The following is a 57,671-nucleotide window of genomic DNA, read 5'->3' on the forward strand; positions in this document are numbered from 1 at the left end:
ATCTATTAATGGTGGATTGATTATTAGTAAATATTATAAAGATGCTTTAAATTTTAAAGAACAAATGAGTGGATGTGTGTAAAGAGATAGATTACAAGCGTTATTTAACGATATGATAATTTTAACTACTAGCTATAGCAAAAGTGATGCTAAAAAGAATAAAAAGTTAAATAGTTAGTGCTTCAAGACACGTTATAAAAAATCTAAAAATTATGGTATAAAATTTGCTGTTATATATGATGAGAAGCTTTATAATAGTAAGCAGTTTAATTTAAATATGGAATTTATAAACAAATATAAAAATTATCATGATACATCTGAGATAAATAAAAATATACGATAATTTAAGTTTATAAGCTCTAAAAATACTGAATTAAGCTATACTAAATTTAAGAGTATTTAAATTTGAAATTCTAAATTAATAATGGATTATATTAAATAAAGAAAAGATAATATAAATTTATCTTTATAAATAATTATTTGATTTAGTTTTATTTTTTCTTAAATTTAAAATAGTTAATATTCTCATTTTATAAGTTTTTATATTTATTAGCATAACAAAAAATATGTAGATAAAATATAAAATTGGTAAAAGATGGGAATTTGAGTATTTTTAAAGCTAAATTTAGCTATATTAACAATAAAAATTATTATTTGGATATATAGATGGAATTTGGTTTTATACAACTTTTTTATGCATTTTTGCTTACGCTTTTTGCTGGGTTTTCTACTTCAATTGGTGCAGTAATTGCATTTTTTAGTAAAAAAGATGATTATAGGCTTCTTAGTATTGGGCTTGGATTTAGTGCTGGAGTGATGATTTATATCTCATTTATGGAGATTTTGCCTAGTTCGATGGATGATTTTGCTAGAATTTTTGAAAGTAAAAATGCTGAGTTTATAGGACTTTTAGCATTTTTTAGCGGAATAGTTTTAACTGCTTTAATTGATAAATTTATTCCAAGCGATTTAAATCCCCATGAACCAAAAGATAGCCTTGATGAGCTTAAATTTTGCCCACTGCCAAAAAGTAATGAGCCACGTCCAACCTATCATCCAGGAATTAGTCAAAAGAGCTTAAAGAGCTTAAAACGAACCGGGATTATTACTGCTTTTGCTATTGCGATACATAATTTTCCTGAGGGATTTGCGACATTTATTAGTAGTGTTGAGTCGTTAAGTTTTGGACTAGCAATTGCTGGGGCTGTAGCATTACATAATATTCCTGAGGGACTAGCAGTTTCATTGCCAATATATCATGCTACTGGAGATAAAAAGCGAGCCTTTGCCTATTCGTGTTTATCAGGACTTGCTGAGCCTATTGGTGCGATTGCTGGAGCATTGATTTTGATGCCTTTTATGAATGAGACAGTGATGGCTAGTGTTTTTGGTGTTGTTGCTGGAATTATGGTTTTTATTAGCTTTGATGAGCTTTTACCAGCAGCTAGGAGTTATGATAAGGCACATGATAGTTTATATGGTTTAGTTGCTGGTATGGTGGTAATGGCAGTTAGCTTGATTTTACTTGGGATCTAAATTTTTGTATTAATTTTAGATCCATAATTTAGCTAATTTATTTTTTTATCTTAGTAGTACGGTATAAGAAACTAAATACTTCAGCGACGGCTTTGTATAAATTTGGTGGAATTTCTTGATTAATATCAACTTTGCTTAGAATCTCGACTAAGTCACTATCTTCTCTAATTGGAACTTTATAAATTTTGGCTGCTTCAATAATTTTATTAGCTACTTCACCTTTGCCGCTAGCTAGAACCATTGGAGCATTGTTTTTATCTTTATTATAACCTAGAGCAACTGCCTTTTTAATTTTTTTTGCCATCTTATGCCTTTTTGTTAAATCCAAAATCAAATGCCCTGTCAGCTTGATGATACGGGGCTTTTTTAGGTTTATGAACCAAAGTAAAGCTACTAACTATTAACCCCAATCCAGTGATTGCGCTTTTTAGTTCTTTACTAGCACTTAGGATTAGGTTTTTAAATTCAGCCGTACCAGTAGCAATACTAATATCTATATATTTGTTATCACTTAAGGCAATTACGATATCAACATTACCAAAATGAGTAAAATTTAGATCAATTTTAGCGTAGAAACGTTTCTTTTTACCTTGTTTAAAAGCTACGCTACTACTCTCAAGCGCATCCCATGAGTATGGTAAGTATGTTTGAAGCGAATTTTGTGCATAACTAATTAGCTGGTGCATTTCGATTTGAGTTAAAAGTCTATTTATATTCTGATTTAACGCGGCCTGATTTGGTTGATTGGCTGTGGCTTCTTTTAGGGCTAAAAGTGTGGCTTTAACATCGTTTTGTAGTGTTTGAGCAGCTAGATTTTTATCATTTGGAGTGATATTTGCTATATCAGCTTTAGCTAAATTTGTAGCTTTTATCAATCCTTTTAGTTCAGCTAGATGGCTTTTAGCATCTTGGCTATTTTTATCAAAAAAGTTAATAATATTTGATAGTTTTCTAGCAGCCATAGAGAGTTTATCTTGTAGATTTAGATTATTAGCATCAGTGTTAATATGTTGTATGAAATTACTTAAATTTGTGCTATTTTGAGATTGATTTAGACCGCTTATTAGACTTTCTAAATTTGGCGTAGATTGAGCGGTTTGTGCTATTGTAGCACTATTAATCTGGCTTAGCTGTGTAGATTCTAGCATAGCTGAGAGGCGATTAGCACTGGCTGCTATATTGTTTGATAGCTTATATTCTTTTATATCAAGAGCGGGATTATTTATATTGGATTTTAGTGAATTTAACTCAGCTTTGATATCTAGAAGCATTTGGCCTAGCTGTGTACTTAGAGGTTTGACATTTTTTAAATTTGGGTGGTTAAAATTAATCTGTGATAGCGAAGTTTCTATATTTTTGATTATATTTTGACCTTGGTTTATAGCTCGTGATATATTTTGCTCTATTGAGAGTGGATTTTTGGGATTAGTTTGAATTTGATATGCGATTTTATCAAGGAATTTCGCCATATGTTCTAGCTTAGTATTTGCCTCTAAAAGCGGCTTAAAATTTGAATTTTGTACAATTTGGTTATTTTTTAATTTATTTTTTTGTAAAATTTCTAAAAGCGCATTAAAGCTCTCTTGTGGACTACTTTCTTTGGTATTTGCAAGACCCATAAAGGCTAGCGTAAGATCTTTATTAGTAGTATTTTTCATCAGTGATAAAAGTTCTTTAATGCTTGATGGCAAAATTTCAGCCTTTAGAGTTTGGGCGAGTTTAGCCTCTAGCATTATGCCTGTATCTTTGATAGTTTGGGCAATGTTTGTTGTTTTAATATGCTCAACTGGCTTGATAAAACTTTCAAGCTTTGCACCAAGTTGACTTAGCTTCGGGTCTGATTTTATAGAATTTAAAAGAGAGGCTAGATCTTTGGCTAAATTTGGTGCTACTTGCGATGATTTTATCTGGGCTAAGGCATTTTGTTTATATGTTCCATCATCGATATTAGCCTTGAGTGCATTTAATAGTTTTGATGTGAATTTATTTAATTCTAAATCGAGTTTAGTCTGCTCAATTACAACACCTTGGGTTGGTTTTTTTAGTATGGTTTTGCCATCATTTAAGGTAGTTGTATTACTAGTCTCTTTAGATGATTTTTTATCATCTTTGGTTTGGGTTGGTTGTTGGGTTGGGGTATTATTTACTATTATCATCATTTAACTCATCAAAAATCACACTATGACCACCGTGGCGAGTAAATGCCACCTCTTGGTCTTTGGGTACATTTTTTTGAAATGTAGCAAAGATTATCAAAAATGCCAACAGTGTAATGTAGTAATATATAAAAGCTGTAGCGCCAAATTGGTTTATTAAAAATCCTATAATTATTGTAGATAAAAATGAACCTATTAAGTAGTTAAATAGTAAAGCTCTTACAACTTCGACATAAGTAGTTTTATCCGTTACAACATCGTTTGCCCTAGCTAATGCTAGTGCGTAAAGTACAAATATTCCAAAACCTAAAAAGAAAACAATAAGATACTGTAAAGCAATATCTGGGTTAATAAATATAAATATAAGGCACGCTAGAAGTGCTATGCTAGAGGCTAAAATAATAGCAAACTTTCTACCAAATTTATCAGAAATAGTTCCAAATATAGTATGTGCCATAAATCCGCCACTCATTCCAATAATTATAAAAATTCCAGCTTGTGCTGGGGTATAGCCTTGGGTTATTATAAATAGTGAAGCCATTGAGAAAAATCCATTCATTGTAAGACCAGCAATTATACTTGTAGCAAGCGCTAATGGGGCGATATTGTAAATTTTAGGCAAGCTAATACTCATTGCTTTTGGGATTTTAGGTGATTTGATTTTAAGAAAATTTAATGGAATTGAACCTAAAATGATTGCAATTGTGCCAATTAAAAATACCTTCGTAGTGCTTAAATCCATACTCATAATCACAGCGCCAATGGCAAAGGCGCTATAAAAGATAATTTCATAAAATCCAAGCACCCTTGAGCGAACAGAATTTGAAATCTTCTCATTTAACCAACTCTCTACAATTAATACAATACTATAATAGCAAAACCCTAGCATAAATCTTAAAATAGCCCAAAATATGAGATTTTCACTTATATCATGAAGTAGGGCTGAAATGGCAAAAAGCGCAGTAAATATAGCATAAGCTCTCATATGTCCTACATGTGAAATTAACCTATGCGATATAATTGTACAAGTAAGCGCTCCCATAAAAAAGCAAGAAGTAATAAGGCCAATTTGCGTATTTGAAGCTCCTAATTCATTTAGTAGAACTCCAGCAGAACTAACAACTAACCCACTAGCTATAAATATAAAGCTAACTCCTATAAATAAAGCACTAAGCGAGATTATAGCTCTTTTACTTCCTGCCATAAAATACTCCAGCGCAAAATACCCCAAGAGGCATTAAAGCAAGTCCGGCTAAAAATGCGATTGGTTCTAAAATTCCGTGCCTAAGCAAAACAAAAAAGGCAATAATTAAAATAAAATAGCTAAGCAGCCTAAGCGGTTTAAAAGCACCTAGAATATCTATTTTACGAAATTTAGCTAACTTTTTATCACTTTTGGTAGTAAAATTTTTCTCATTTAAATTTGTAATATCAACATTTAAATTGTCTGAATTATCATTGTTTTGAATTTGCTCATCTTCGCTATCTTCAAAAAGCTCAAGTTCTTGCTCGCTTAATTGATAATTAACACTTTTATTCTCAACTCTACTCTTATATCCAAAATAACTAGCAAATAAAATAAGCGTAGAACAAATAAAGGCTACTTGTGAATTTAAAAGTGCAACTGCCCCAAAAGCCGAAGTAATAGCTATCAACAATAGATCCAAGATTAGATAAAATATAGCTAAATTTTTAAATTTCATCTCTTTTCTTTAAACTCTTCATAGCTTTTAACTTGAGATTTATAGGCTTTATAGATATTATTTATCGCAGCACCAACACCTATGAAAATACCAACTCCAAGCCCCCAGTTTGAGCCTGTTAGCTCCTTTAATCCCCAGCCGATGCCAAAGCCTATAAGCACCGCAACTACGATTGAGATCCCAAGGCTTAGGCTATCAGCGGCTTTTATTGCGGTGTTTATCTTTTTGCTTTTTTGGCTCATAGTGATTTAAAACTCTCTTTTATAGCTTGTGCCGTTTTGTCTAAGCTAGTTTGGCTTAGAGGCTTGCAAACAAAGCAAGTTTCAAACTGGCTTGGTGCTAGATAGACGCCACGCTTTAGCATTTGAGCGTGAAATTTGGCAAATAAATTTGTATCGCTTTGTAGGGCTTGAGTGTAGTTAGTAACAGGATTTTCATTGAAGAAAAATCCCCACATAGACCCACGCATAGTTGTTTGAAGCGGAATTCCCATCTCATTTGCGCTATCTTGCATAGCATCAATTATAAATTTACTCTTTTTACCAAGCTCATCATATAAATTTGGCATATTATAAATTTTATTTAACGCAGCTAGTCCAGCAGCCATAGCAACAGGATTGCCACTAAGCGTCCCAGCTTGATAGACTCCACCAAGTGGGCTAATTAGCTCCATTATCTCATTTTTTCCAGCATACGCAGCACACGGCATACCGCCACCAATGACCTTACCAAAGGTAACTATATCGGCCTCAATCCTATTTAATCCATAGCTACCAGTGGCACTAGCTCTAAATCCACTCATAACTTCATCAAAGATTAAAACCGCACCATTTTCATCGCAAATCTTTCTAAGCCCATGTAAAAACTCATCGCTACCAGGGACCAATCCCATATTTCCAGCGATTGGCTCAACGATAATAGTGCCAATATCACCATTTTTAAAGCACTCTTTGACGCTATTTAGATCATTATATTTGGCTAGATGAGTATTTTTGACTATATCATTTGGGACGCCTAAGCTACTTGAATATCCAAAAGTGGTAGCTCCACTTCCAGCTTTGACTAATAATCCATCGCTATGGCCGTGATAGCAACCTTCAAATTTGACTACTCCATCTTTTTTACTATATCCACGAGCTAATCTAATAGCGCTCATAGTAGCTTCAGTCCCGCTACTAACAAAGCGAATTTTATCTAAATGAGGGAATTTAGATAATACTAATTGAGCAAGCTCAGTCTCTAATAAACATGGCGCACCAAAGCTTAGTCCCTTTTTAGCCGTTGATATAACAGCATCTTCTATATCTTTATCACAATGCCCAAAGATGAGTGGCCCCCAGCTTAAAACATAATCAATATACTCATTATTTTCGATATCATAGATAAACTCACGCTCACCCCTATCTATCATCACAGGAGTAGAACCAACTGAACCAAAGGCACGAACAGGCGAATTTACACCACCTGGGATATATTTTTGTGCTTTGAGGAATTCATCTTTATTTTTCATCTTTTTTATCCTTATTAAATGAAGTTATGTATTCAAATAAATTTAAAATCTCATTTTGAGTAAGAAAATATGATGGCATAATGCCTTTTGAGTCTGTGACTGCAGATTTGAATTTATCAAATTCAAGATTATTTATGCGTGGTGCCATCAAAGACCTCTCCTCATATTTATTAGTTTTTTTATTAAATGCTTTGTATTTTACTATCAAAGCGCCATCCCCTTTGCTTCCATGACACTTGTCACAGCCGATTCCACGAGGATTTTTATATAGCATTTTAGCATATTCGCTCTCAGTAATAAACTCTTCACTAAAAGCAAAAGTAATAAAAAGCAAAAAAAAGCCAATAAATTTCATAAATCTCACCTGAGTTTAATTTGAATTTAGGTATGATACAATTTTTGTAATTAAAAAACGCATAAAAGGATTAAAAATGCAAATAATTGATGGTAAAGAGATAAGTAACAGAGTAAAAGAGGGAGTAAAAGCTGAAGCTATAGCTTTAAAAGATATGGGAATTACTCCAACTTTAGCAGTTATTTTAGTAGGTGAAGATAAAGCTAGTCAAACTTATGTTGCAAGTAAAGAAAAATCTACAATAGCTTGCGAAATGGGTTCAGTAGCTCATAAATTACCTGAATCTACTACTCAAGACGAGCTTTTAGCTTTGATTGAGCTTTTAAATGCAGATGATAGTATAGATGGAATTTTAGTTCAACTGCCGCTTCCAAAACATATAGATAGTAATAAAATTTTAGAAGCTATTGATCCAAGTAAAGATGTGGATGGATTTCATCCTATAAATGTAGGTAAATTAAATAGTGGATTAGATGGATTTGTGCCTTGTACGCCACTTGGGATAATGGAACTTTTAAAAGAGTATAACATTGAAGTTAGTGGTAAAAATGCCGTGGTAATAGGAAGAAGTAATATAGTAGGTAAGCCAATGGCAGCACTGCTACTAAATGCTGGGGCTACTGTGACTATAGCTCACTCTAAAACTAAAGATTTAGCAAAAGTTTGTCAAAATGCCCAAATTATAGTAGTTGCTGTAGGTAAACCAAATTTTTTAACTGCTGATATGGTAAATGATGGAGCAGTGGTAATAGATGTGGGTATAAATCGTTTAGATAATGGTAAGTTAGTAGGTGATTGTGATTATGAGAGTGTAGCACCTAAATGCTCTATGATAACTCCTGTACCAGGTGGAGTAGGGCCAATGACAATTGCTATGCTGCTTAGCAATACGCTAAAATCAGCAAAAAATAGAAAATTAAAAGGCTAAACTTTGAGAAAAATTTTATCGAAATTCTATAATTTTTGTAGTAGTTGGACTGGAACAGTAATTATAGTTTTGTTTATAATATTTTTTATCGCTCAAGCATTTGTAATCCCTAGTGGCTCTATGAAAAATACTCTTTTAGTTGGAGATTATCTATTTGTAAAGAAATTTTCTTATGGAATTCCAACGCCACATATCCCTTTTGTAGAAATTCCAGTTTTACCTGATAGCGATGGTGATGGGCATTTGATAGCTAGTGATGGGCCAAAGCGTGGTGATATAGTAGTTTTTCGCTATCCAAAAGATCCTAAAATTCACTATGTAAAGCGTAATTTTGCTACTGGAAATGACGAGGTTATATTTGCTCCAAGTGCAATGTATCTAAGACCAAGTGGCGGAGATGATGAGATAGCAAGGGAATTTAAGGATGCTAATATCGTGATTTTAGGTGGAAAGAAATTTATCAAAGAGCCATATAAGATGGCTGGAATTCACTATGATAATAACACTGATAAAGATAATTATGGTGGATTAGAAGCTGATACATTTACTATTGCTGGTATGGTGGATTTTGCTATGAGTGAGATTATGGTGCCAGAACTGCCTAAAATTAATGGATTAAATTTCAACGCATATTATTTCAAAGTGCCACAAAATGAGTATTTCATGGTAGGTGATAATAGAGAAAATAGCAGCGATAGTAGATTTTGGGGTTCTGTGCCTTATAAATATATAGTTGGCAAGCCGTGGTTTGTCTATCTAAGCTATGATGAAAATTACAAAATTCGCTGGGAGCGTATCGGACGCTTAGCAAGTAGTCTAGAAGAGATGGCAAAATAGATAGGTTGGCTAAGTTGATTAACTAAAAGCCAAATTTATATCATTTTATATGATATAATCAGATAATTTTAATTTAAAGTAGGTTTAGATGAATATTTCTAAGATTTATATAGCAAGTGATCACGCTGGATATGAGGCTAAGATGCAAGTTAAGAGTATTTTAGAAAATATGGGCGTATTGGTGATAGATTTAGGAACTGATAATGCTAAAAATAGCGTGGATTATCCTGATTTTGCTGCCTTAGTGGCTAATAGTATTAAAAGTAATGATGAATTTGGTGTACTAATATGCGGTAGTGGGATTGGTATATCTATAGCAGCTAATCGCTTTTCTCATATACGCTGTGCTTTGGGTCATAATGCTACTATCGCAAGACTATCTAGAGAGCATAATGATGCAAATGTGCTGTGTTTTGGTGCTAGAGTAGTTGGTGCTGAGATTATCAAAGATATGGTTGAAGTATTTTTTACTACTGAATTTAGTGGTGGTAGGCATCAAAAACGAGTTGAAAAACTAGGAGTTTGTCAATGTTCTTAGATTGGATTTTTTATACATTTTTTATCTGCTGTAGCCTTTATTTGGTTGTTATGGTATTTTATTATAAAACTTTACTTAAAAAAGAGCGTGCTATGCGTGATTTTGTTAAGAACAATCTAGATGATACTGAAATAATAATTCGCAAATTGCAAGTTCAACTTCAAAGAAGTCTTGGGAATATAGATATTTTAACCGATGAATTAAATAAAATTAAAAGTGATGTAAGCAGCTTAAGAGCTAGAAATTCTCAATACAGAGTAGAAAACGACAAACTAAGAGCTAGAATTAAAGAGTTAGAGGGCAAAATCGAAGCGCTATTGTAAAATAAATTTATTTATAGAAGGACTAGTGTGTATAGTTTATCACAAGAACAAAAAGATTATTTAGATTCAATTATTAGAAAGATTGCTGATTTTCCAAAGCCTGGAGTGATGTTTCGAGATATTACTACGCTTTTAGGCGATGGTAAGGCATTTAATCTTTTAATCTCTCATCTCTATGATAGATATAAAGATAAAGATATTGATTGTGTAGTTGGGATCGAGAGCCGTGGTTTTATCTTTGGTGCGGCTTTGGCTGATAGGCTTGGGGTGGGATTTGTGCCTTTTAGAAAAAAGGGTAAATTACCAGGTGCTACTATCTGCGAAAAATACTCATTAGAGTATGGAGTAGATGAGATTGAAGCGCATATAGATGCCTTTAAACCTAGAGCAAATCTATTATTAATAGATGATCTCATAGCTACAGGTGGCACGGCTAAGGCGGCTTGCGAGCTTATCTTAAGGCTTAATGGAAATTTGGTTGAAATCATCTCTATAATAGATATTGGAATTGGTGGATTAAAAGAGCTTAAAAATTATGCGCCAATTTATGTGGTATTACAGGAGTAAGATATGGAAGAGTTTTTAAAGAATTTATTATATGAGTATAAAAATTGGGCCTATCTTATTATATTTGTATGGTGTATTGCCGAAGGAGAGTTGGCACTTATTTTAGGTGGGATATTTGCTCATGAGGGGCATGTGAATTTAGGGCTTATAATATTTGTGGCTGGACTTGGTGGATTTGTGGGAGATCAAATTTATTTTTATATTGGTCGCTATAACAAAAAATATATCCAAAAAAAACTAGCCAAACAAAGACGCAAATTCGCCGTCGCTCACCTACTACTTCAAAAATTTGGCTGGCCGATTATCTTTATGCAGCGTTATATGTATGGATTTCGCACTATTATACCTATGAGTATAGGAATCACTAGATATAGCGCTAAGAAATTTGCTTTTATAAATTTAATTAGCGCTTGGGTATGGGCGGCTATTACGATACTTTTGGCCTGGCATTTTGGTCAGCTCATTTGGGCTGGGATAGAGTGGGCTGAGTCGCATTGGTATTTTGCGGTGCCGATTATCGGTGGATTTTTAGCATCACTATTTTTTGGTTTAAAATATATGGAAAAGCGAATTTTAAATGAAAGGAAAAAGAGAAGAAATGAATGTTGAATTAATAGATAAAAAATTAGCTGATATTTTGGCTGATTATGAGATAATTTTTATTGTTGATAAGAATTTGAGTCATAGATTTGTAGATGATTTGGGTGAGTTTGATTTTTACTCTTATAAGGGTGATGGGGTTTTAAATTTGCCTAGTAAGAGACGGATTTATGTAGGTATTAAAAATCTTGATTTAAATTCTCTTAGATTAGCGAGTGCTGCGGCTTTTAATGCTATTAAAGAGCTTAATATCAAAAGTGTCAAAATCGCTAGTTATAGCGGTGATTGCGTTAAGATGAGTTTTGAGGCTATTGTTGAGGGATTTTTGTTAGCTAGTTATAAATTTGATAAATACAAAAGCGAGAAAAAAGAGAATAAAATAGAAAAAATTCTAATCTCAACTGAGGATTATAATAGCAAAAAGATCGCCCTAGATGAAGCACAAATCGGCATAGATCACGCTCATATCATAGCTGAAGCGACTAATTTTACAAGAGATATAGTAAATGAAATTCCAGAGATCTACACCCCACAAAAGATGGCTGAAGATGCTAAAAATTTAAGTCTAAGCTATGCTAATATAGAGTGCGCTATACATGATGAAAACTACCTAAAAAGCCAAAATATGAATGCCTTTTTAGCGGTTAATAAAGCCTCAATCCATCCACCACGCCTAATACATTTAAAATATACCCCAAAACAGAGCATTAAAAGAGTTGTATTTGTAGGTAAGGGTCTTACATATGATAGCGGCGGACTAAGCTTAAAACCAGCTGATTATATGCTAACCATGAAAAGCGATAAGAGTGGCGCAGCGGCTGCTATGGGAATCATAATGGGAGCGGCTAAGATGGAGTTGCCATTTGAAATTCACGCCGTTTTGGGTGCGACTGAAAATATGATAGGTGGAAATGCGTATAAGCCTGATGATGTGCTAATTACTCGTAGTGGAGTTAGTGTAGAGGTTAAAAATACAGATGCTGAAGGTAGGCTTGTTTTGGCTGATTGTTTGGATTGGGCGCAAAGTGAGCTTGACCCAGAGCTTCTTATAGATATGGCGACACTTACAGGTGCTTGTGTTGTAGGGCTTGGTGAATATACTAGTGGAGTTATGGGAAATAGCTATGAGTTACAAAGTGAGTTTAAAAATTACGCTAGTAGAAGTGGAGAGTATCTAACTGTTTTGGAATTTAATGATCATCTAAAAGAGCTTATAAAAAGTGATATAGCCGATATCTCAAATATCTCTTCAAGTAGATATGGTGGGGCTATTACAGCTGGAATATTTTTGGATAAATTTATAAAAGATGAGTATAAAGATAGGTGGTTACATCTTGATATCGCTGGGCCTGCTTATGTAAATAAAGCATGGGGATATAATCCAGCTGGGGCTAGTGGAGCTGGAGTTAGAGCGTGTTTATACTATCTACAAAAACTAGCTAGAAATCATCAAAAAGGTCAGAATTAATGGGATTATCAGTAGGTATTGTAGGTTTGCCAAATGTGGGTAAATCAACTACATTTAACGCACTAACAAAAGCTAGTAACGCCGAAGCGGCTAATTATCCATTTTGTACGATTGAACCAAATAAAGCTATAGTGCCAGTTCCAGATCCTAGGCTTGATGAACTCGCTAAAATCGTAAAACCAAACAAAATTCAACGCTCTGTAATTGAATTTGTAGATATCGCAGGGCTTGTGAGAGGTGCTAGTAAGGGTGAAGGGCTTGGCAATAAATTTCTTTCTAATATTAGGGAAACCGAGGTGATCTTACACATGGTAAGGTGCTTTGAAGATTCTAATGTTACGCATGTAGAAAATAGCGTAGATCCAATTAGAGATATCGAGATTATCGAAACTGAGCTTATACTAGCTGATATAGAGCAACTTGCTAAAAAGATTGAGAAATTAACCAAAGAGGCTAAAGCAAATGTAAAAGGCGCTAAAGAGAGCTTAGAGTGTGCTAAGGCCTTAGCAGATCATTTAGATAGTGGCAAGAGTGCGGCGTCGTTTAGTGAATTTGATAGTGATGTTTTTAATGTTTTAAATAAAGAGCTTAGGCTTCTTTCAGCAAAAGAGGTTATATATGGCGCTAATGTCAATGAAGATGATATTTCTATCGATAATGAGTATGTAAAAAAGGTAAAAGAATACGCCAAAGAGCGTGGGGCAGAGGTTATCAAGCTTTGTGCTAAGATAGAAGAGGAGCTAATAGGGCTAGATGATGCTGAGGCTAAAGAGATGCTAGAGAGCTTAGGAGCGAGTGAGAGTGGATTAGAGAGCATTATACGCACGGCATTTGCGAAGCTTGGGCTTATTAGTTATTTTACAGCTGGGGTTGTGGAAGTTAGGGCTTGGACTATACACAAAGGGTGGAAAGCCCCAAAGGCTGCGAGCGTGATACATAATGATTTTGAAAGAGGTTTTATCAGAGCTGAAGTTATCAGCTATGATGATTATATCGCTTGTGGCGGCGAAGCCAAGGCCAAAGAAGCTGGCAAGATGAGATTAGAAGGTAAGGATTATATCGTTAGCGATGGCGATGTGATGCATTTTAGATTTAATGTGTGATAATTCAATCCGAATTTAGAGAGATCTAAATTCGGATATATTCTATATATTAATTTTAATTTAAAAACTTATTTTTCAATTATTAAAAATTTATAAACTATTGTATAAATTGAGCTAAAGCAAAAGATATTTTATTTATATATTTTTATAATTTTACTTAGTATTTATGATAATAAATATCAAATATTTTATAAATTTTAAATTACTAAAATTTATTATATATATCTTAAATACTGATTTTCCATATATTTTTTGATTTTAATAAAAATATAAAAAGAGTATTAAAGTCTAAATTTAATTAAAATATATTATATAAATAATTATATATCAAAAAATTTTAAGTAGTAAAATACAAATAAATGTATATAATAACATCAATTCTACATTATTTTAGAAAGGTCGAACATGGATAGACGAGATTTTATTAAAAGCTCAGCTGTTGCAGCTGCGTGTTCAGCAGCTGGTCTTACTGCGCCTAGCGCACTAAGTGCTACTAACAAAGAGCAAGATTGGCGTTGGGATAAAGCAGTATGTAGATTTTGTGGTACTGGTTGTGGTATTGTCGTTGCTACTAAAGATGGTAAAATAGTTGCGGTAAAAGGCGATCCATTGGCTCCTGTAAATCGTGGTTTGAATTGTATTAAAGGCTATTTTAATGCTAAGATTATGTATGGCGAAGATAGAATTACTAAGCCACTTTTAAGGGTAAATTCTAAGGGTGAATTTGATAAAAATGGTAAATTCGTTGAAGTTAGCTGGAAAAGAGCATTTGACGAGATGGAAAAACAATTTAAAAGAGCTTATAATGAGCTTGGACCAACTGGTATTGGTGTATTTGGCTCTGGACAATATACTGTCCAAGAGGGATATTCGGCTGTTAAGCTAATCAAAGGCGGTTTCCGCTCAAACAATATTGACCCAAATGCTAGACACTGTATGGCTAGTGCGGTTGTGGGCTTTATGCAAACTTTTGGTATAGATGAACCCGCTGGTTGCTATGATGATATAGAACTGACTGATACAGTAGTATGCTGGGGTGCTAATATGGCAGAGATGCATCCAGTTTTATGGGCTAGGGTGAGTGACAGAAAACTTCAAAATCCAAATAATGTAAAAATTATAAATTTATCTACATTTTCAAATAGAACATCAAATATCGCTGATATGGAGATTATCTTTAGACCACAAACTGACTTAGCTATATGGAACTATATCGCTAGAGAGATTGTATATAATCATCCAGAAGCTATCGATGAAAAATTCGTAAAAGACCACTGCGTATTTACAACAGGCCCAGCTGATATTGGTTATGGTATGAGAGATAATATCAACCACCCTAAATATCTACCAAGTGAGCTTGATACTGCAGCCAAAGAGAGATCTAAAGTATTAACTGAAGCTGAAGGCGTAACACTAGCATATTTAGGAATGAAAGCTGGTGATACAATGGAAAATAAACACACAGCTGCTCCAGATGCTCATTGGCAAATTTCATTTGATGAATTTAAAAAGGCTTTAGCGCCATACACACTTGATTTTGTAGCGAAATTAGCCAAAGGTGATGATAATGAAGATTTAGAAGAGTTTAAGAAAAAACTTCAAACTCTAGCAAATTATTATATAGACCAAAAACGCAAAGTTGTGAGCTTTTGGACTATGGGTATGAACCAACATACTCGTGGTACTTGGGTAAATGAGCAAAGCTATATGGTGCATTTCTTACTAGGCAAACAAGCTAAACCAGGCAGTGGAGCATTCTCACTAACAGGTCAGCCAAGTGCCTGTGGTACCGCTAGAGAGGTTGGGACATTCTCACACCGCTTGCCAGCAGATATGGTCGTAGCCAATCCAAAACATAGAGAGATTACAGAGAAAATTTGGAAACTTCCAGCTAAAACTCTAAACCCAAAACCAGGTGCGCCATATATGAAAATTATGCGTGATCTTGAAGATGGTAAGATCAAATTTATTTGGGTACATGTAAATAACCCATGGCACAATACTGCAAATGCTAACCACTGGATTAAAGCAGCAAGAGAGATGGATAACTTCATAGTAGTAAGCGATCCATATCCAGGTATTAGTGCTAAGGTAGCTGACCTTATCTTGCCAACAGCTATGATATATGAAAAATGGGGAGCTTATGGTAATGCTGAGAGAAGAACTCAACATTGGAGACAACAAGTCCTTCCAGTAGGCGAGGCTATGAGTGATACATGGCAATATATGGAATTTAGCAAACGCTTTAAACTAAAAGAGGTTTGGGGTGAGAAAAAAATCGATAACAAACTAACACTTCCAAGTGTCTTAGATGAAGCAGCTAAATTGGGCTATACTCCAGAATCAACTCTATATGATGTATTATTTGCTAATGCTGAGGCTAAATCATTTAGTGCCGATGATGCTGTTATAAATGGATTTGATAATACTGAAGTGTTTGGTGATAGCAGAAATATAGTTGGTAGCGATGGTAATGTATTTAAAGGCTATGGATTTTTTGTCCAAAAATATCTTTGGGAAGAGTATAGAAAATTTGGCGTAGGCCACGGTCACGACCTAGCAGATTTTGATACATATCATAAAGTTAGAGGTCTTAGATGGCCAGTTGTAGATGGCAAAGAGACTCAATGGAGATTTAATACCAAATATGATGTATATGCGAAAAAAGCAGCTCCAGATAGCGATTTTGCTTTCTATGGTAACGCAGGTGGCGCTCTACCAAGTGGAGATTTAACCAAAGTTACTAACCCTGAAAAAAGTTCTATCAAAAATAGGGCAAAAATATTCTTTAGACCATTTATGGACGCACCAGAAACTCCAAGCAAAGAGTATCCACTATGGCTATGTACAGGTAGGGTGCTAGAGCACTGGCATAGTGGCACTATGACAATGCGTGTTCCTGAGCTATATCGTGCTGTTCCAGAAGCGCTTTGCTATATGAATGAAGAAGATGGCAAAAAAATCGGCGTAGCTCAAAATGATGTCGTATGGGTAGAGAGCCGCCGTGGTAAAGTAAAAGCTAGAGTGGATTTCCGTGGTAGAAATAAACCACCTGTAGGCTTGGTATATGTGCCTTGGTTTGATGAAAATGTATATATTAATAAAGTTTGTCTAGATGCTACTTGTCCATTATCTAAACAGACAGACTTTAAAAAATGTGCTGTAAAAGTCTATAAGGCCTAAAATGCAAAGGCGAGATGCTATCAAGACGGGTTTTAGTTTAGTTGGACTTTTAGCTGCTAGCTCATTTGTTTATAAAGAGTATGCAAATGCTAAGCCTGTGCTTAAACTGCGTCCGCCTGCAGCTTTGGATGAAGATGAGTTTTTGACTCGTTGTATTAGATGCGGGCTATGCGTTGAGGCGTGTCCTTTTGATACGCTAAAACTCGCTGAATTTAAAGATAGTGGCGTAGGTATCGGAACTCCATTTTTTACCCCAAGGGATATTCCTTGCTTTATGTGCGAAGATATTCCTTGCGTGGTTGAGTGTCCAACAGAGGCGCTAGATCCTAAGCTAGTTACAAAAGATGGAGCTTTGGATATCAATATGGCTAAAATGGGTGTAGCAGTTGTAGATGAGAAAAACTGTGTAGCCTATTTTGGAATTCAATGTGATGCGTGTTATCGTGCTTGTCCATTGATAGATAAGGCTTTATTGATAGATTATAAACGCAATGAAAGAACTGGCAAACACGCATTTTTATTGCCGATTGTAGATAGTGATTATTGTACTGGATGTGGTAAGTGTGAAATAGCATGTATCACAGATAAAGCCGCAATAACCGTGCTTCCAAGAGATATGGTTATGGGTAAGTTGGGTAATAACTATGTAAAAGGCTGGGTAGAAGGTGATGATGCTAAACTAAAAGATGCTGATACTAAAATGCATTTAGATAGCAAAAAGGGTATTAAGTATCTAAATGGAGATGAGCTATGAAATTTACAATTGCTAGAAGGGTAGTTCAATTAGCTATTTTGGGATTGTTTATAGCTGGAAATATATATGGCGTAAATATCTTAAAAGGAAATTTAAGTAGCTCAGAGATCTTTGGTGTAATCGGACTTAGTGATCCATATGCTTTACTTCAGCTATTTTTGGCTGGATTTAGTGTAGGTAGTGCAAGTGTAATTGGGGCTTTGATTATGGTTGTCTTTTATGCTTTGATAGCACCTAGAGCATTTTGTTCTTGGGTCTGTCCAGTAAATATTCTAACAGATCTTGGTGCATACATAAGAACAAAGCTAAAAATTGGCAAAAATCTAGTTAATATAAGCTCAAATTCAAGATACTATCTATTTGCGCTGAGCTTGATATTTAGCTTTGCTTTTAGCATAGCAGCCTTTGAAAGTATAAGCTATATAGGGGCTTTTACTAGAGGTGTTGTATATCTTAGTGGATCGGCTATTAGTATAGCTATCATAATTATTTGTATAGAGGCTTTTTTAGGTAAGCGATTAATATGTGGTCATTTATGTCCTTTGGGAGCATTTTGGGCATTAGTTAGTAGATTTAGCTTAATACGCATCTATCACAACAGTAAAAATTGCACTCATTGCAATAAGTGCAAAGTTGTTTGTCCAGAGATGCAAGTCTTGGATATAGTGGGTAAACAAAGTGGCAATATAAGAAGCGAGTGTATAAGTTGCGGACGTTGCGTAGAGGCTTGCGATGATGATGCACTTAATTTTAGTATATTAAAATTTAGGAGAGAACAATGAAAAAGGGTTTGCAAAATGTTTTACTTAGTGCGACTGCAGCACTAGTTTTAGCAGCTTGTAATTTGAGCACAGGACAAGGCTCAGCAGTAGAAGATACACAAATTGGCCTTAGAAGTGTGGAACTTAAAGATGAAGTTAATGTAAAAAATCCAGTAATTACTTGGAAAGGCGATCTGCCAGGTAACAATGAAGTATATGAAAGAAGCTATGAAAATGCTCCGCCATTAATTCCACATAGCTTGGAGGGTTTGTTGCCTATTACAATAGAGTCTAATATGTGTTTGACATGCCACACTCCAGAAACAGCTAAAGAAATGGGTACAATTCCAGCTCCACAAAGTCACTATATGTATCTATCAACTGGTAAAAAAACAAAAGAGCTAAATACAGAAAGATTTAACTGCGTTCAATGCCACGTACCACAAGCAGATGCTGAACCACTAGTTAAAAATAATTTTAAAGCTGATTTTAGAGATGGTGAGGGTAATAGATCATCTAATCTTATTGATGTTTTAAATCAAGGTATTAAATGATAGATAGGCGAAATCTCTTTGCTAAATTTAGGCAAAGAGAGCCTAGACTTATTGCACCGCCATATTTTAGCGGAGAGTTTGATTGCATTAACTGCCATGCACCTTGTGTGTCTAGTTGCCAAAGAGAACTTTTGGAGTTTGATGATGGTAGAATTAAATTTAACCAGTATAAGCTCGGTTGTAATTTTTGTAAAGAGTGCGCTATAGCGTGTGAATCTATAGGTAAGAGCGTGTTAAATTTGGCTTATCCAGCTAAAATAAATGCAAGCGTAGAGATAAATACCGCTACTTGCTTGGCTTGGAATGAGGTTATATGCTACAACTGCTTAGATATTTGTAAATTTAGAGCCATAGAGTATTTAGGAATGTTTAGGCCTACTGTTAATGATAGTTGCGTAGGGTGTAGTGAGTGCGTAAGCGTATGTGTAAATAACTCAGTAATTGTAAGGGGAAATTGATGAGATTTTTTGTAGTTTTATTTATGGCTATTACATTTTTATGGGGTAGTTTTGAGTTAAAATTACCTGCAAATGCTGTAAGTGTCAAGCTTGATAAGGATGAGCTATTAATAGGGCTTGATAATGGTGAGCTTTATAATTATAGCATAAAGTCTCAAGAGCTAAATAAGATGATAGATCTACCAAAGTTCTCAAATTATTTTGATAATGATATAGCACCAAAGATTTTTAGTATTGACAAACTTGGCGAAGTGGTAGCTATTTTGTATGAGAGTGATAATGGAACCAAGTCGCTTGGTATTTTAGAAAATGGAAATTTAAAGAGCTTTAAAATGCATACTGATGGAGTTAAAAAGATATTTTTACTCGATAGTAATCATGTAATTTTTGTTACTTTAAGTAGCGAGGTTGAGTATTATAATTTTAGAGAAGGAAAGGTTGTTTTTGAAAATAAATTAACTACTTCAAGTACTGGAGATGCTGCTTTTGATAGAAAAAATGGTGTTATAGCTATTGGGATTGAAGGTGGTGTGATATTTTATTTTGATACTAAGCTTAAAAGAGTTGTAAAGCAGATAAATGCCCAAAAAGATACAATTTATAGCGTTGGTATTGATGGTAAATTATTAATTAGTGGTTCTGCTGATAAAAAATCATACTTTAATAACGGCTCAAAAGAGTTTTATTATGAGGCTAAATTTTTAGTATATTGTGTTGGAATAAGTAGTGATAAGGGAGCATTTAGCACAGAAAATAGTATAAAAATTATTGATAAAAATGGTGAAATAATTAAAAATATAGAGTATGATGGAGCTTCATTAAATTATTTAATTTTTAATGATGAGTATCTAATTGGTTCAAGCTATGATAATAAAATATATTTTTGGAGTATGTAATGAATAATATATCAAGTGTGGTTATAACTCTAATGAATCCTAATCTTTGCGAAGAAGTAGCTACAAAAATAGATAAGATTTCAAACTGTGAAGTAGCTGCTAAAGAAAATGATAAAATAGTAGCTGTCATAGAGTCTGCAGATTTAGATGGAGAGTTGGCTACTTTTAGAATGTTAGAACAAATAGAAGGCGTAAGTACCGTAGCTATGATATATAGCTATCAAGATTTAGAAGGCGATATATCTAAAGCCAACTCAAATGATATAGGTAGTATAGTGCGCAAAATAGATGAAATGGATGTTAAAGATATAAAATATAATGGCAATCCAAATATTTGATTATGTTTTTTTAAGCTCCTGTATTGGAGCTTAAATCAGATTGAGTTATATTATTTTGTGATAGAATTTGCATATTTTATTAATTCTTCACGCAAAGAGTAGATATCATCCGGCGTTTGAATATCATATCTTTTGTCTTCGCCATTTTGATCTGGTATGATAATATAAGATCCATTTGGACGATAATAAATTCTACATACCCATTTTGTTGTTTTATTATATAGATAAACATAAAAATAACTTCTTGTATCTTTATAATTCACATCGCTTGCTTGGATGGTTGGACTACAAACAAGTATGGAGCGCACAATATAAAATGACTGCAACTCCTCTTCTGTTGTTATTATTTGATTATCTTCTGCTGTGTTTATGTTGCTTTCTTCTATTTGGGATTGTTGCGAGTTATTGTGTGATTGATTTTGCTTAATTTGAGCTTGGATACTATCGATTTTTTCATTTGCAATGTCATTTATCATATTGGCAAATACTCTTTTGATATGAGATCTAAATTTATCTAAGACATTTCCAGTTATTCTATTGCTAGTAATTTTTTGAGCAAAAAATCTAGTAAAATCATCACTAGGATTTTCTATTTCTTGTTTAAATATATCTCTGATTTTATTATGATATATTTGCTCTGTAGCCATAGATGATAGGTCATCTATATTTAGCTTATCACACTTAAATTTTTCCAACTCTTTTAATTTGCTATCTATTAATTGATTCATATTGATAAGCAAGAAAGGAGTTAAATCCATTATATTAGGTTCTTGGCTATCTGTATAAAATCTATACTCTATACCGTTTGTCAATATTGCAAATTTAGCCTTAGTAACATTAAAATAACGCATAAGTTGATTACAATGAGTGTCTAAATTTTCACTATGATGCTTAGCTTCGATCAATATTAAAGGAGAATCATCTTTTAATATAGCATAATCAACCTTTTCTCCATTTCTTGTTCCGATATCTGCTGTAAATTCTGGTACTACCACAGATGGATCGGTTGCATCATATCCTAAAATTCTAAGAAATGGAACTATAAAGCTCATCTTTGTAGCTTCTTCAGTTAGCACTCTATCTTTTGTATTTTCTATCCTTTTAGAAAGTTTTAAAAGCTCTTCTTTAAACTCAGCCATTTTTACTCCTTGCTAATTTTGCGTAATTTTAGCAAATTTAAAATAAATAATCAAATTTAAATTCAGATTATTTTCATTTGTTATGCTTGTAAATTTTACAAATAAATGTAAAATATAATCTAGTATTGCTTAAGTTTTAAAAAACACCTTTTTTAAATATAATCCATTTGGTGGAGCTGGCATTTTTGTTAGTGGCTTTTGAGCTTTGTGAAGCTCTATAAACTCTTTTAGCTTTTCATCGCTAGTTGCAGCTTTTATAGCGTTTGCGACCATTAGCCTAACTTGCGCTCTTAAAAAGCCATTGGCTCTAAATTTAATAATAGTTAAATTTGGTTTATCGCTATATCTATTTATGCTAAATGCAGATTTTTGAATTTGATACGCATAAGCTTTGTAAATCTCTCTAATAGTTGATTTTTCACCACTTCCAACTTTGTAATATGGTTTAAAATCTTGCTTACCAATAAAGCAAGCAAGTGCTAAATTTAATCTTTTTAAGTCTAAATTTGGATAAAAATATACAAAATCACTCAAAAATGGTGATTTATCACCATGATAGATTATATATCTATACTCTCTAGCAGTTGCGCTAAATCTAGGATGAAACTCTTGATCTACAATCCATATATCTTTAAGATTAATATATGGGCTAAGATGGCGGCTAATTTGATCTTTTAATCTATTTAAATTCCAAAAATCACCACAATGCACGGTTGATATTTGATTTAATGCATGAACGCCTTTATCGGTTCTAGAGCCTGATAGTATTGGTTCATAAATTCCTACATGATTTAATGCTTCATTTATAGCATCTTCTACGGCTTGGACATTTGGTTGTGTTTGAGAACCACTAAATTTAGAGCCGTTGTAGCTATATTTGAGAGCTATTTTCATTAGTATTTTTTTACCACTTTATTTATAAATGCTATTTGACTTAATAAAAATGTAACCACAAAAACAAGCGGAATTCCATAAAATGGATGTTTAGATAGTAGTAAAATTGCTGTAAAATATGCCGATAAAACAGCAAATATTCCAATATATACCATACCTTTTTCATATCTATATGTTACAATTCCAAAGCTTAGTGCAAATAGAGTACTAGCTAGAGGGAATAGGGCGATAAGGCAGTATATTGTAAGATTTTTAGCAACTTTTGGATCGCTACTAGCTTGTTTCCAGTATGCAGCTATACTAAAATTATCATTAGAACTATCTTGTATATTTGAACGAATCGTTAGTAAGTCATATTTTGAAACATTCCATTTGTTATCTTTAATATCATAAATATAGCCATCTTTTAAGATTAAATTTAGTCTTGCATTTTCATTTGTGATATCGCCACTACTAGCAGTAATAAATCTTTCGCTATCTTTGTTGTGATTATATAATACAATATTTTCATATTTTGAGAGATTTTCATCTATATTTTGCTTATCTATAAATACCATCCACTCGCCAAATTTCTGCCCAAATTCGCTTGGTTTTATATTTAGGCTTAGTTTTGTTTTTTTATATGCTACAAAGTTATTATTTAAATTCATTGCAGTAGGCATTGCAACAAGAGCTATAAATAATAGCGTAATTGATAGTATAGTTGATATTTTTAGAAAAAATTTGGCTATATCTTTTGGATTGTATCCTAAGGTAAATATAACTATGCTCTCATTCTCTCTTGAAAGACGAAAAAAACTCATCGCTAAAGCAACAAAAAATCCAATAGGTATGGTAAAAAGTAGAATTTGTGGAAGCATAAATAGATATAATTTAAGAAGCTCAAAAAAACTAATATCTATATAGCTAGTAATTCTAGCAATTTGGATAAAAAATACAATTGAAACTATTAAAAATAGCGTAGCAAATAAAGAGGCAAAAGTCGATAAAAAGCTACTAAAAAGATATCGATTAACTCTATTCATATTAATCCTAAATTTATATTTGTAAAATTCTTAAGGCTTGCAGCAACGATAAATCCACCAAAAAGTGCCGGAATAAATGCAATGGTTTTATCTTTTATAGATATGTGGATAAAAAGCTGAACTAATGCGCCTAAAAATAGAGCTATAAATCCCCACTCAAGCCCTAAAATCGCCACCATCGAAGCGATAAAAATACTATCAGCCTCACCCATTGGTTCTAAAATTTGATGGCGTGGGCGTAGCATTAGAGTGCTTTTTAGTATTACCATAATACCAATTATGATAAATGAGTCTAAAATATTGTTAATTTGAGTTATAGAAGCATATAATACAGCCAAAAAATATCCACTCATTAGAAGATAATTTGGAACAGCTTTTAGTCTAAAATCGATCGCCCCAAGGGCATAAAATATAGCAAAAATTAACGCTAAAAGCATAGCTAAGATTAAATTTGATTCTAAAAAAAAGGCAAAAATTGCCAAAAATCCTACTATTAGTTCAGATAACGGATAAAATGACGAAATTTTTGTTTTGCAGTTTTTACACTTTGCTTTAAGCATTACCCACGAAAGTATAGGTATAAGCTCAGTAGCGCCAAGCTTTTTAGCGCAGCTTGGGCAGCGGCTACGACTAAAGACAAAATCCTCTCCAATAGGTATGCGAGTGATTAAAACTGTAGTAAATGAGCCAAGACATATCCCAAAAATAAAAAATATTAGTAACATTAAATTGCCCCAAATTTACGGTGAATGGATTTAAATTTAGCTATAATTTCTTCAAGTTCTTTGCTGTTAAAATCTGGCCAAAGAGTTGGCGTAAATGCTAGTTCTGCATAGCTAGACTGCCATAATAAAAAGTTGCTAAGCCTTTGTTCTCCACCAGTGCGAATAAGTAGATCTACATCTCCAAAGCTAGCACTATCTAGATGTTTGGCTATGCTTTGTTCTGTAATTTTATATCCATTTTCAAGAGCTAAATTTACAGCTCTTGTAATCTCATTTTGACTTCCATAATTTATTGCTAGGATTAAATTTAATCCATTATTGTTTTGAGTTTTATTTTTTAGATTTGCTATGGCGTCTTTTAGTTTATTGCTAAATGGACTTAAATCACCTATAGTATGAAATCTAATATTGTTTTGTAAAAAAAGCTCCTCTTTGAGTTTGATAAATTTCAAAAGCAAATTTAATAAAAAATCAACTTCGCTTTTTGGTCGTTTCCAGTTTTCTGTGCTAAAGGCATAAAGTGTTAAATTTTTTATATTATTTTTAGCACAATATATGGCAATATCATTGACCACATCTGCTCCTTTTTTGTGGCCATTAGTCCGTACTAAAGAGCGATTTTTAGCCCATCTTCCATTGCCATCCATAATTATAGCTAGATGATTTAATATATTCATATTGTAGCCTTTATGACTGTTTTTTGCCATAGAGGTGATACTTGTTTAATTTCAAATTCGCATCCTAACTCATCAGCTAAGGCCTTGCTAAGACTAACATAAGGTGAGCTAACTAGGCGAATTTTTCCATCTTTTATAGAGATAATTATAGGGGCAAATAAAGAAAATATCAGGTAAATTTTAGGATTTTTCCCAAGTAAAATTTGTATTAATGCAGAACGGTTATCATAATAAAATGGTATATGAAGTATGTTCTCATTTAATGCCATAATCATATCTGCGTATATGCTAAATTCATCTTTTGAGAGTGGATTTGCCATTTTGGATTTAATATATGGTATTAGCCATGAGAGATTTTGCGAGCTTGCTACCATCTCAATAAGAGCTACTCCATCATCTAAAACTGGCTTTATAATCTCTCTTTTAGTAAGAGAGTTTATACTTATCATACCGCCACTTTGAGATCCGATATTAGCATAGTATTCGCTTCCTACTTCTAGATCTTTATAGCTTGTAGTGCTGATTGTTTTGGTGCCAAATTTAATATTATAACGATTAAATTTAGTTTGTTCTAATACTTTTATTATAACTGGCAAACTTGAGTTTATTATTGTTGGAATATTATTTGATATTTGAGCAGATTGAATTTTAGATAATTTATTTATCATATATTTTTTGCCAATTTAGTAATTTGTGATGCGACTAGTTCTTTTGATGTTAGTTCTGTTTGTATAACTGTATCTTTAGTTATAAAACTTATCTTGGTTTCATTAGAGCCAAATTTAATATCATCTCCTAAGATATTTAAACACACTGCATCAAGATTTTTATTCATTAGCATATTTTTAGCATTATGTAGAGCGTTTTTAGCGTCCATTTCCATCTTAAAACCAATTTTTTTACACTTTAAATTTAGATTTTTTAATATATCGATATTTAATTTTAGCTCAATTTTATCTCCCATTTGATCTTTTTTGATCTTGCCATCTTTAGGATTAGCACAGATAAAATCACTAACTGCTGCACACATTACTAATATATCATCTGGAGCGACTATTTGCTGATTTAATATGCTATTTAATTGGTCTGAGCTTTTAAATTTGATTATCTTATATGGGGTGTTAAAATCAATAGAGCTAATAAATACAACATCAGCCCCAGCATAGTAAAAGCTATCAGCTAAAGCTTTAGCCATTTTACCGCTTGAGTGATTGGTAATAGCTCTTGCATCATCTATTTTTTCAGTTGTTGGACCACCGGTGATTATAACCTTTTTGCCTTTGTAAAACTCATCTTGGTTTAATACTCTTTTGGCGGTTTCTACAATTAGCCATGGCTCATTTAATGCGCCTTTTCCATAATCTCCACAAGCTAAAGTTTTAGTAATTGGCTCAATAATTGTAAAACCATCATTATTTAAAATCTTTAAATTTCGAATTGTGGCTGGATTATCTAGCATATTATTATTAGCAGCTGGAGCTATAATCTTAGGACAAGAGGCTGCTAGAATTGTTTGTAAAAATATATTATCAGCTATTCCATTTGCAATTTTATTGATACTATTAGCTGATGCTGGTGCGATGATAAGCAGATCATTTTTACTAAAGCTTATATGATCTAAACCATTTGTCCAGCTCTCATTAAGCGATGTTAAAACACCATCGCTAAGAGCTTCAAAGCCCACTGGAGTAGCAAATTTAAGAACCCCATCGCTTAGTAGCACTTTAACATTTGCACCATTTTTTTTAAGCAGACTTAAAATTTCATAAGCTTTATAAAAGCTAATACTCCCACAAACTGCTAAGAGAATATTTTTATTTTTCATCTTTTTTACCAAAAAATTTATAAAAGAATCCACTTTTATTATTTTGTTTGGCTCTAGCTATGATTAGGTCGCCTTTATGACTATCGTGTGTTACGCTTGAACCTGCTGCTATTAGAGTATCATCAGCGATATTTAGTGGTGCAATAAGCTGTGTATCGCTACCTATAAATACATTTTTGCCTATTATGGTTTTATGTTTGTTTTTACCATCGTAGTTGCAAGTGATTGTACCACATCCTACATTTGTTCCACTATCAATTTGGCAATCTCCCAAATAGCTTAAATGGCCAGCTTTTACACTATTTAAATTTGCATTTTTAAGCTCTACAAAATTGCCAATGTGAGTAGAGACTATGTGGCTTTTTGGTCTTAGGTGTGCCATTGGACCAATATCACTATCAATTACGGTGCTATACTCTATAACTGAACTGCTTTTAATTATAGAGTTTTTAATAAGACAATCGCCTTTAATCACACAGCCGCTCTCTATCTCGCACTCTCCTTCAAATTTGGCTCTACTATCTATAAATACAGTTTGAGGAAGTCTAATGATAATGCCATTTTTCATCAAATTTGCTTTTATCTGCTCTTGCATTATATTTTCAGCTTTGCTTAGAGCTAGCTTGTCATTAATACCCATAAAGTTTTGCTCATTTACTAAGACAGAGCTTACGCTTTTGCCAGCTTTTAACGCTAGTTCTATGGCGTCTGTTAGATAGTATTCATTGCTTGCATTTTGGTTATTTATCTGTGGTAGGACTGAATTTAATAAAGCCGTATCAAAGCAGTAAGCCCCAGCGTTGCATAGATTTATTGCTTTTTCATCTTCGTTGGCATCTTTTTGTTCTACTATTTTGATAACTTGATCGCCATTTTTTACTACTCTACCATATCCAAAAGGATCTTTAGATTCAAAAGCAGCTATAGTTATATCAGAATTTGATTGAGTTAGTGATATTAGTTCGCTAGTTGCAACTAGTGGCATATCAGCGCATATTATTAGAGTTTTATCAAATTTAGGTTTTGCTGCCATTACAGCTCCAGCAGTTCCAGGAAAGTTGATAGTATCTTGAGCGACAATATTTATATTATTAAATTCTCTATTTATCTCTGAGCTTACTTCATCAAATTGATAGCCTAAAACTACTGTTATATCATCAGATATTTGTAGTGATTTTTCTACTACATGAGCAATCATTGATCTACCGCTTAGAGTGTGTAGAACTTTAGATTTAGGTGATTTCATACGAGTACCATTACCAGCTGCTAGTATAATTATTGATATATTTTTCATAATCTTTTCTTTTGGATTAAATTTGACAATATTGTAGCTAAATATGGTTAAAATTGATTAAATCTAAATTACAATCTTAACAATAAATTTACATAAATTTCATACAATGGCAATAAAAAATTCTAAGGAAAATAATGAAAATTTCAAAAAAATTATTAATTATTACCGGTCTTATAGCTGTTAGTGGGGCTATTTTATGGTGGGGATTAAAAGATGATGAGCCAAAAGATAAATATATCACAACAGTTGTTAAACGCGGAGATATCATACAAAGTGTAGATGCAGTAGGTGAGGTATTTGCTAGTAATCTAGTAGATGTTGGTGCTCAAGTAAGTGGTCAGATAAAAGAGCTATATGTAAAAGTAGGCGATAAGGTAAAAGCTGGAGATAAAATAGCTCAAATAGATAGCATAAAGCAGCAAAATACGCTCGATCAGCAACTTGCGGCTTTGGAGATTTTAGAAGCGAAGTTAAATTCGGCTAAAATTTCAGTTGATATCGCATTAAAGCAGTATAAAAGGGAGCAAAATTTAGCTAAACAAAACGCCACAAGCCAAGAGAGCTTAGAAAATGCTAAAGATACTTATAGTTTAAAATTAGCTAGTTTAAAAGAGATAGAAGCTCAAATTAAACAAACTGGAATTGAGATTAATACTGCTAGAACAAATTTGGGCTATACTGATATTAGGGCGCCATTTGATGGAGTTGTAGTATCTGTGCCAGTAGAGGTTGGTCAAACTATCAACGCTAATCAAACAACTCCAACCTTAGTAAATATCGCAGATTTAAGCAAAATGGAGATAAGATTGCAAGTTAGCGAAGGAGATATACCAAATATTAAGGTAGGAAATAAGGTAGAATACTCGATTCTTTCAAATAATACTAAAAAATTTACCGCATATATAAGCTCAATTGACCCAGGTTTGACTACTTTAAGTGATGGCAAATACTCCACTTCAAATTCAAATTCAAGCAGTACTAGCTCAAGCTCAGCTGTATATTATTATGCTAAGGTAAATGTAGATAATAGTGATGAGATTTTGCGTATAGGTATGACAACGGAAAATAAAATAATAATTGCTGAAAATAAAGATGTCTTATATCTACCTACAATGGCGATAAAATCAGGTAAAGATGGTAAATTTGTATATATTAAAAATGGTGATAAAATCGAACAAAGAGCTATAACTACAGGAATTACAAATGGTATAAATACACAAATTCTAAGCGGTCTTAGCGAAAATGAAGAGGTAATATATTTTCATCTAAACTCAGCTAGTATGCAAAATATGATGAATGGCTCTAAAAGACCGATGATGAGGTTCTAATGATTAGGCTAAGCAAAATCCGTAAATCCTTCAAAGTCGGTGATACTCAAACAGAGGTATTAAAAGGGATAAATTTAGAGATTAAAAAGGGTGAGTTTGTAGCTATTATAGGGCAATCAGGTAGCGGCAAGAGTACGCTTATGAATATATTGGGTTGTCTAGATACTCCAACAAGTGGTAAATATGAGCTTGATGGTAAAGATATAAGTAAATTTAATAAAGATGAACTTTCAAATTTAAGATTAAAAAAATTTGGCTTTATATTTCAGCGTTATAATCTACTTAGTTCAAATGATGTCAAAAGCAATGTCGCCTTGCCTGGAATTTATGCTGGAATGAATAAAGATGATAGATTAAATAGATCTAAAGAGCTTCTAGCAAAACTTGGCCTAGAGTCTAAAATAGATACTATGCCAAACTATCTAAGTGGCGGTCAGCAGCAGCGTGTAAGTATCGCTAGAGCGCTGATGAACGGCGGTGAGATTTTGCTATGTGATGAGCCTACTGGAGCGCTTGATAGTGCTAGTGGTGTGATGGTAATGCAGATCTTAAAAGAGCTTCACAAAGATGGCCATACAATTATAATAGTAACACATGATAAAGATATAGCTAGTTGGGCAAATCGTATCATAGAGATTAAAGATGGCAATATAATTAAAGATGATATAAAAAATAATCAATGTTACGAAAAAAGCTCTAAAAACATATCTATAGAATCAAATTTCAAAGCTTTAAAAGATCGTTTGTTAGAGAGCTTTATGATGAGTATTGGAGCGATTAAATCGCATAAGCTTAGATCATTTTTGACTATGCTTGGTATTATTATAGGTATTGCTTCTGTAATTTGTGTAGTTGCTTTAGCCAAAGGTAGTGAGCAAAAGATTTTAGCTAATATCAATAGTATGGGAACAAATACAATTACGTTGCATTTAGGTAAAAATTTTGGTGATAAAAATGCTAGAAAGTTAAAAGATTTTAGTATTGAGAGCTATAAGATGCTTGAGAGTCTTAGCTTTGTAGATTATGCTACGCCTAGGATTAATGCTACTGGATTACTCACATATGGCAATAAAAATATAGATGCAAGTCTAAGAAGCGGAAGTGAAAATTTGCTTAATGTCTCTGGGGTAACAATTACGCATGGTAGGGATTTTGAATTTGATGATTTAAGATTTTCAAGATCAAATATTATCATTGATAATTTAGCACAAAAAGAATTTTTTGAAGGTGTTGATCCTATTGGCAAAACAATTATATTTAATAAACAACCTTTTACAATTATAGGAGTAGGATATAAGGATTCAGGCTCATTTGGTGCTGATAATATTACTGTATATCTGCCATATACTACAGCAGTAAATAAATTAACAGGCCAACAAAACATTCGCTCAATAATTGTAAAAATTAATGATGAGGTAAATGCTCAAGTAGCTGAGAGCGGGATAATAGAGGCTATGAGTTCTATGCGAGGGACAAAGGACTTTTTTACTATAAATTCAGATACTATTATGCAAACCGTTCAAAGCACTGTAAATTCAATGAGTCTTTTAATCTCTGGAGTGGCTTTTATCTCACTGATGGTTGGCGGAATTGGGGTTATGAATATTATGCTTGTAAGTGTATTTGAGAGGACTAAAGAGATTGGTATTCGCATGGCAATTGGTGCTAAAAGTAGAGATATTTTACTTCAATTTTTAATAGAGGCGATATTGCTATGTGCTATTGGCGGGGTAATTGGAGTTGGACTAGCATATTTAGTTGGTACTATTATAAATGCTTTAGATACTGGATTTACGATGATATTTAGCACAGCTTCGATTGTTATAGCTATTGGAGTTTCTAGTCTTATTGGGATAATTTTTGGTTATATTCCAGCTAAAAATGCATCTAAATTAAATCCAATTGATGCACTACTAAGGGATTAAAATGAGATATATAATTGTTATTTTTATAGCTATTATCTTTGGCGGATGTGCTGGCAAAAAGCTAGATTATGAGATTAAAGATGTTGAGTTTTATACTCCTAAGTGGCATAAAGATTTTAACCAAACTACCTTAAATGAGCTTATTGATTTGGCTCTTAAAAATAATGAAGATATTGGTGTAGCGGTGTTAAATTTAGAAGTAGCTATGTTAAATGCAGGTATAGCAAGTGATGGCTATATCCCATCAATGAGTGGCGAGATAGGAGCAAATAGCAGTAGAGATATAGGAAAAAGTGATGAGTTTAGCAGCAAATTTAATTCTAAATTTAGCCTTAGCTATGAACTTGATATATTTGGTAAGATATATGATAATTATAAATCAAAAGAGTGGATAATGCGCTCTAGTAGATTAACATTGGATAATTTAAGATTGACTATTATTAGTCAAGTAGCAAATAGTTATTTTAATATCTTATATCTTAATGACTCTTTGCGTAGTTTAAAGCAAAATTTAGATAATGCAAAGATGCTTGATGATATAGTTAAGGTTAAATTTGAAAATGGTAAAGAGGAGCTTTTAGCTATTAAGCAAAGTTCTCAAAATATATTAAAAATTCAAAATCAAATTCACTCTACACAAAGATCATTAGAATCTAACTATGAGAGTTTAAAAAATCTTACTAGAAGTGATAAAAGGTTTGATGAGCTTAGCTTAGATGGTGTCGAATTTATAGGAATTAGCCAGTTTGATGTTGGTGAGCTTTCAAATCGTCCAGATATTAATGAAGCAGTAGCAAAACTAAATTCGAGCTTTTATGAGTATCGTCTAAGTCAAAAAGAGCTTTTGCCTAGTCTTAGTCTTGGTGCAAATTTAAGCGATAGCGATAAAGAGTTTAAAAATAGCTTTGATTTTAATCAACTTGGTGGAGTTGTGAGTTTTAGTTTGCCTTTTTTGGACTATTTTAAGCTTAAAAAACATATTAAAATTAGTGAGCTTGAGTTTAATAAACTTAAATTTAGCTATGAAAAAACGCTAAAAAATGCCATAAATGAGTCTTTAAAATATCTATTATTTTATCAAACTGATAAAGCAACATATGATAATTTAGCCATAATGGCAAGCGATCAAGCTAAGATTGTTGCAATTTATAAGAGTAAATATAATGAAGGAAGTGCTGAGTTAAAAGATCTATTAGAGGCGCAAAATAATCTAATCTCAGCCCAAATTTCACTCCTTAATCAAAAATTTGAGCTATTAAATGATGAGCTAAGCTACTATAAAGCCATTGCAAAGTAGATGAATTTATTTTCTAACTTTAGACAATTTGGAGTATTTATTGCTATTTGTATTGCGATTTTTACTCTAAATTTGTATCTAGAGTTTAGAAGTTATGAAGCTTTTAAAGCTAAGCCATATAGTTTTATTAAGGCTGATCTTTTATTTAGTGATAAAAGACAAGGAAAAAACTCCGAGTATTATGTTTTGCAGTTTAAAAGTGATAACTTTATATTTTATACTCGCTCTAAGAGCTTGCCAAAGTGTAGTAGTTGCGAAGTAGGGGTAATAACTAAAAATCTTAAATTTAAAGATTATATTGCTGGTAGATTTTTCTTGCCTAGTTTTAAGATTAGTAAGCTTGATATAAATGATAGCCTTGCTAATATTCTTAAAAATGCAATCATATCTCAACATCAAAACCCTAAAATGCAAGAATTATATAGTGCCTTATATTTAGCAACTCCAATGAGTAAAGAGTTGCGTCAAAATGTTACTCACTGGGGAATTGCGCATATTATAGCTATTAGTGGATTTCATCTTAGTGTAATATTTATTTTTGTATTTTTTGTAGCTAGATTTACTATTGTGCCGTTGCAAGACCGATATTTTCCATACTTAAATTTAAGATTTTATATTAGTTTGATTTTGTTTATTTTAATGGGATTTTATCTATATATTTTAGATTTTACTCCTAGTTTCTTGCGTTCATATATTATGGGAGTGGTTGGGTTTTTATTGCTTAGTCGTGGGCTTAAGGTTTTTAGCTTTGGAAATTTGATTTTAGCAATATTGATTGGATTAGCTTTTAGTCCGCAATTACTATTTTCTATCGGATTTTATTTTTCATGTCTTGGGGTCTATTTTATATTTTTATATATCTATCATTTTGGCAATAGAAGCGACCTTAGTAGTTTAAAGAGAATTTTGATGCATACTTTAATTCTTGAGATTTTTGTATTTTTAGCGATGAATATTCCTGTTTATTACTTTTTTCCTATAGCTAGCTGGTATCAAATTAGTGTAATTCCACTATCTTATGTTTTTATAATATTTTATCCAGTTAGTCTATTTTTGCATCTTTTTGGAATAGGCGGGCTTTTTGATGATTTTATGATTAGATTTATTGAATTTGCACCAGCTCAAGGCAAGGCTAATCTGGAGCTATGGCAGTTTATAGGGTATAATATTATTGCATTATTAGCAATATATAAAAAGTGGATAATGCTTTTATTGGCGTTACTTGGATTATTTGTCTATATTTTTGCCTTGATTTAAATTTATATCACTAAAGATAAAGTTATTTATTCCATTATTATATTTATATATTAGTTTTAATTTATGGGCTATTAAGATATTATGTACTATATATAGACCTAGACCAAAGCTTTTTTTGGCATTTGTTCCTTGTGTAAATGGTTCTATATAGTACTTTATATCATTTTCTAATGGTTGGCCTTTTGATGAAAATACTATCTCATTGTTTGTAATTGTGATTTTAACAAATTTATCATCTGAATATTTTAGAGCATTATCAATTATATTTTTGCATGCAATTGCTAAAAGTTTAAAATCTGCCTTTACAGTAGCATCATCTATGGCCTCAATTCCAACGCTAGACTCTTCAGCCATAGCAATATCTATAGCTTCATCTATTACATCTCTTACTTTACAAGGTTTTAATTCTCCTATTAATCTAGAAGTGGCACGCTCTACAGCTGCAAATTCATTTATTAAGCTCTCAAGTCGCTCAAATACATCGATTAAACGCTCTTGATTTTTATTTTTTTGAATCATCTCAGCAGTAATTCTACCTTTTGTAATTGGTGTTTTTAGCTCATGCATGATATTGCGTAAAAAGAGCTGACGGCTATTATTTAAATTTTTAATCTGGCTAACAGCATCATAAAAAGCACTTGCTACCTGACTGATCTCATCATTTCCAGTGGCGACATTTTTGATCTCTAAATCCCCTTGAGCAAATTTATCAATCTGGCGTTTTAACTTTCCAAGCGGCATAATCTTACGAATAATAAATATATATGTAAGCAAGATAATTCCAGCTACAAAAGCAAAAATAATCTGAATAATTATATATCTATATGGCTGATATGCTGTATCTATAAGAAGTAGAGTATTGTCATCTTTGGTAACCTTTAAATAGTTTTTTTTCTCATAAAATAATATAGCGCTTGATCCTAATTCAGTAGTAATCTCTTCTAAGATTACAGCTTGATTTAGTATTTTTTCTTTTTTTTCTATATTATCTATTTGGGGCATATATAAATTTGAGACCTGTTCTTTATACTCATCTTCATTAATTAACTCATTTAAATGAAGTAAAGTAGCCCTAGCTACAATAGAATATTTGGTATTTAATTCTCTTGCGTAATTGGCTTTATCATACTCTATAAGCCATAAAAATGCTATTCCTATAGCCCCAATTCCAAGGGCGAAAATAAGCGTAATGGTGTAAAAAATTGATGAAAATCTCATTTTGCCCTTTTTGGTTTTAATTTATTGTTCTAGCTTGTAGCCTACGCCTCTAATAGCGTGGATATATTTTGGCTCTTTTGGATTTTCACCTATTTTGGTGCGAATACGACCTATGATAACATCTATACTTTTATTTGTGCTATCTTCATTTATGGAGTTGCAATTATAAATTAACTCTTCACGACTTATAGCGCCACCTTCTTTTTTAATTAAATATCTTAAGATATCATACTCAGCAACTGTAAGCTGAAGCGGCTCGCCTTTTAGAGTAATAATATGACGAAAATCATCACATACTAGATCTTTTGGAGCTGGAGATATCTCTTGCATTGTGATACTTTGGCGTCGTAAATGGCTTTTGATTCTAGCTAGAAGCTCTTGGGGATTATATGGTTTTGGCAAGTAATCATCTGCGCCAAATTCAAATGCATTTATCTTATCGCTTATATCATGTCTAGCACTAGAGATAATGATGGGAATTGTATGCTTGGTGCGTATCTCTTTGCAAACCTCAAGCCCATCAATACCTGGCAAGGTAAGATCTAAAATAACTAGATCAAATTTATTTGTATTAAGAGTAGAAAGGCCAAGATATGGATCATCGCATATCTTAACCTCTATTTCAAATTGCTCTAAATATTCGCTTAATATCTCTGCAAGTTCAAAATCATCTTCAATCATTAGAATCTTTATCATATATCTGCCTTATAAATTTGAGCTGATTATAGCCAAAAATAGCTATTATTTCAATACAAGCCCCATTAAAATTCCAGCTCTATTTATCCAGATTATTGGTTTTCTTTTTGATGCTTTTGACGCTTTTATCTCTTGGCTAAATTCATTAATATTATTTATAATTTTCTCATTTACTTGAATAATTATATCTCCACTTTCAAAGCCTGTATGTGCAGCATTTGAACCATCTTTGACATCTGTGATTAATATACCTTTTATCTCTTGAGGTATTTTATATTTATATTTTATTTCTTCACTTAAATTTTGCACGCTTAAGCCATCAATGCTTAAATTTTCAGCTGTATTGCCAGTAACATCTGTATCAGCTAGCTGGAGTTTAGTAGAGTAGATTTTTCCTGCTCTTTCATATTCTAAATTAATTTTTGTATTTGGCGAGTATGCACCAATTATATTTTTTAAATCATTTGCACTTTTTATGATTGTATTATCTACTTTGATGATAAGGTCGCCTCTTTGAAGGCCGGCTTTACTGGCTGGATAGTCTTTTTCTACATTAGTAATTAATGCGCCTTCTTTGTTTTTATATATCTCTTTTTGGTCTTTTGTTAAATTTGCAATCATAACACCAATGTAGCCACGAGTTATCTTTCCATCGCTAATTAGCTTTTGAGCTATTGTTTTTACCATATTTGATGGAATGGCAAATCCTATTCCATTATTGCCTCCACTTCGGCTAAGAATAGCTGAGTTTATACCAACTAAGGCACCACGACTATCTATTAAAGCACCGCCACTATTTCCAGGATTTATACTAGCATCTGTTTGGATAAAATCTTCATATTGATTTAATCCAATATTATCTTTATTTAATCCACTTATTATTCCGCTTGTGATACTTCCACCTACGCCAAAAGGATTACCAATAGCAAATACTACATCGCCTTCAAGAAGCTTAGAGCTATCAGCAAAATATGCTGGTTCTAGGTTTTTAGCATCTATCTTTATAATTGCTAAATCTGTTTTTGGGTCTGAGCCAATTATTTTAGCTTTATACTCTTTTGAATTATCTAACATTGATACTATAATCTCATCACTATCTTCTATTACATGATAATTTGTAACTATATAGCCATCACTAGAGATGATTACACCTGAACCAAGAGATGAGCTTTTTTGGCTTCTTTGTTCTGGAATATTAAAACCAAAACCAAAAAATTCTTTAAAAAATGGATCATTCATTAGGCTATTTAGATTATTTTTTACCTTTATAGTTTTGGTTGTTGATATATTTACAACTGTCTGTTTTGCTTTTTGAATTGAACTATTATATGATAGGATTGAGTTTTGATCTACAGTTGGATTTATGCGGTTAAAATTTGGGTTTGCATCACTAAATTCTACATTAGCACCAAAAATTGTTGAGGCTGCTATAAGTGATATTAATGTTATTTTTTTCATATTATTCCCTTTTAAAAAATTGCTTTGGATTATATTATGTAGGGATAAATATAAATTTAATATTTATACAAATGAATTTAAATAAGTTGATTGACATTAGCTCAACTTTTATGATATAATTTATATAAAAAAATATAAGTGGAGAATTATAATGAGTAATAGTTTATATGAAACTTTGGGAATCTCTAAAGATGCTAGTAGCGATGAGATTAAAAAAGCCTATAGAAAGCTAGCTAGGCAGTATCATCCCGATATCAATAAAGACCCAGGGACTGAAGAGAAATTTAAAGAGATTAATGCTGCTTATGAAATTTTAAGCGACGAAACTAAACGTAGGCAGTATGATCAATATGGCGATAGTATGTTTGGTGGGCAGAGTTTTCATGATTTTAGTAGAGAAAATTTTGGCGGTAATGCTGATTTTAATGATATATTAAATCAACTTTTTGGCAATTTTGGCGGTGCAGGACGATCTAAGAGAGGGTTTAGTGGATTTAGTTCAGCAGGTTTTGGTGGATTTGATGGTTTTGATCAAGGATTTGGGCAAAATTTAGATATTCAAGCTAGAATAAACATTTCACTTGAACTAGCTGTAAATGGCGGTGATTATGAGTTTAGTATAAATGGCGAAAAGATTAAAATCAAAATTCCAGCTGGATTAAATAGCGGTGAAAAGCTACGGGCTAGAAATAAAGGTAAAAGTGCTGGAAGCCATAGAGGAGATCTAATTATTACTGTAAATATAGAAGAGGATAAGGAGTATAAAAGAGATGGCGATGATTTGTATAAAAATTTAGATTTAACTCTTAAAACTGCTCTTTTTGGTGATAAAATTGATGTAAAAACATTTAAAAAAGATGTATCAATCAAAATACCGCCTAATACTAAAAATGGTCAAAAAATTAGATTAAAAGGTTATGGTGTAAAAAATAGAAAAAGCAACATCTATGGCGATATGTATTTAGTTACCAATATAATTTTACCAGATATTGAGCAGATTGATCCGCAATTAAGAGATATGTTGCAAAGCAAACTATAAAGGAGATGGTATGAGAGATTATGAAGAGCCGGTCTATCTAATAAGCGTAGTAGCAAAGGTTTTAAGTATCCATCCCCAAACTCTAAGACAGTATGAAAGAGAGGGATTAGTAGAGCCTAGCAGAACTGAAGGCAAGATGAGACTTTATAGCGAAAAAGATCTTGATAGGATTAAGATGATTTTAAGACTTACTAGAGATTTAGGTGTAAATTTAGCAGGTGTTGATGTGATTTTGCGCTTAAAACAAAGACTTGAAGAGTATGAAGCTGTAATAGAGGAGTTAAGAGCAAATATAAAAACACAAAATAAAGGTTCGCTAGTCAAGCGTGGTAGTAGTTTTGATTTAATATTTGTAAATGATAAAAAGTAGAGAAAATGGATAATATTATATATATATTTGTAATAACAGCTGGTTGTGCTGTTTTATTTAATCTTATATTTCGCAGATATGGAATCCCAACTATTATAGGTTATATTGCTACAGGAATCTTGATTTCACAGCTTTTTGGGCTAAAAAATAATCATGATTTAAGTTTTGTAGCTGAATTTGGGATTGTATTTTTGATGTTTACTATTGGGCTTGAGTTTAGTATTAAGCATTTAATGTCAATGAAAAAATATGTATTTTTATATGGTCCTATTCAAGTATTTGCTACTGGCTTTGCATGTAGCATTTTATCGGTTTATATATTTGATATAGATATTAAAAGCGCTATTATTATAGGCTTTGCATTATCTCTTAGTTCCACAGCAATAGTTTTAAAAACATTAAATGATAATGGGCATATATCAAAGCGTTATGGACGCAAGGTACTTGGAATATTATTATTTCAAGATATAGCAGTTATTCCTCTGCTTTTAATGATAGATATATTTAATGTAGAAGATGGCGCTGTAAGCTCTTTGATATTTACATCTATGGTTAGTGCTGTAATATTAATTGTAATATTATATTTTATTGGTAAGTATATATTAAGTCGTGTTTTATATTTAGTAGTGAGTGCAAATTCAAAAGAGATATTTATAACTACTATTTTATTTACGGTTATTGGCTCTAGCTTTTTAGCGCACTATTTTGGATTTAGTTATTCACTTGGAGCATTTATTGCTGGTATGTTAATAGCTGAAACGCAGTATAAACATCAGATTGAGACAGACCTTATACCTTTTAGAGATCTTCTTTTGGGTCTATTTTTTATAACAGTTGGTATGCAGATAAACTTTAATGTAATTGCTAATAATCTTTTTATAATTGCTTTAGTTTTGATTACTGTTTTAATAATTAAAGCTTTGATTATTTATCTATTCTTAATGATATTAACTAGAAAAAAAGTCGCATTAAAAGCAGCGCTAAGCTTAGCTCAAGTTGGAGAGTTTGCTTTAGCTATATTTACATTATTATCTGTAAAAGGTATGGCTGATGATAAAACATTGCAGATTTTAACTGCTGTAGTAGTTATATCTATGGTTCTTACTCCATTTATCTTAAAAAATGTGAGCAAAATCGCTGATAGCATGGAAGAGCAAGATGAGCTAATGCAAGCAGTTGTAACTACAAAAGAACAAGATGAGATAGAAGAGCTTGTAAATATAGATATTCCAGAGTATAAAAACCATTTTGTAGTATGTGGATATGGCAAGCTTGGTCGTGAAATAGTAAGGCAATTAAAGGCTAAAGGTTGTTCATATATAGCACTTGAAAATGATTTAAATTTAGTAGAGCGTGGTAAGAATAGTAGAGATAATGTATATTATGGAAATGCTATTCAAAAAACTACTTTAGAAAAAGCTCATATTAAAAATTGTATAGCTACAATAATTGCTGTTAGTAATGAACAAAAATCAGAGTTAATAGCAAACTCTATAAAAAATCTAGGATATGATGTAAATACTATCATAAGATTTGCTGATACTATTGAGAAGGGGCTTTATACTGATTTTGGAGATCATTTTTATTTGATTAAAGAGAGAGAAGCTGTGGCTAAAGCTATTATTAGTAAGGCTTTAAAGTGCAAAATAAATAATGACTTAAATCAAGGATAATTATGGATAATTCGTTGATTATATTTGGAGGATTATTTATCCTTAGTGTTTTATTTAGCAAAATATCTGATAAATATGGAGTTCCAGCACTACTTATGTTTTTAGCAATTGGTATGCTAGCAGGTAGCGATGGGCTTATAGGACTTGAATTTGATAATGCTAAAATAGCTGAAAATGTAGGAACTATAGCACTTATATATATACTGTTTTCTGGTGGATTTAATACCAACTATAAATCAATAAAACCTATTTTTAAAAGCGGTATAGTATTAGCAACTTTTGGGGTTGCTATCTCAGCTGTGATTACTGGAGTATTTGCTTATTATATAATTGGCTTTTCTATGCTTGAGTCGTTACTATTTGGTGCAATTATTAGCTCGACTGATGCAGCAGCAGTATTTTCTATTATGCGTTCAACTAAGCTTAAAAATAATCTTGCTTCGCTACTTGAGTTTGAAAGTGGCAGTAATGATCCGATGGCTATCTTTTTAACTATTACTCTACTTGGACTTCTTACAGCTACTACAGTTATAGATCCATACACAATGAGTATCAAGCTTATACTTGAGTTTATCCTTGGTGGTACAATGGGTTATGTATTTGGTATTATAATTCCAAGCCTTATAAATAGAGTAAAGCTAGGCTCTTGGGGGTTATATCCAGTGCTTTTAATAGCTTTGGTTGCTGTGCTTTTTGGTTTGACAGAAAAGATTGGCGGTAATGGATACATTGCAGTATATGTAGCTGGAATTATCGCTAATAAAAAAGAGTTTTTGTATAAAAAGAATTTAACTGGTTTCTTTGATGGAATAGCTTGGATGATGCAGATATTTATCTTCCTTACACTTGGGCTTTTGGTCTTTCCTAGCGAACTACCTCATGTTGCTATGATTAGTATTTTAATGTCGCTTGTTGTTATGTTTATTTCAAGACCTATTAGTGTATTTATGTCTACTATATTTTCTAAATATAATTTAAAAGAGAAGTGTTTTATCTCATGGGTTGGCCTTAGAGGAGTTGTTCCTATTATTTTGGCTACATATCCTCTCTCAGCTGAACTAGAAAATGGTCAATTAATCTTTAATATAATATTTTTTATGGTATTAATATCTGTGCTTACTCAAGGCACTACGCTTAATAAAAGCGGAAAAATATTTGGAGTTATCGAACCATCTAAGACTACAATTCCAAATATGCCTAGCAGCCCAATATCTTATTCGGACATAAAGCAGTATAAAATAGGGGAATCATCAAAGGTAATTGGTAAAAACTTAACGGAGCTTGGTTTGCCAGATGATTTTTTAATCGTTTTAGCAAAACGAAATGGCGAGCTTATAAAGGTTAGTGGTTCATTTGAATTTATGCAAAATGATATTTTGCTTATTTTGTGCAATAGCGAGTTAAGATATCAAAAGATTATTAGAATTTATGAGTTATAGGATTAAATTTGGAATTAGAAATTTGGATATTTATACTTCTATTTTTTGTAGCATTTTTTAGTGGATTTATAGATGCAATTGCTGGAGGTGGAGGGCTAATTACCATCCCAGCATTAATAGCAGTTGGTATCCCAGAGCATGTAGCATTAGCTACAAATAAACTACAAGCTACATTTGGTAGTTTTACAGCAGCAGCTAATTTCACTCATAAAAAAATGGTGGATTTTAACTCTCTTTGGCGCGGAATTATATGGACATTTGTAGGGGCAGTGTGTGGTACATGGTCAGTACTTTTAATCGATGCTGTGGTTATTAAATATCTAATTCCAATCTGTTTAGCAGCAATTTTAATCTACACTATTTTTACTCCAAACCTTGGTCAAATTGATAGAGAAAAGAGAATAAGTCAAAATCTATTTTATGCTATTTTTGGGTTAGGAATTGGATTTTATGATGGATTTATGGGGCCTGGTACTGGATCGTTTTGGATGTTTGCTTTTGCTAGTTTGCTTGGTTTAAATTTAAAAACCGCAGTAGCAAATACTAAAATCTTAAATTTTACTTCTAATATAGTATCTTTAGCTGTATTTATTGGAGGTGGGCAAATTCTATGGCTACTTGGAATAGTTATGGGTTTTGGCCAAATGATTGGAGCATATTTTGGATCGCATATGGTCATAAAAAAAGAGATTAAATTTATAAAAATTATCTTTTTAACTGTGGTAAGTTTAACTATTGTTAAGATTATTTATGATTTATTTATTAAATAAAATTTAGAATAAAATAACCAAAAATAGATATTTAAATTGATTTTTTAATTTGTGCTTAATCTAAATTAAGATATAATTACCGCAAATTTTTTCAAAAGGCGCTTTTCTATGAAAGATCTGTTTCTCTTTTCAAATTTGATCGTTAATGATCATAGTTTTACGTACCTTTTTCACATTATTTTAGTTGCGATTATAGTACTAATTGTTGCTAAAATGGCTACTAGCTCGATGCAGCTTGTACCTCGTGGTACTCAAAATTTACTTGAGGCATATTTAGAAGGTATTGTATCAATGGGTCGTGATGTAATGGGTAGTGATGAGCTTGCTAGAAAGTATCTACCGCTAGTAGCTACAATTGGTTTAATCGTATTGACAAGTAATGTAATTGGTATTATTCCTGGTTTTGAAGCTCCTAGTTCTAGCTTGAATCTAACTCTTTGTTTGGCTCTTTGTGTGTTTATATATTACAACTTTGAAGGTATTCGCACTCAAGGTGTGATTAAATATTTTGCCCATTTTATGGGACCAAATAAATTTCTTGCTCCTTTAATGTTTCCTATCGAGATTGTATCTCATTTATCTCGTATAGTTTCATTATCATTTAGGCTTTTTGGAAATATCAAAGGTGATGATCTATTTTTGATGGTTGTTCTTAGTCTTGCTCCGTGGGTTGCTCCACTTCCAGCATTTGCATTACTAACATTTATGGCATTGCTACAAACATTTATCTTTATGATTTTAACATATGTTTATTTAGCTGGTGCTGTGGTAGTTTCTGAAGAGCATTAATTTTTTGGTATATATTTTAAATTTTATTCTAGGTGCGTCGTGGGCAGTTGCTATTGTCGGCGCACTATGTTGTATCTATCATTTTTATTTTTTAGGACTTTTTCTTAGTGGTTTAATTGGGGCTAGTTTTGGTCTTATTTTAGCTTTGATATCATATCTGTTATTAAGGATTTTAAATAGTGATCAAGTATGCAATTAGCGATCCCAAATTTTATTCAAATTTGGATTATGCTTTTAATAATTTTATTAGATTAAAAGAGGCTAATATGCTACTTTTTAGAGATAAAAACTCTAATAACTATGATAAAACAGCTCAAGAATTTATTAAATTTAAATCTCATAATATAAAATTTTTACTTCAAAATGATATCGATTTGGCTTGCAAACTTGGCTTTGACGGTATTCATTTTAGTTCAAATTTTATTCATTTATTAAAGGAAACTCCGCCAAATTTAATCAAAATTGCTAGCACTCATAATATTAAAGAGATAGAATTGGCTAATCAATATGGAGCCGATTTTATTACATTTAGTCCAATTTTTGCAACTCCAAATAAGGGCAAACCAAAAGGCTTAGAAGGATTAAAAGAAGCTATAAAAATATCAAAATTTAAGGTTATTGCTCTTGGCGGGATAATGAGTGCTGAGCAAATTTGTGCTGTGATGAAGTGCGGTGTGGCTGGATTTGCATCAATTCGCTATTTTACGCTAGATTAACCTTATTAATATTTAATTTTTTTTGTGCTAAAATATATTATTTTATCAATATCAAAAGGCTAAATTTATGTTTGAAACAGTTATAGGATTAGAAGTACATTGTCAGTTAAATACAAAAACTAAGATATTTTGTGGATGTTCAACTAGTTTTGGAGAGGAGCCAAATACTCATGTTTGTCCAACATGCTTAGCTCTTCCTGGGGCATTGCCGGTGTTAAATTCTCAAGCAGTAAAAAAAGCAATTAGCTTTGGTAAAGCAATAAATGCAACGGTAAATAAAAAGAGTGTTTTTGACCGCAAAAACTACTTCTATCCAGATCTACCTAAAGCCTATCAGATATCTCAATTTACTATTCCAATTGTAGAAAATGGTGAGCTAATTATTAAAGTTGGCGATAAAAGTAAAAGAATTGGTATTACTAGAGCACATTTAGAAGAAGATGCTGGCAAAAATAGCCATGAGAGTAAATCTAGTCTTGTAGATCTAAATCGTGCTGGAACTCCGCTTTTAGAGATCGTAAGCGAACCAGATATTAGAAGTAGTGATGAGGCAGTAGCGTATCTTAAAAAACTTCATAGTATTTTAAGATTTTTAAATATTAGCGATGCTAATATGCAAGAAGGCTCTTTTAGATGCGATGTAAATGTTAGCATTAGACCAAAAGGTGATGAAAAGCTATATACAAGAGTTGAAATTAAAAATTTAAATTCATTTAGATTTATTCAAAAAGCTATTGAGTATGAGGTAGAGCGTCAGTGTGAAGCTTGGGAGGATGGCAGATATGATAGTGAGGTTGTTCAAGAAACTAGACTATTTGATACGACAAAATTAATAACTAAACCAATGAGAAGTAAAGAAGATAGTGCAGAGTATCGCTATTTTCCAGATCCTGATTTATTACCAGTTATTATTCCTGATAAGCTTATGGAAGAAGCTAGTATTTTACCTGAGTTACCAGATGAAAAAAGAGCTAGATATATAAGTGAATTTGGAATAAAAGAGAGCGATGCTGATGTGATAATTAGCAGCTATGAGATGGCAAAATATTTTGAAGATCTAATAGCTGGCACAAACTCACCAAAATTATGCGTGACTTGGCTTACTGTAGAGCTTTTAGGTAGATTAAAAAATGGTGTAACTATAGAGACAAGTCCAGTTAATAGTGCAAAACTCTCAACTCTATTAAACAGAATAGAAGATGGCACCATCTCACAAAAAGCTGCTAAAGATGTTTTAGATGCAATAATAGAAAGTGATGAAGATATAGATAGCGTGATTGATCGTCTGGGCCTAAAACAAGTAAGTGATGATTCAGCTATATTATCTATCATTGATACAGTATTAGCTGCAAATGAAGATAAAGTAGCTGAATATAAGAGCGGTAAAGATAAATTATTTGGTTTCTTTGTTGGTCAAGTTATGAAAGAGGGCAAGGGTGCATTTAATCCAGCCAAAGTAAATGAGTTATTAAAAACGAAATTAGGGTAGCATTATTGGTTTATTAGCAATTTTCATAAGATTAAATTTTATTAATATATAGTAAGATTTTTATTTATAAAATTATGTTTTTTATTTTGCAAAATTAAATTTAATCTTATAGAGATTTTGTTAGTAAGTATTAGTAGCGATATAAAACTATGGATAGCAAGATATGAAAATAGCAGTAATCGGTGCTGGAAAATGGGGGCAGGCTTTATACTCAGCACTTAAAATAAATAATGATTGCATTATCTCATCTCGAACAAAGCGTGATATTGAAGGTTTTGTAGAGTTGGATAAGGCGCTAGAGTGCGACTATTTGCTCTTTAGTATATCAACTCAAAAAACACATGAGTTTTTACGCTCAAATTTTAAAGCAAAGAATCAAAAAATATTAGTAGCTTCTAAAGGTATAGATACGGTTAGTGGAGAGTTTTTACATGAGATCTATTCTAAATTTGCTCCAAGCGAAAATTTGGCATTTTTAAGCGGTCCTAGCTTTGCAAGTGAGGTTATACAAGGATTGCCGTGTGCTTTAGTGATAAGCAGCGAAAATGATGAGTTAGCTCAAATTTGGGCTAGCACTTTTCCAAGTTTTATTAAGCCATATATTAGCTACGATGTTATAGGAGCTGAGATTTGTGGCGCATATAAGAATGTGATCGCTATAGCTGGCGGTGTATGTGCTGGTCTTGGTCTTGGGCAAAATGCTAGAGCTAGTTTGATATCTAGAGGATTAGTAGAGATGGCTAGATTTGGTGAGCATTTTGGTGCTAAAGATGAAACATTTTTAGGTCTTAGTGGAGCAGGGGATCTATTTTTAACTGCAAGTAGTGAATTATCTAGAAATTATAGAGTTGGTCTTGGGTTAGCTAGTGGATTTAGTCTTAATGAGATTTTAGCTCAAATTGGAGAGGTGGCTGAAGGCGTAGCTACAGCATATGCAATTACTAAAATTGCTCAGCAAAAAGCGATTTATACTCCAATTGCTAGTCAAGTAGTTGATATGCTAGGTGGCAAAGACGCCAAAGAGGCATTAAAGGATTTATTAAAACGACGATGAAAAAGATTATTTTGCTATTTATTTTTACTATTTCACTCTTTGGCACACCAAGTGATAAAGAGTTAAGAAATATGATTGGTCAGATGGTGATGGTGGGATTTACTGGAAACAGTTCTAGTGATGAGTGGGTTAAGCAGCTTCATCTTGATATTAAAAATGGTAGAATCGGTGGAGTAATGATACTAGCTAGAAATATTAGCAGCAAACAGGGGTTAAAAAATTTAACCAAATATTTAAATTCCGCCAGTTCTAAATATCCTCTTTTTATAGCTATCGATGAAGAAGGCGGGCAAATTAGTAGATTTAATAAATTTAGCGATTTTGAGCATTTTCCATCAGCTTATAAGGTTGGTAGTGAGTTAGATTTAAATAGTGCTAATAAGCTATATACCAATATGGCAACTCAGCTTAAAAATCTTGGAATAAATATGAATTTTGCTCCAGTAGTTGATCTTCATAATGATATATCACCTATAATTGGTCAAAGACAAAGAGCATTTAGCAAGGATGCAGGTGAAGTAACTGCATATGCTAGTGAGTTTATATCAGCTTTTGATAATGTAGGCGTTGCTAGTGTGTTAAAGCATTTTCCAGGTCATGGCAATGCCTCATCTGATACGCATAAGATTAGCACTATAGTAGATAGTTTTGATTTTGATGAGATTAGGCCGTATTATGAATTAATTAAGCGTAAAAAGGCTAAATTTATAATGGTTGGCCATATGATAATCCCTACAATCGATGATGTAAATCCAGCTACGCTCTCACGCCAAATAGTTACAAATTTACTAAAAGATAGCTTAAATTATGAAGGCGTTGTCATAAGCGATGATATGTTAATGAAAGCACTTGGAGGAACACTTGAGCAAAATGCTATAAAGGCAGTAAATGCTGGAGTAGATATATTGCTAGTAAGTGAGTATTTTTATAATAAAACCAACTCTATAAAAGCTTTAAATGATGCAATTTTTAACTCTGTTAAAAGTGGTAAAATAGAGATTGCTAGAATTATTGATGCGTATAATCGTATAATTGCTCAGAAGGCTAGATTCTAATCTCTATCTAGCCCAAGTCTGTTAAACCTATCTCTTAAATTCTCTTTAATGCTTCTAGCAAGCTGTTCTCCGTTTATAAAATTAGACTCTACAAAACTATCAAGTCTGCTAAGAAGAGCAAAAAGTTTACTTTGCCATTGGGTGCTATCTTTTGAATTTAAAGACTCAATAAATACAAGTTCTTTACTAAAATCGCTTAAAGCTTCTAGTATTTCATCTTTTTTATTAGGTTCTAATATCATATCTTCTTGGGTATTTTGACGCAATATATCTATTTGATTGTCTATCGCATCACAAAATCTAGAATAGACTAAATTTGGATTTTCATCATCATTTGTGATATTTTGTGTTACTTTATTTATCTGTTTATAGAGTATTACTCCTACAATTAATACAGCAACTGCCATTATAATTAAATCATTTTGTGCCATTTTTTCTCCTTAAATTTGAAATTGTAGCAATTGCAAGACTAATCCATATGAGTGCAAAGCTAATAATTTTATAAAAATCTAAAGTCTCATTATATATAAAAACTGCAATAATCATACTTAAAGTTGGGCTTATGTATTGCAAAAATCCAATTGTAGATAGTTTAAGATATTTGGTGCTAGCATTAAATGTAAGTAGTGGTAGTATAGTTACAAATCCGCTTAAAAATAGCATAATTCCATTAAAATTTATCCCGAATTCACTGCTATTATTTATAGCTAGATATAGCAAATAAAATAGAGCAAATGGTGATAAAATCATAGTTTCAATAAATAACCCCTCAAAAGTTCTAACCCCAAGTCTTTTGCGCAAAAGTCCATATAACGCAAATGATAATGGCAGTATAATAGATATTAGCGGTAGATTGCCAATGGCATAAATTTGAACTCCAATAGCAATAAATACGATAAAAATTGAGAGTTTTAAAGCAGGACTTAACTCTTCTTTTAATATGATCGCACCAAGAAGTATGGAAAAAAGAGGATTTATAAAGTATCCAAGGCTGGTGGCTAAAATTTCATTTTGGTTGATTGCATAGATAAATACTCCCCAATTACTAGCAATTAATGCACCTGTAATGGCTAAGGTTAGAGTAACTTTTTTGATTTTTGCTATTCTTTTGACGCTGTTTAATCTTTTTGTAATTATAAGTATAGCTAGCAAAATTAAAGCTGACCATATAATCCTATGAGCTAAAACCTCAGTAGCTGCAATTCCTTCAATGAATTTAAAAAATATCGGGAATACACCCCACATAATAAATGTAGCTAAAGCTAAGATAAATCCTTTTTGTGTTGCTTGCATTAGTAGTTTAGATCACCTATAAATTTGAGAATTCTTGGATTGTTTTGCGAACTAAAAAACTCTTTTGGGGATTCAATAGTAACTATTTTGCCATCTTCTAAAAATATAATCTTATCAGCGATATCCTTGGCAAATTTAAGTTCATGAGTGACTAAGATCATAGTTTGGTGTTCATTTGCTAGCATTTTAAGCGTGGATAAAACTTCGCTTACTAGTTCTTTATCAAGTGCGCTTGTAGGCTCATCAAGTAATAAAATATTTGGTTTTAAAGCAACAGCTCTAGCAATTGCAACACGCTGCTGTTGTCCTCCGCTTAAAGAGCTAGGATAGGCATTGGCTCTATCTTTGAGGCCAAATTTATTTAGTAAATTTAAAGCAATCTCAATGGCTTTTTCTTTTGGCATTTTTTGGACACTGATTAGCCCTTGGGTGATATTTTGCGTAGCATTTAGATGGGCAAAAAGATTATAAGATTGAAAGACCATTCCCATTTTGCGTCTTAAATTTAAAATTTCTTGCTTATTTGGATGCTGTTTAAAATCAATTTTTAAACTCCCATCGCTAAATTCCAAAATCCCGCTATCTGGTATCTCTAGATAGTTTAATGAACGAAGAAGTGTAGTCTTGCCACTTCCGCTTGGCCCGATAATTGCAATTATCTCACCTTTTTTAATATCAAAACTAATATTTGATAATATGGTATGAGAGCCGATTTTTTTATTTATATCTCTTATTTGTAGCATATTTTCCTCTTATAGATGCTTGCTAAATTTTGCCTCAAGGTGAGTTTGTAAATATCCAAGACCTATACAAATAATCCAGTATATAAGAGCAGCTTGCGAATAGACTCTTAGAAATTCATAATTTTGAGAGGCGATAGTTTGAGCTTGACGAAATAGTTCAGCTACTAATACTACTGATGCTAGTGATGTATCTTTAACTAACGCAATAAATGTATTTGATAGGGTTGGTAGAGCAATTTTAAGTGCTTGTGGAGCAATAATTTTAATAAAAGTATCGCTATTAGTTAGTCCAATGCTCCAGCCAGCCTCCCATTGTCCCTTTGGTACAGCTAAAATACTAGCTCTAATAGTTTCACTGCTATATGCGCCAATACTAAGACTAAAAGCAATAATTGCGCTAATGAATGGATCTAGCGTTATGCCAATATTTGGCAAACCATAAAATATTATAAAAAGCTGTACAAGTAGAGGTGTTCCACGAATTATAGAGATGTAGAACTGGCAAATAGCCTTAGCTAAATTTGATAGTGGATTTTTGCTGTGATTGATACGGATAAGCGCTACAATAACACCTATTGCAATACCACAAATAAAAGATATAATACTAAGGGGGATTGTATATAAAATAGCCCCCTTAATCATAGGCAAAAATGCCTCAATATAATTACTCACTAACATCTATTCCAAAATATTTTTCTGAAATTTGTTTTAGGGTGCCATCTTTTTTCATAGATTCTAAGGCTTTGTTGATTCTATCTCTTTGTTCTGTTAGCTCTTTTTTAAACAAAAAGACACTTCTAGTGCCATCGCCTGTATCAAATGCGATTTTAATATTTTTATCGCCAGTTGTTTTTAAGTAGTTTAAAATCGCTAATTTATCATTCATAGTAGCATCTGCTCTACCTTGGCTTACAGCTTTAATGGCGGGTGCTAAGCCATCAACTAAGATTATATTTGCTCCATTTTTGATAGCAGTTTCATAGTAGTTGCTTCCCATAGCTTGAGCTATGTTTTTGCCTTTGATATCATTTAGTGAGCTTATGCTATTATCATCAGCTCTTACTGCTATGGCAGCTGAAGTTACAATATATGGCACACTAAGAGTATAAAGCTCGGCTCTTTTAGGGTCAGCATCGCTAATTTGATTAGCTATCATATCAAAGCGATTTGAGTTTAATCCAGAAAATATCGCATCCCAATTTGTCTCATGAAATTCAATCTCAAATCCAGCTCTTTTGGCTGCTTCAGTGATTACTTCTACATCATATCCGACTAGTTTACCACTTTCATCATGATATGAAAATGGATTATATGTACCTTCTGTTGCGACTCTCAATTTATCTTTTGTATTTTTATCGCCAGAACAACCGATAAAAACAAAAGTAGCAAATAAAATAGCAAGGATATTTCTCATCTATCTCTCCAAAATTTAAATTTTTCTTATATGTTTTATATATGCGTGTATATATTCATAACCAGAATATAGCGTGATAGCTACAGCAAACCATAACAAAATTTCACCACCCCACCATTGCATAGATAAAAATCCAATAGCAACCATCTGCATTATTGTTTTAATCTTGCCAGCTATGGATGCACTTATATCTATATTTTCACTAGCCATTACAACTCGAAATCCAGTAATGAAAAACTCTCTAACAAGAATTATATATACTGCCCATGCATCAGCTCTATCTATTATCATTAAACCTAAAAATGCTGCTAAAATCAACATTTTATCGGCAAGTGGATCTAAGATTGCACCTAGTTTTGTCTTTTGATTCCAGCTTCTAGCTATATATCCATCAAAAAAATCAGTAATGCTAGCTACTACAAATGTTAAAGCACAAAAGTAATTAAGCCAACTAATCTCTATAGCGTCTCCATTGCCCTTAATGCATAAAAGCAAAAAAAACATAAGTGGAGCTAAGAGTATACGAAATATAGCTAGAGAATTTGGTAAATTTATCATTTAAAAGTAGTGCCACCATCTATTATAAATGTATGGCCTGTTACCCAGCTAGCTTTTGAGCTGCATAGAAATAAACAAGCACCTGCAAGATCAGTTGGTTGTCCCATGCGACCTAAAGGACTTAATGATGCTGTAGCATCTCTTACTTCTTCATAATTTGTAAATGCTCTTAAAGCATCAGTTTCTATTGGCCCACCACTTACTACATTTACTCTGATGTTTTTCTCGCCAAGCTCAGTAGCTGCGTATCTTGCCATAGCCTCCACTGCAGCTTTTGCTGTACCGTGACCGCTATAGTGTTCTATATAGACTAGATTTCCAGTTGAGCTTAAGCTAACTATGCTACCACCGCCTATTTTTTCCATTCTTTTAGCAGCTTCTTGAGAGCCTACTACAAATGCATTTACGGTGGCTGTAAAGATATTGTTTATTCCACGAGGTTTTAACTTCATAAATTTAGTATAACCACCAGCTACTGCGCGTCCTGAAATAATTGCATTTGATACAAAAAAATCGACTCTATCAAAATCTTTATCTATCTCTAAAAATAGCTCTTTATAAGTTTCAGGTTCAAGAATATTTAAAGGATATGCTCTAGCTTTGATGCCAAATTCTTTTTCTAATTCTAATGCTTGATTTTTAGCCATCTCTTCATTAGAGTTATAGGTAAATGCAATATTTGCACCATATTTTGCAAATTCAAGTACAATTGCTCTACCAATTCCTCTTGTACCACCACTAATAACTAGGGTTTTGCCTTTAAATTCTTCATGATAACAGTTCATTAAAATCCTTTTATATCGTAAGTTTTCATTATTGATTCTATCTTTTTGAGATTCTCACTACTTGGAGTTACAAGTGGTAATCTATATTCTAAGCTATCTATTAAGCCAGCAATATACATAGCTGCTTTAATAGGTATTGGATTTGACTCGCAAAATAGAACTTTATTTATATTATATAGTTTATCATTAATCTCTTTTGCTTTTAAAAACTCATTTTGCATAGCATAGTGAGTAAGAGCTGAAGTTTGATCTGGTAAGAGATTTGATGTAACTGATATAACGCCTTTTCCTCCATTGCTTAAAACTGGATAGTTAATAGCATCATCACCGCTTAATAAATATATCTTTGGTTCATGAGCTAAAATATCAACACATCTTTCTATATTGCCACTTGCTTCTTTAACTCCATAGATATTATCGCAATCATTAAATAGCCTTATAATAGTCTCTGGCAGGATATCACACCCAGTTCTAGAAGGAACATTATAGAGCAAGATTGGGATATTTACTGATTTGGATATAGCTTTGTAGTGTTGATATAATCCTTCTTGAGTTGGTTTATTATAGTATGGTGCTACTGATAAGATTCCGTCTGCACCACAATTTTGAGCAAATTCAGCTAGGCCTATAGCCTCGTGAGTAGCATTACTTCCAGCACCCGCTAATACTTTTACATCGCTATTTTTACACGCATTTACAGCTATCTCAATACAAATTCTGTGTTCATCATGAGTAAGAGTCGCACTCTCGCCCGTAGTTCCTACAGGCACAACTGCATCAATTCCATTTTTTATCTGTCTTTTAATAAGTTTTTCATAACCATTTTCATCTATTTTACCATTTTTAAAAGGTGTTACTAGAGCTGTCATCGCTCCATAAATACTTTTTTTCATTTGATTCCTTTTAATATAATTGTAGTTGATTTATCTTTGTTAAAATATCTATTAGCACACTCTTTGATATCTTGTGTTGTAAGTGTATTTGTCCTATCTGAGAGTTGCCAAAGTGGCTCTATATCGCCTCTTGCTATATAGCTTCCATACAGACTTGCAAGCTTGCTTGCGCTACTTAATGAGTAGATAAAATTGCTCTTTAGGCAATTTTTAATTTTAGTTAGCTCATCAGTATCTATATCGCTATTTTTTAGTTTTTTTATCAGCTTTAAGATTTCTTTTTTAACTAGTTTGGCTTTTATACCTGGATTACAAATAGCGATTATTATAAATAAATTTTCATCAATGCTTTCCATAGGATAAGCATAAATTTGATTTACTAAATTTAATTTATCTATTAAAACTCTTTCAAATAATGAGCTTTTACCGCTGCTAAGATATTCGCCAATTGCACTTAATGCAGTCTGGTCTGGATGATTAAATGGCGGTATTTTATAAGCGATAGCTATCATCTCTACATCACTTTGTTTGTGAATTATTAAAGACTTTTCTCCGTTTTGTTCAGGCTCTATGCAGTGCATAGTAGGTATTTCGCAGCGGTTTGCTATACCTTCAAAGTGTTTTTTGCTAAGCTCAAATGCAGTATTCTCATCAATATCTCCAGTAATCATTAAAAATGCATTTTTTGGCTGGTAAAATTTAGACCAAAACTCCTTAATATCAGCAATATTCCAATTTTCAATATCTTTAATAAATCCAATTGGCGTCCAGTGATAAGGATGATATATAAAAGCGTGATTAAAAAGTCTAAAATACAGCATTCCAGTTGGATTATTGTCTGTTCTCCATCTGCGTTCTTCTAAAACAACATCTCGCTCAGGTAAAAATTCATCTTCTTTAAGGCTTAAATTTGCCATTATATCAGCATAAAGTTCTAGCGATGTATCAAGATTTTGACTCGAACATTTGATAAAATAGTGAGTAAAATCAAAACCAGTACTAGCATTATTTACTCCGCCAAAACCCTTTACAATGGAGTCAAACTCACCAGCTTTTCTATTGTCTGTACTTTTAAAATTTAGATGTTCTAACATATGAGCGATTCCGCTCTTACCCATTGTTTCGTTTCTAGAACCAACTTTATAATAAAGATCTATGCTAATAACATTTGAACCTAAATTTAAAGGAGTATGATAGATCTCAAACCCATTTTCAAGGGTAATTTTGCTAAATTTTGGTAGCATTTATCTCCTTAGATTAGCGCCAACTGCTTGAGAAATATTTTCATATCCCTCGCTTAAGGCTAAATTTAATATTTGATTATTAATATTTTTGCAAATACTTGAACCTTCATAGATAAAACTAGTATATATTTGTACTAAGCTTGCACCCATTTTGATACGCTCATATGCATCTTGACCGTTATCTATTCCACCACAGCTAATTAATACTGCTTTACCATAAAGCTCTTTAGCAACCTCTTTAAATAGCTCTTTGCTCTTATTTTTAATAAGTTGGCCACTGATACCACCAAAATCTTTTGCCTTTGGTGTAAGAGAGTAATCCACGCTAGTATTATTGATAATTAACCCTTTAAATCCGGCATTTGCAGCTGTAGAACAAAGAGATATAGCTGAGTCTATACTCATATCTGGAGCTATTTTTAAAATTAGAGGTTTTTTGGTTAAGCTACTTAAAGCAGCAAATAGTTCATTTATAAAAGACTCGCTTTGTAAATCTCTCAAATTTGGAGTATTTGGTGAGCTGATGTTGATTACAAAGGCATCACAGCAACTATCAAGCCCTTTAACTAAAATTTCATAATCTTTAATAGCCATATCATTTGGTGTAATCTTATTTTTGCCAATATTAGCAATAAGAGGGATACTAAAAGGATATACCTTTGAGGCTCTAGCTTTAATCTTATCTAAGCCATCGTTATTAAATCCCATGGCATTTTGTAGACTTTTTTCTTCTATTAAGCGAAATAGCCTTGGTTTTGGATTTCCATCTTGAGGTTTTGGTGTAAGAGTGCCATACTCTAAAAATCCAAACCCCATCGCAGATAGCGGTGTAATCATTGTAGCATTTTTATCAAATCCACCGGCGAGTCCAACTGGATTTAAAAAATTAATTCCAAAAATATTTTGTGATAGCTTAGTGTCAATAAAGCAGAAATTATCCACCAAATAGTCACTAACAAATGGAATTTTTACAGATACTTTCATTCCAAATTCAGCTATTTTATGGGCATTTTCTGGGTTTAGTTTGAAAAAAAATTTTTTAATATCGCTATAGTCCATAATTTTCCTTTAAATCCGCTATTTTAGCTAAAATTTGCTTAAATTTGCTTATAATTAATAAGAAATTTAATGATATTTTGGGCAATTTATAGATATAATATTTTATAAATTTAAGGAGTAAAAGTGGCATATCAAGAGAAAAAATGGCAAAATTTTTATGAAAATGCTTGGGCTATAAGGGCGGAGTTTATGAGCCAATTTATAAATAGGGGGGGGGTATAACGCTCTTCAAGTGATTGGCGAATTAGAGAAAAAGGAGCGGTATTATCATTTAGCTATTAATGATGATGGGAATTATGAGTGGAAAAGAAAAAAGAGTGAGAGTGAGAAATTTAACTTTGCTGATATTCCGCATAATAAAATTACTTCACTAAATGGATTAAATATTTTGGTTCCATTTTATACTAATACATCTATTGTAAATATGATTATTGATGCACTAGCGCTGGAACAGTATGATAGCGTTATTGAGCTAGGCTGTGGATATGGACAAAATCTTTTTAAGATATTTTATAGCGGCGGTGGAGTAAATTTAAAATATTTTGGCGGTGAATTTGCCAAAAGCGGCGTAGAGATGGCAAGAAAATTAGCAAATATTGAACCAAATATGAAGGCTGAGTTTTTTCATTTTAACCATTTAAAGCCTAAATTTGATAAAAAATTAGATTTTGGCAAAAAAGTTTTGGTCTTTACTTGCCATACGATTGAGCAAGTTAAAGAAATTCCTGATAATTGGTTTAAGGTTGTAGCTAGTATCGCTCCATTTGTCAGGTGTATTCACGCTGAGCCATTTGGGTTTCAAATTTGCAATCTAGGTGAAGCTAGTAAAAATCACAAAGATTATTTTATACAAAATGGCTGGAATTTAAATTTCGCTTCAACACTTAAAAAAGCTAATCAAAATGGTGATATAATTATTGAAGATGCTATGCTAGAGTATAGCTGTGGAACTGATCCATTTAATCCAACTTCAATTGCTGTATGGAGAACGGTTTAGAGTTTAATATTGTTAGATTTTAGTGGAATTGAGCCATAATGAATAGTAAATTGGCCTCGATTTAATCTATTTTGCAAAGCCATAATCTTTTCTTTGCTTAAGCGCGCGATCTCCTTGCGTACTTGTGCATCTAGGGATTTTGATACTACGATATAAATGGCGATATTTTTTGGGCTAAATTTATAGGCAATTGTGATTTTGCCTTTGAATTCTTGTAGTGTAGTTTTGATTAGTGTTACAGCCTGCATTTGAGGGTTTTTGTCTGTTGATACTGATTGTGCAGTTTCATTTGATGTAGTTGGAGTTTGAATTTCAGATTTTGTTTTTTGTATTTGATTTGTTGTCTGATTAGTTGAAGATGATAAATTTTGACTTGGATTTATCTGTTGATTTGGTGTATTTATAAGCAAATTTAAGGCTAAATTATTATTAGGATTTATCGTAGTTGTTGGATTATGGTTATGTTTTTCATACTCTATTATATCTTTAAAATTAGCATCGATAAATTTTATTAGAGGCTTTATAAATGCGGTATATATGAGCTTTTTAATAAATTTAGATAAGATAAATTTATTTTTTATTGTTATTATTAGCTGCTCTTTTTGGGAGTATCGTTTAGAAATTTTAAGCGATATAATGGCGCAATCATCAACATAACATATTCCTTTTAGCGCATCAAGTGTGTGTTTTAAAATATTATCAATATCAGCTGGTAAGTGCTGTTTCCATAGTATTTCGACAGCCAAATCTCCATTCATAATAAATGCATTTTGTTCTAAAGCAGCTTTTTTTAGCCCCTTTTGATAAATTGCTTTAATAGCATCATTTTTATTATTTATGCTTGTTGGTCTGTCGTTATATACTATTTTTTGTAGCATTAGTGGATTGCTCCTAGTTTTAGTTTTTGATAGATTTCACATTCTGCTTCAAGCTCTTTATCTGTACCAAATCCTACGATTTTACCA

Annotated in this window: 61 protein-coding genes (1 of these 61 running past the window's edge); 31 read left to right on the forward strand and 30 right to left on the reverse strand. The window is 32.4% G+C overall.

The window, feature by feature from the left end:
• Positions 1 to 666 precede the first annotated feature (666 nt).
• Positions 667 to 1,536, forward strand: a complete 870-nt coding sequence (gene zupT, locus CIGNP91_RS01950; RefSeq protein WP_086234574.1) for a zinc transporter ZupT — start codon at positions 667 to 669, stop codon at positions 1,534 to 1,536.
• Positions 1,537 to 1,573: 37 nt separating this feature from the next.
• Here the strand turns inward: zupT and CIGNP91_RS01955 are convergent, their stop codons facing one another.
• Genes CIGNP91_RS01955 through CIGNP91_RS01985 form a run of 7 tightly spaced genes read right to left on the reverse strand, consistent with a single transcriptional unit; the run spans position 1,574 to position 7,260 of the window.
• Positions 1,574 to 1,840, reverse strand: a complete 267-nt coding sequence (locus tag CIGNP91_RS01955; protein WP_086224645.1) for a FlhB-like flagellar biosynthesis protein — start codon at positions 1,838 to 1,840, stop codon at positions 1,574 to 1,576.
• Between the two features lies 1 nt (position 1,841).
• Positions 1,842 to 3,695, reverse strand: coding sequence for a flagellar hook-length control protein FliK (gene fliK / locus CIGNP91_RS01960; protein ID WP_086253239.1), 1,854 nt, complete (start codon positions 3,693 to 3,695; stop codon positions 1,842 to 1,844).
• A complete protein-coding gene (locus CIGNP91_RS01965) occupies positions 3,676 to 4,896 on the reverse strand; it encodes an MFS transporter (protein WP_086253240.1) in 1,221 nt (406 codons plus the stop codon). The genes fliK and CIGNP91_RS01965 overlap by 20 nt, the downstream gene beginning before the upstream one ends.
• Entirely contained in the window at positions 4,883 to 5,395 is a 513-nt protein-coding gene (locus CIGNP91_RS01970; protein WP_086233107.1) for a hypothetical protein, read from the reverse strand. Before CIGNP91_RS01970 ends, CIGNP91_RS01965 begins: the two co-directional genes overlap by 14 nt.
• A complete protein-coding gene (locus CIGNP91_RS01975; protein ID WP_086224641.1) occupies positions 5,392 to 5,637 on the reverse strand; it encodes an AtpZ/AtpI family protein in 246 nt (81 codons plus the stop codon). The genes CIGNP91_RS01970 and CIGNP91_RS01975 overlap by 4 nt, the downstream gene beginning before the upstream one ends.
• Entirely contained in the window at positions 5,634 to 6,905 is a 1,272-nt protein-coding gene (gene hemL / locus CIGNP91_RS01980) for a glutamate-1-semialdehyde 2,1-aminomutase (RefSeq protein WP_086253241.1), read from the reverse strand. The genes CIGNP91_RS01975 and hemL overlap by 4 nt, the downstream gene beginning before the upstream one ends.
• A complete protein-coding gene (locus CIGNP91_RS01985; protein ID WP_086224639.1) occupies positions 6,895 to 7,260 on the reverse strand; it encodes a c-type cytochrome in 366 nt (121 codons plus the stop codon). The genes hemL and CIGNP91_RS01985 overlap by 11 nt, the downstream gene beginning before the upstream one ends.
• Positions 7,261 to 7,336: 76 nt before the next feature.
• On the opposite strand from CIGNP91_RS01985, the gene folD reads away from it, so the two are divergent.
• The 15 genes from folD (at position 7,337) to CIGNP91_RS02060 (ending at position 20,568) form a co-directional block, all read left to right on the forward strand.
• A complete protein-coding gene (gene folD / locus CIGNP91_RS01990) occupies positions 7,337 to 8,188 on the forward strand; it encodes a bifunctional methylenetetrahydrofolate dehydrogenase/methenyltetrahydrofolate cyclohydrolase FolD (protein WP_086253242.1) in 852 nt (283 codons plus the stop codon).
• Positions 8,189 to 8,191: 3 nt separating this feature from the next.
• A complete protein-coding gene (gene lepB, locus CIGNP91_RS01995; RefSeq protein WP_086253243.1) occupies positions 8,192 to 9,025 on the forward strand; it encodes a signal peptidase I in 834 nt (277 codons plus the stop codon).
• 88 nt (positions 9,026 to 9,113) lie between these two features.
• On the forward strand, positions 9,114 to 9,563 hold the full coding sequence (gene rpiB / locus CIGNP91_RS02000) for a ribose 5-phosphate isomerase B (RefSeq protein ID WP_086224636.1): 450 nt from the start codon (positions 9,114 to 9,116) through the stop codon (positions 9,561 to 9,563).
• Entirely contained in the window at positions 9,554 to 9,886 is a 333-nt protein-coding gene (locus CIGNP91_RS02005; RefSeq protein WP_086224635.1) for a hypothetical protein, read from the forward strand. Before rpiB ends, CIGNP91_RS02005 begins: the two co-directional genes overlap by 10 nt.
• A gap of 27 nt (positions 9,887 to 9,913) precedes the next feature.
• Positions 9,914 to 10,453 (forward strand): adenine phosphoribosyltransferase, encoded by a 540-nt coding sequence (locus CIGNP91_RS02010; protein WP_086224634.1) that lies wholly within the window; start codon positions 9,914 to 9,916, stop codon positions 10,451 to 10,453.
• Between the two features lie 3 nt (positions 10,454 to 10,456).
• Entirely contained in the window at positions 10,457 to 11,062 is a 606-nt protein-coding gene (locus tag CIGNP91_RS02015) for a DedA family protein (protein ID WP_086224633.1), read from the forward strand.
• A complete protein-coding gene (locus CIGNP91_RS02020; protein WP_086228929.1) occupies positions 11,052 to 12,521 on the forward strand; it encodes a leucyl aminopeptidase in 1,470 nt (489 codons plus the stop codon). The genes CIGNP91_RS02015 and CIGNP91_RS02020 overlap by 11 nt, the downstream gene beginning before the upstream one ends.
• Positions 12,521 to 13,624: a redox-regulated ATPase YchF gene (gene ychF / locus CIGNP91_RS02025; RefSeq protein ID WP_086253244.1), complete on the forward strand. Its 1,104-nt coding sequence runs from the start codon at positions 12,521 to 12,523 to the stop codon at positions 13,622 to 13,624. Before CIGNP91_RS02020 ends, ychF begins: the two co-directional genes overlap by 1 nt.
• 405 nt (positions 13,625 to 14,029) lie before the next feature.
• Entirely contained in the window at positions 14,030 to 16,807 is a 2,778-nt protein-coding gene (gene napA / locus CIGNP91_RS02030; protein ID WP_086253245.1) for a periplasmic nitrate reductase subunit alpha, read from the forward strand.
• Between the two features lies 1 nt (position 16,808).
• On the forward strand, positions 16,809 to 17,561 hold the full coding sequence (napG, locus tag CIGNP91_RS02035) for a ferredoxin-type protein NapG (protein ID WP_086228085.1): 753 nt from the start codon (positions 16,809 to 16,811) through the stop codon (positions 17,559 to 17,561).
• Entirely contained in the window at positions 17,558 to 18,343 is a 786-nt protein-coding gene (gene napH, locus CIGNP91_RS02040) for a quinol dehydrogenase ferredoxin subunit NapH (protein ID WP_086228084.1), read from the forward strand. Before napG ends, napH begins: the two co-directional genes overlap by 4 nt.
• Complete coding sequence (locus CIGNP91_RS02045; protein WP_236845544.1) at positions 18,340 to 18,876, forward strand: nitrate reductase cytochrome c-type subunit; 537 nt, start codon at positions 18,340 to 18,342, stop codon at positions 18,874 to 18,876. The genes napH and CIGNP91_RS02045 overlap by 4 nt, the downstream gene beginning before the upstream one ends.
• The gene (locus CIGNP91_RS02050) at positions 18,873 to 19,334 is read left to right on the forward strand and encodes a 4Fe-4S ferredoxin (protein WP_086228931.1); all 462 of its coding nucleotides are present in this window, start codon (positions 18,873 to 18,875) and stop codon (positions 19,332 to 19,334) included. Before CIGNP91_RS02045 ends, CIGNP91_RS02050 begins: the two co-directional genes overlap by 4 nt.
• Positions 19,334 to 20,230 carry a hypothetical protein gene (locus CIGNP91_RS02055; protein ID WP_086244564.1) on the forward strand — a complete coding sequence of 299 codons (897 nt, stop codon included), beginning with the start codon at positions 19,334 to 19,336 and terminating at the stop codon, positions 20,228 to 20,230. Before CIGNP91_RS02050 ends, CIGNP91_RS02055 begins: the two co-directional genes overlap by 1 nt.
• Positions 20,230 to 20,568 carry a chaperone NapD gene (locus tag CIGNP91_RS02060; RefSeq protein ID WP_086253246.1) on the forward strand — a complete coding sequence of 113 codons (339 nt, stop codon included), beginning with the start codon at positions 20,230 to 20,232 and terminating at the stop codon, positions 20,566 to 20,568. The genes CIGNP91_RS02055 and CIGNP91_RS02060 overlap by 1 nt, the downstream gene beginning before the upstream one ends.
• Positions 20,569 to 20,618: 50 nt before the next feature.
• Here the strand turns inward: CIGNP91_RS02060 and CIGNP91_RS02065 are convergent, their stop codons facing one another.
• The 8 genes from CIGNP91_RS02065 to glmU form a co-directional block, all read right to left on the reverse strand.
• Positions 20,619 to 21,707, reverse strand: coding sequence for a type I restriction endonuclease (locus CIGNP91_RS02065; protein ID WP_086238410.1), 1,089 nt, complete (start codon positions 21,705 to 21,707; stop codon positions 20,619 to 20,621).
• 129 nt (positions 21,708 to 21,836) lie between these two features.
• A complete protein-coding gene (gene truA, locus CIGNP91_RS02070) occupies positions 21,837 to 22,601 on the reverse strand; it encodes a tRNA pseudouridine(38-40) synthase TruA (protein ID WP_086253247.1) in 765 nt (254 codons plus the stop codon).
• Entirely contained in the window at positions 22,601 to 23,626 is a 1,026-nt protein-coding gene (locus CIGNP91_RS02075; protein WP_086232158.1) for an LptF/LptG family permease, read from the reverse strand. The genes truA and CIGNP91_RS02075 overlap by 1 nt, the downstream gene beginning before the upstream one ends.
• Positions 23,623 to 24,351, reverse strand: coding sequence for a prepilin peptidase (locus CIGNP91_RS02080; RefSeq protein ID WP_086228078.1), 729 nt, complete (start codon positions 24,349 to 24,351; stop codon positions 23,623 to 23,625). Before CIGNP91_RS02080 ends, CIGNP91_RS02075 begins: the two co-directional genes overlap by 4 nt.
• Positions 24,351 to 25,028, reverse strand: coding sequence for a polyprenyl diphosphate synthase (gene uppS, locus CIGNP91_RS02085; protein WP_086232157.1), 678 nt, complete (start codon positions 25,026 to 25,028; stop codon positions 24,351 to 24,353). The genes CIGNP91_RS02080 and uppS overlap by 1 nt, the downstream gene beginning before the upstream one ends.
• Positions 25,025 to 25,696 carry a hypothetical protein gene (locus CIGNP91_RS02090; protein ID WP_086253248.1) on the reverse strand — a complete coding sequence of 224 codons (672 nt, stop codon included), beginning with the start codon at positions 25,694 to 25,696 and terminating at the stop codon, positions 25,025 to 25,027. Before CIGNP91_RS02090 ends, uppS begins: the two co-directional genes overlap by 4 nt.
• Complete coding sequence (gene coaBC, locus CIGNP91_RS02095) at positions 25,693 to 26,853, reverse strand: bifunctional phosphopantothenoylcysteine decarboxylase/phosphopantothenate--cysteine ligase CoaBC (RefSeq protein ID WP_086241360.1); 1,161 nt, start codon at positions 26,851 to 26,853, stop codon at positions 25,693 to 25,695. The genes CIGNP91_RS02090 and coaBC overlap by 4 nt, the downstream gene beginning before the upstream one ends.
• Positions 26,843 to 28,150 carry a bifunctional UDP-N-acetylglucosamine diphosphorylase/glucosamine-1-phosphate N-acetyltransferase GlmU gene (gene glmU / locus CIGNP91_RS02100; protein WP_180383208.1) on the reverse strand — a complete coding sequence of 436 codons (1,308 nt, stop codon included), beginning with the start codon at positions 28,148 to 28,150 and terminating at the stop codon, positions 26,843 to 26,845. The genes coaBC and glmU overlap by 11 nt, the downstream gene beginning before the upstream one ends.
• Before the next feature lie 131 nt (positions 28,151 to 28,281).
• Between glmU and CIGNP91_RS02105 the strand changes: the two genes are divergently transcribed.
• The 4 genes from CIGNP91_RS02105 to CIGNP91_RS02120 are packed head-to-tail and all read left to right on the forward strand — an operon-like array spanning position 28,282 to position 33,954.
• Positions 28,282 to 29,475 (forward strand): efflux RND transporter periplasmic adaptor subunit, encoded by a 1,194-nt coding sequence (locus CIGNP91_RS02105; protein WP_086224617.1) that lies wholly within the window; start codon positions 28,282 to 28,284, stop codon positions 29,473 to 29,475.
• The gene (locus tag CIGNP91_RS02110; RefSeq protein WP_086232155.1) at positions 29,475 to 31,400 is read left to right on the forward strand and encodes a MacB family efflux pump subunit; all 1,926 of its coding nucleotides are present in this window, start codon (positions 29,475 to 29,477) and stop codon (positions 31,398 to 31,400) included. Before CIGNP91_RS02105 ends, CIGNP91_RS02110 begins: the two co-directional genes overlap by 1 nt.
• A gap of 1 nt (position 31,401) precedes the next feature.
• Positions 31,402 to 32,697, forward strand: coding sequence for a TolC family protein (locus CIGNP91_RS02115; protein WP_086234553.1), 1,296 nt, complete (start codon positions 31,402 to 31,404; stop codon positions 32,695 to 32,697).
• A complete protein-coding gene (locus CIGNP91_RS02120; protein ID WP_086253249.1) occupies positions 32,698 to 33,954 on the forward strand; it encodes a ComEC/Rec2 family competence protein in 1,257 nt (418 codons plus the stop codon).
• On the opposite strand, the gene CIGNP91_RS02125 is transcribed toward CIGNP91_RS02120, so the two are convergent.
• From CIGNP91_RS02125 to CIGNP91_RS02135, 3 genes are read right to left on the reverse strand one after another with little or no spacing between them, the layout of a single operon-like run.
• Positions 33,925 to 35,172, reverse strand: a complete 1,248-nt coding sequence (locus CIGNP91_RS02125; protein ID WP_086224613.1) for an ArsS family sensor histidine kinase — start codon at positions 35,170 to 35,172, stop codon at positions 33,925 to 33,927. The two genes, CIGNP91_RS02120 and CIGNP91_RS02125, sit on opposite strands and share 30 nt — an antisense overlap.
• A gap of 21 nt (positions 35,173 to 35,193) precedes the next feature.
• Complete coding sequence (locus CIGNP91_RS02130; protein WP_086224612.1) at positions 35,194 to 35,868, reverse strand: response regulator transcription factor; 675 nt, start codon at positions 35,866 to 35,868, stop codon at positions 35,194 to 35,196.
• A 45-nt stretch (positions 35,869 to 35,913) separates the two neighbouring features.
• Positions 35,914 to 37,326 carry a Do family serine endopeptidase gene (locus CIGNP91_RS02135; protein WP_086228069.1) on the reverse strand — a complete coding sequence of 471 codons (1,413 nt, stop codon included), beginning with the start codon at positions 37,324 to 37,326 and terminating at the stop codon, positions 35,914 to 35,916.
• A gap of 151 nt (positions 37,327 to 37,477) precedes the next feature.
• Between CIGNP91_RS02135 and CIGNP91_RS02140 the strand changes: the two genes are divergently transcribed.
• The 10 genes from CIGNP91_RS02140 (at position 37,478) to CIGNP91_RS02185 (ending at position 47,720) form a co-directional block, all read left to right on the forward strand.
• Positions 37,478 to 38,365, forward strand: a complete 888-nt coding sequence (locus tag CIGNP91_RS02140) for a DnaJ C-terminal domain-containing protein (protein ID WP_086253250.1) — start codon at positions 37,478 to 37,480, stop codon at positions 38,363 to 38,365.
• Positions 38,366 to 38,375: 10 nt separating this feature from the next.
• A complete protein-coding gene (locus CIGNP91_RS02145; protein WP_086224609.1) occupies positions 38,376 to 38,735 on the forward strand; it encodes a heat shock protein transcriptional repressor HspR in 360 nt (119 codons plus the stop codon).
• 5 nt (positions 38,736 to 38,740) lie between these two features.
• On the forward strand, positions 38,741 to 40,408 hold the full coding sequence (locus CIGNP91_RS02150) for a cation:proton antiporter (protein WP_086228946.1): 1,668 nt from the start codon (positions 38,741 to 38,743) through the stop codon (positions 40,406 to 40,408).
• A gap of 2 nt (positions 40,409 to 40,410) precedes the next feature.
• On the forward strand, positions 40,411 to 41,847 hold the full coding sequence (locus tag CIGNP91_RS02155; protein ID WP_086226944.1) for a potassium/proton antiporter: 1,437 nt from the start codon (positions 40,411 to 40,413) through the stop codon (positions 41,845 to 41,847).
• A gap of 8 nt (positions 41,848 to 41,855) precedes the next feature.
• On the forward strand, positions 41,856 to 42,617 hold the full coding sequence (locus CIGNP91_RS02160) for a TSUP family transporter (RefSeq protein WP_086226945.1): 762 nt from the start codon (positions 41,856 to 41,858) through the stop codon (positions 42,615 to 42,617).
• A gap of 108 nt (positions 42,618 to 42,725) precedes the next feature.
• Positions 42,726 to 43,406 (forward strand): F0F1 ATP synthase subunit A, encoded by a 681-nt coding sequence (locus CIGNP91_RS02165; RefSeq protein ID WP_086224605.1) that lies wholly within the window; start codon positions 42,726 to 42,728, stop codon positions 43,404 to 43,406.
• 179 nt (positions 43,407 to 43,585) lie between these two features.
• Positions 43,586 to 44,122, forward strand: a complete 537-nt coding sequence (locus tag CIGNP91_RS02170; RefSeq protein ID WP_086226947.1) for a thiamine phosphate synthase — start codon at positions 43,586 to 43,588, stop codon at positions 44,120 to 44,122.
• A 67-nt stretch (positions 44,123 to 44,189) separates the two neighbouring features.
• The gene (gene gatB / locus CIGNP91_RS02175; protein WP_086253251.1) at positions 44,190 to 45,611 is read left to right on the forward strand and encodes an Asp-tRNA(Asn)/Glu-tRNA(Gln) amidotransferase subunit GatB; all 1,422 of its coding nucleotides are present in this window, start codon (positions 44,190 to 44,192) and stop codon (positions 45,609 to 45,611) included.
• 163 nt (positions 45,612 to 45,774) lie between these two features.
• The gene (locus tag CIGNP91_RS02180) at positions 45,775 to 46,665 is read left to right on the forward strand and encodes an NAD(P)H-dependent glycerol-3-phosphate dehydrogenase (protein ID WP_086253252.1); all 891 of its coding nucleotides are present in this window, start codon (positions 45,775 to 45,777) and stop codon (positions 46,663 to 46,665) included.
• Positions 46,662 to 47,720 (forward strand): glycoside hydrolase family 3 N-terminal domain-containing protein, encoded by a 1,059-nt coding sequence (locus CIGNP91_RS02185; protein ID WP_086224600.1) that lies wholly within the window; start codon positions 46,662 to 46,664, stop codon positions 47,718 to 47,720. The genes CIGNP91_RS02180 and CIGNP91_RS02185 overlap by 4 nt, the downstream gene beginning before the upstream one ends.
• On the opposite strand, the gene CIGNP91_RS02190 is transcribed toward CIGNP91_RS02185, so the two are convergent.
• The 10 genes from CIGNP91_RS02190 to CIGNP91_RS02235 are packed head-to-tail and all read right to left on the reverse strand — an operon-like array spanning position 47,717 to position 55,709.
• Positions 47,717 to 48,151, reverse strand: coding sequence for a hypothetical protein (locus tag CIGNP91_RS02190; protein ID WP_086253253.1), 435 nt, complete (start codon positions 48,149 to 48,151; stop codon positions 47,717 to 47,719). The genes CIGNP91_RS02185 and CIGNP91_RS02190 overlap by 4 nt on opposite strands.
• Positions 48,138 to 49,013 carry an EamA family transporter RarD gene (gene rarD / locus CIGNP91_RS02195; protein ID WP_086242952.1) on the reverse strand — a complete coding sequence of 292 codons (876 nt, stop codon included), beginning with the start codon at positions 49,011 to 49,013 and terminating at the stop codon, positions 48,138 to 48,140. The genes CIGNP91_RS02190 and rarD overlap by 14 nt, the downstream gene beginning before the upstream one ends.
• Positions 49,013 to 49,756 (reverse strand): amino acid ABC transporter ATP-binding protein, encoded by a 744-nt coding sequence (locus CIGNP91_RS02200; RefSeq protein ID WP_086224597.1) that lies wholly within the window; start codon positions 49,754 to 49,756, stop codon positions 49,013 to 49,015. Before CIGNP91_RS02200 ends, rarD begins: the two co-directional genes overlap by 1 nt.
• Before the next feature lie 9 nt (positions 49,757 to 49,765).
• Complete coding sequence (locus tag CIGNP91_RS02205) at positions 49,766 to 50,428, reverse strand: amino acid ABC transporter permease (protein ID WP_293652035.1); 663 nt, start codon at positions 50,426 to 50,428, stop codon at positions 49,766 to 49,768.
• Positions 50,421 to 51,170 carry a transporter substrate-binding domain-containing protein gene (locus CIGNP91_RS02210; protein ID WP_086253254.1) on the reverse strand — a complete coding sequence of 250 codons (750 nt, stop codon included), beginning with the start codon at positions 51,168 to 51,170 and terminating at the stop codon, positions 50,421 to 50,423. Before CIGNP91_RS02210 ends, CIGNP91_RS02205 begins: the two co-directional genes overlap by 8 nt.
• A gap of 15 nt (positions 51,171 to 51,185) precedes the next feature.
• Positions 51,186 to 51,725 carry a CDP-diacylglycerol--glycerol-3-phosphate 3-phosphatidyltransferase gene (pgsA, locus tag CIGNP91_RS02215; protein WP_236844795.1) on the reverse strand — a complete coding sequence of 180 codons (540 nt, stop codon included), beginning with the start codon at positions 51,723 to 51,725 and terminating at the stop codon, positions 51,186 to 51,188.
• The gene (locus CIGNP91_RS02220) at positions 51,725 to 52,513 is read right to left on the reverse strand and encodes an enoyl-ACP reductase (protein WP_086226956.1); all 789 of its coding nucleotides are present in this window, start codon (positions 52,511 to 52,513) and stop codon (positions 51,725 to 51,727) included. The genes pgsA and CIGNP91_RS02220 overlap by 1 nt, the downstream gene beginning before the upstream one ends.
• Positions 52,513 to 53,406 carry a 4-hydroxy-tetrahydrodipicolinate synthase gene (gene dapA / locus CIGNP91_RS02225; protein WP_086253255.1) on the reverse strand — a complete coding sequence of 298 codons (894 nt, stop codon included), beginning with the start codon at positions 53,404 to 53,406 and terminating at the stop codon, positions 52,513 to 52,515. Before dapA ends, CIGNP91_RS02220 begins: the two co-directional genes overlap by 1 nt.
• A complete protein-coding gene (locus tag CIGNP91_RS02230) occupies positions 53,403 to 54,650 on the reverse strand; it encodes a M16 family metallopeptidase (protein ID WP_086253256.1) in 1,248 nt (415 codons plus the stop codon). Before CIGNP91_RS02230 ends, dapA begins: the two co-directional genes overlap by 4 nt.
• Entirely contained in the window at positions 54,651 to 55,709 is a 1,059-nt protein-coding gene (locus CIGNP91_RS02235) for a quinone-dependent dihydroorotate dehydrogenase (RefSeq protein ID WP_086253257.1), read from the reverse strand. It abuts the gene before it with no gap.
• A gap of 232 nt (positions 55,710 to 55,941) precedes the next feature.
• Between CIGNP91_RS02235 and CIGNP91_RS02240 the strand changes: the two genes are divergently transcribed.
• On the forward strand, positions 55,942 to 56,706 hold the full coding sequence (locus CIGNP91_RS02240) for a hypothetical protein (RefSeq protein ID WP_180383200.1): 765 nt from the start codon (positions 55,942 to 55,944) through the stop codon (positions 56,704 to 56,706).
• Here CIGNP91_RS02240 and CIGNP91_RS02245 read toward each other — a convergent pair.
• Entirely contained in the window at positions 56,703 to 57,584 is an 882-nt protein-coding gene (locus CIGNP91_RS02245) for a RusA family crossover junction endodeoxyribonuclease (RefSeq protein ID WP_086253258.1), read from the reverse strand. The two genes, CIGNP91_RS02240 and CIGNP91_RS02245, sit on opposite strands and share 4 nt — an antisense overlap.
• Positions 57,584 to 57,671: the final stretch of an ABC transporter ATP-binding protein gene (locus CIGNP91_RS02250; RefSeq protein ID WP_086243904.1), read on the reverse strand. It continues 1,631 nt past the right edge of the window; 88 of the gene's 1,719 nt are visible here — the last part of the coding sequence; its start codon lies off the right edge, out of view; its stop codon occupies positions 57,584 to 57,586. Before CIGNP91_RS02250 ends, CIGNP91_RS02245 begins: the two co-directional genes overlap by 1 nt.

Source organism: Campylobacter sp. P091 (assembly GCF_002138935.1).
Lineage (GTDB): Bacteria > Campylobacterota > Campylobacteria > Campylobacterales > Campylobacteraceae > Campylobacter > Campylobacter devanensis.

Coding starts and splice junctions, on each gene's coding strand:
- CIGNP91_RS02140 (WP_086253250.1), top strand. CDS start 37,478: ATGAGTAATAGTTTATATGAAACTTTGGGAATCTCTAAAGATGCTAGT.
- CIGNP91_RS02060 (WP_086253246.1), top strand. CDS start 20,230: ATGAATAATATATCAAGTGTGGTTATAACTCTAATGAATCCTAATCTT.
- CIGNP91_RS02200 (WP_086224597.1), bottom strand. CDS start 49,756: ATGCTACAAATAAGAGATATAAATAAAAAAATCGGCTCTCATACCATA.
- CIGNP91_RS02230 (WP_086253256.1), bottom strand. CDS start 54,650: ATGCTACCAAAATTTAGCAAAATTACCCTTGAAAATGGGTTTGAGATC.
- CIGNP91_RS02005 (WP_086224635.1), top strand. CDS start 9,554: ATGTTCTTAGATTGGATTTTTTATACATTTTTTATCTGCTGTAGCCTT.
- CIGNP91_RS02245 (WP_086253258.1), bottom strand. CDS start 57,584: ATGCTACAAAAAATAGTATATAACGACAGACCAACAAGCATAAATAAT.
- napA (WP_086253245.1), top strand. CDS start 14,030: ATGGATAGACGAGATTTTATTAAAAGCTCAGCTGTTGCAGCTGCGTGT.
- CIGNP91_RS02135 (WP_086228069.1), bottom strand. CDS start 37,326: ATGAAAAAAATAACATTAATATCACTTATAGCAGCCTCAACAATTTTT.
- rarD (WP_086242952.1), bottom strand. CDS start 49,013: ATGCAAGCAACACAAAAAGGATTTATCTTAGCTTTAGCTACATTTATT.
- CIGNP91_RS01955 (WP_086224645.1), bottom strand. CDS start 1,840: ATGGCAAAAAAAATTAAAAAGGCAGTTGCTCTAGGTTATAATAAAGAT.
- hemL (WP_086253241.1), bottom strand. CDS start 6,905: ATGAAAAATAAAGATGAATTCCTCAAAGCACAAAAATATATCCCAGGT.
- folD (WP_086253242.1), top strand. CDS start 7,337: ATGCAAATAATTGATGGTAAAGAGATAAGTAACAGAGTAAAAGAGGGA.
- CIGNP91_RS02210 (WP_086253254.1), bottom strand. CDS start 51,170: ATGAGAAATATCCTTGCTATTTTATTTGCTACTTTTGTTTTTATCGGT.
- CIGNP91_RS02110 (WP_086232155.1), top strand. CDS start 29,475: ATGATTAGGCTAAGCAAAATCCGTAAATCCTTCAAAGTCGGTGATACT.
- CIGNP91_RS02180 (WP_086253252.1), top strand. CDS start 45,775: ATGAAAATAGCAGTAATCGGTGCTGGAAAATGGGGGCAGGCTTTATAC.
- CIGNP91_RS02020 (WP_086228929.1), top strand. CDS start 11,052: ATGAATGTTGAATTAATAGATAAAAAATTAGCTGATATTTTGGCTGAT.
- CIGNP91_RS01965 (WP_086253240.1), bottom strand. CDS start 4,896: ATGGCAGGAAGTAAAAGAGCTATAATCTCGCTTAGTGCTTTATTTATA.
- CIGNP91_RS01975 (WP_086224641.1), bottom strand. CDS start 5,637: ATGAGCCAAAAAAGCAAAAAGATAAACACCGCAATAAAAGCCGCTGAT.
- CIGNP91_RS02105 (WP_086224617.1), top strand. CDS start 28,282: ATGAAAATTTCAAAAAAATTATTAATTATTACCGGTCTTATAGCTGTT.
- CIGNP91_RS01985 (WP_086224639.1), bottom strand. CDS start 7,260: ATGAAATTTATTGGCTTTTTTTTGCTTTTTATTACTTTTGCTTTTAGT.
- CIGNP91_RS02055 (WP_086244564.1), top strand. CDS start 19,334: ATGAGATTTTTTGTAGTTTTATTTATGGCTATTACATTTTTATGGGGT.
- ychF (WP_086253244.1), top strand. CDS start 12,521: ATGGGATTATCAGTAGGTATTGTAGGTTTGCCAAATGTGGGTAAATCA.
- uppS (WP_086232157.1), bottom strand. CDS start 25,028: ATGAATATATTAAATCATCTAGCTATAATTATGGATGGCAATGGAAGA.
- truA (WP_086253247.1), bottom strand. CDS start 22,601: ATGAAAATAGCTCTCAAATATAGCTACAACGGCTCTAAATTTAGTGGT.
- zupT (WP_086234574.1), top strand. CDS start 667: ATGGAATTTGGTTTTATACAACTTTTTTATGCATTTTTGCTTACGCTT.
- CIGNP91_RS02015 (WP_086224633.1), top strand. CDS start 10,457: ATGGAAGAGTTTTTAAAGAATTTATTATATGAGTATAAAAATTGGGCC.
- CIGNP91_RS02080 (WP_086228078.1), bottom strand. CDS start 24,351: ATGTTACTAATATTTTTTATTTTTGGGATATGTCTTGGCTCATTTACT.
- CIGNP91_RS02065 (WP_086238410.1), bottom strand. CDS start 21,707: ATGGCTGAGTTTAAAGAAGAGCTTTTAAAACTTTCTAAAAGGATAGAA.
- CIGNP91_RS02220 (WP_086226956.1), bottom strand. CDS start 52,513: ATGAACTGTTATCATGAAGAATTTAAAGGCAAAACCCTAGTTATTAGT.
- CIGNP91_RS02125 (WP_086224613.1), bottom strand. CDS start 35,172: ATGAGATTTTCATCAATTTTTTACACCATTACGCTTATTTTCGCCCTT.
- CIGNP91_RS02130 (WP_086224612.1), bottom strand. CDS start 35,868: ATGATAAAGATTCTAATGATTGAAGATGATTTTGAACTTGCAGAGATA.
- CIGNP91_RS02115 (WP_086234553.1), top strand. CDS start 31,402: ATGAGATATATAATTGTTATTTTTATAGCTATTATCTTTGGCGGATGT.
- CIGNP91_RS02185 (WP_086224600.1), top strand. CDS start 46,662: ATGAAAAAGATTATTTTGCTATTTATTTTTACTATTTCACTCTTTGGC.
- napH (WP_086228084.1), top strand. CDS start 17,558: ATGAAATTTACAATTGCTAGAAGGGTAGTTCAATTAGCTATTTTGGGA.
- fliK (WP_086253239.1), bottom strand. CDS start 3,695: ATGATGATAATAGTAAATAATACCCCAACCCAACAACCAACCCAAACC.
- CIGNP91_RS02145 (WP_086224609.1), top strand. CDS start 38,376: ATGAGAGATTATGAAGAGCCGGTCTATCTAATAAGCGTAGTAGCAAAG.
- CIGNP91_RS01970 (WP_086233107.1), bottom strand. CDS start 5,395: ATGAAATTTAAAAATTTAGCTATATTTTATCTAATCTTGGATCTATTG.
- CIGNP91_RS02165 (WP_086224605.1), top strand. CDS start 42,726: ATGAAAGATCTGTTTCTCTTTTCAAATTTGATCGTTAATGATCATAGT.
- CIGNP91_RS02045 (WP_236845544.1), top strand. CDS start 18,340: ATGAAAAAGGGTTTGCAAAATGTTTTACTTAGTGCGACTGCAGCACTA.
- gatB (WP_086253251.1), top strand. CDS start 44,190: ATGTTTGAAACAGTTATAGGATTAGAAGTACATTGTCAGTTAAATACA.
- CIGNP91_RS02190 (WP_086253253.1), bottom strand. CDS start 48,151: ATGGCACAAAATGATTTAATTATAATGGCAGTTGCTGTATTAATTGTA.
- CIGNP91_RS02075 (WP_086232158.1), bottom strand. CDS start 23,626: ATGAATAGAGTTAATCGATATCTTTTTAGTAGCTTTTTATCGACTTTT.
- CIGNP91_RS02235 (WP_086253257.1), bottom strand. CDS start 55,709: ATGGACTATAGCGATATTAAAAAATTTTTTTTCAAACTAAACCCAGAA.
- rpiB (WP_086224636.1), top strand. CDS start 9,114: ATGAATATTTCTAAGATTTATATAGCAAGTGATCACGCTGGATATGAG.
- CIGNP91_RS02120 (WP_086253249.1), top strand. CDS start 32,698: ATGAATTTATTTTCTAACTTTAGACAATTTGGAGTATTTATTGCTATT.
- CIGNP91_RS02150 (WP_086228946.1), top strand. CDS start 38,741: ATGGATAATATTATATATATATTTGTAATAACAGCTGGTTGTGCTGTT.
- dapA (WP_086253255.1), bottom strand. CDS start 53,406: ATGAAAAAAAGTATTTATGGAGCGATGACAGCTCTAGTAACACCTTTT.
- CIGNP91_RS02155 (WP_086226944.1), top strand. CDS start 40,411: ATGGATAATTCGTTGATTATATTTGGAGGATTATTTATCCTTAGTGTT.
- CIGNP91_RS02050 (WP_086228931.1), top strand. CDS start 18,873: ATGATAGATAGGCGAAATCTCTTTGCTAAATTTAGGCAAAGAGAGCCT.
- coaBC (WP_086241360.1), bottom strand. CDS start 26,853: ATGAAAAATAAAAATATTCTCTTAGCAGTTTGTGGGAGTATTAGCTTT.
- CIGNP91_RS02090 (WP_086253248.1), bottom strand. CDS start 25,696: ATGATAAATAAATTATCTAAAATTCAATCTGCTCAAATATCAAATAAT.
- napG (WP_086228085.1), top strand. CDS start 16,809: ATGCAAAGGCGAGATGCTATCAAGACGGGTTTTAGTTTAGTTGGACTT.